Origin of the sequence: Paenibacillus glycinis, assembly GCF_009909185.1 — a bacterium.
Lineage (GTDB): Bacteria > Bacillota > Bacilli > Paenibacillales > Paenibacillaceae > Paenibacillus_Z > Paenibacillus_Z glycinis.
Genome location: NZ_JAAAMV010000025.1, coordinates 171439 through 221154, shown reverse-complemented (window position 1 = coordinate 221154; position 49716 = coordinate 171439). Strand labels below are relative to the sequence as shown.

Annotated in this window: 48 protein-coding genes, 2 tRNA genes and 1 rRNA gene (1 of these 51 only partly in view); 39 read left to right on the top strand and 12 right to left on the bottom strand. The window is 55.9% G+C overall.

Going from position 1 to position 49716, the window contains the following annotated elements; all coding sequences use genetic code 11:
- The first annotated feature begins 189 nt into the window (after positions 1-189).
- From rrf to GT019_RS25400, 12 genes are all read left to right on the top strand, one after another.
- A 5S ribosomal RNA gene (gene rrf, locus GT019_RS25450) occupies positions 190-306 on the top strand.
- A 400-nt stretch (positions 307-706) separates the two neighbouring features.
- Positions 707-1744, top strand: coding sequence for a putative glycoside hydrolase (locus tag GT019_RS25445; RefSeq protein WP_407945104.1), 1038 nt, complete (start codon positions 707-709; stop codon positions 1742-1744).
- A 135-nt stretch (positions 1745-1879) separates the two neighbouring features.
- A complete protein-coding gene (guaB, locus tag GT019_RS25440; protein WP_161746241.1) occupies positions 1880-3337 on the top strand; it encodes an IMP dehydrogenase in 1458 nt (485 codons plus the stop codon).
- A gap of 182 nt (positions 3338-3519) precedes the next feature.
- Positions 3520-4809 carry a D-alanyl-D-alanine carboxypeptidase family protein gene (locus GT019_RS25435; RefSeq protein ID WP_235949267.1) on the top strand — a complete coding sequence of 430 codons (1290 nt, stop codon included), beginning with the start codon at positions 3520-3522 and terminating at the stop codon, positions 4807-4809.
- 269 nt (positions 4810-5078) lie between these two features.
- The gene (pdxS, locus tag GT019_RS25430) at positions 5079-5960 is read left to right on the top strand and encodes a pyridoxal 5'-phosphate synthase lyase subunit PdxS (RefSeq protein WP_161701373.1); all 882 of its coding nucleotides are present in this window, start codon (positions 5079-5081) and stop codon (positions 5958-5960) included.
- Positions 5961-5984: 24 nt separating this feature from the next.
- Positions 5985-6563, top strand: coding sequence for a pyridoxal 5'-phosphate synthase glutaminase subunit PdxT (gene pdxT / locus GT019_RS25425; protein ID WP_161746240.1), 579 nt, complete (start codon positions 5985-5987; stop codon positions 6561-6563).
- Positions 6564-6710: 147 nt separating this feature from the next.
- Entirely contained in the window at positions 6711-7991 is a 1281-nt protein-coding gene (gene serS / locus GT019_RS25420; RefSeq protein WP_161746239.1) for a serine--tRNA ligase, read from the top strand.
- A 107-nt stretch (positions 7992-8098) separates the two neighbouring features.
- Positions 8099-8187: transfer RNA gene (locus tag GT019_RS25415), tRNA-Ser, on the top strand.
- A 130-nt stretch (positions 8188-8317) separates the two neighbouring features.
- Positions 8318-8665: a hypothetical protein gene (locus GT019_RS25410; RefSeq protein ID WP_161746238.1), complete on the top strand. Its 348-nt coding sequence runs from the start codon at positions 8318-8320 to the stop codon at positions 8663-8665.
- Positions 8666-8711: 46 nt separating this feature from the next.
- The gene (locus tag GT019_RS31645; protein WP_201755585.1) at positions 8712-8888 is read left to right on the top strand and encodes a hypothetical protein; all 177 of its coding nucleotides are present in this window, start codon (positions 8712-8714) and stop codon (positions 8886-8888) included.
- A gap of 27 nt (positions 8889-8915) precedes the next feature.
- Positions 8916-9071 (top strand): small acid-soluble spore protein P, encoded by a 156-nt coding sequence (locus GT019_RS25405; RefSeq protein ID WP_161746237.1) that lies wholly within the window; start codon positions 8916-8918, stop codon positions 9069-9071.
- A 140-nt stretch (positions 9072-9211) separates the two neighbouring features.
- On the top strand, positions 9212-10246 hold the full coding sequence (locus tag GT019_RS25400) for a hypothetical protein (RefSeq protein ID WP_161746236.1): 1035 nt from the start codon (positions 9212-9214) through the stop codon (positions 10244-10246).
- Positions 10247-10474: 228 nt separating this feature from the next.
- On the opposite strand, the gene GT019_RS25395 is transcribed toward GT019_RS25400, so the two are convergent.
- Positions 10475-11122, bottom strand: coding sequence for an FMN-dependent NADH-azoreductase (locus GT019_RS25395; RefSeq protein WP_161746235.1), 648 nt, complete (start codon positions 11120-11122; stop codon positions 10475-10477).
- A 400-nt stretch (positions 11123-11522) separates the two neighbouring features.
- Between GT019_RS25395 and GT019_RS31640 the strand changes: the two genes are divergently transcribed.
- Positions 11523-11954, top strand: a complete 432-nt coding sequence (locus GT019_RS31640; RefSeq protein ID WP_268896088.1) for an aldo/keto reductase — start codon at positions 11523-11525, stop codon at positions 11952-11954.
- A 67-nt stretch (positions 11955-12021) separates the two neighbouring features.
- Here the strand turns inward: GT019_RS31640 and GT019_RS25385 are convergent, their stop codons facing one another.
- Both GT019_RS25385 and GT019_RS25380 read right to left on the bottom strand, forming a co-directional pair.
- Positions 12022-12396: a hypothetical protein gene (locus GT019_RS25385; protein WP_161746234.1), complete on the bottom strand. Its 375-nt coding sequence runs from the start codon at positions 12394-12396 to the stop codon at positions 12022-12024.
- Between the two features lie 666 nt (positions 12397-13062).
- Positions 13063-13139, bottom strand: a tRNA-Arg gene (locus GT019_RS25380).
- Positions 13140-13449: 310 nt separating this feature from the next.
- On the opposite strand from GT019_RS25380, the gene GT019_RS25375 reads away from it, so the two are divergent.
- A complete protein-coding gene (locus GT019_RS25375) occupies positions 13450-13665 on the top strand; it encodes an aspartyl-phosphate phosphatase Spo0E family protein (RefSeq protein WP_161746233.1) in 216 nt (71 codons plus the stop codon).
- On the opposite strand, the gene tadA is transcribed toward GT019_RS25375, so the two are convergent.
- Positions 13628-14128 carry a tRNA adenosine(34) deaminase TadA gene (tadA, locus tag GT019_RS25370; protein ID WP_161746232.1) on the bottom strand — a complete coding sequence of 167 codons (501 nt, stop codon included), beginning with the start codon at positions 14126-14128 and terminating at the stop codon, positions 13628-13630. The genes GT019_RS25375 and tadA overlap by 38 nt on opposite strands.
- A gap of 348 nt (positions 14129-14476) precedes the next feature.
- Here tadA and GT019_RS25365 point away from each other — a divergent pair, with 348 nt between their 5' ends.
- From GT019_RS25365 to cuyB, 5 genes are all read left to right on the top strand, one after another.
- A complete protein-coding gene (locus GT019_RS25365) occupies positions 14477-16729 on the top strand; it encodes a sensor histidine kinase (protein ID WP_235949264.1) in 2253 nt (750 codons plus the stop codon).
- 288 nt (positions 16730-17017) lie between these two features.
- Positions 17018-17713: a 23S rRNA pseudouridine(2604) synthase RluF gene (rluF, locus tag GT019_RS25360; protein WP_161746231.1), complete on the top strand. Its 696-nt coding sequence runs from the start codon at positions 17018-17020 to the stop codon at positions 17711-17713.
- A 248-nt stretch (positions 17714-17961) separates the two neighbouring features.
- Positions 17962-19146 (top strand): carboxylate--amine ligase, encoded by a 1185-nt coding sequence (locus GT019_RS25355; RefSeq protein ID WP_161746230.1) that lies wholly within the window; start codon positions 17962-17964, stop codon positions 19144-19146.
- 60 nt (positions 19147-19206) lie between these two features.
- On the top strand, positions 19207-20706 hold the full coding sequence (locus GT019_RS25350) for a Mur ligase family protein (RefSeq protein ID WP_161746229.1): 1500 nt from the start codon (positions 19207-19209) through the stop codon (positions 20704-20706).
- A gap of 71 nt (positions 20707-20777) precedes the next feature.
- Complete coding sequence (cuyB, locus tag GT019_RS25345; RefSeq protein ID WP_161746228.1) at positions 20778-21479, top strand: cysteate racemase; 702 nt, start codon at positions 20778-20780, stop codon at positions 21477-21479.
- A 100-nt stretch (positions 21480-21579) separates the two neighbouring features.
- Here cuyB and motB read toward each other — a convergent pair whose 3' ends face one another.
- Positions 21580-22461 (bottom strand): flagellar motor protein MotB, encoded by an 882-nt coding sequence (motB, locus tag GT019_RS25340; protein ID WP_161746227.1) that lies wholly within the window; start codon positions 22459-22461, stop codon positions 21580-21582.
- Positions 22445-23245, bottom strand: coding sequence for a flagellar motor stator protein MotA (motA, locus tag GT019_RS25335; protein ID WP_161746226.1), 801 nt, complete (start codon positions 23243-23245; stop codon positions 22445-22447). Before motA ends, motB begins: the two co-directional genes overlap by 17 nt.
- Before the next feature lie 315 nt (positions 23246-23560).
- Between motA and GT019_RS25330 the strand changes: the two genes are divergently transcribed.
- From GT019_RS25330 to GT019_RS25320, 3 genes are all read left to right on the top strand, one after another.
- Positions 23561-23854 (top strand): hypothetical protein, encoded by a 294-nt coding sequence (locus tag GT019_RS25330; protein ID WP_161746225.1) that lies wholly within the window; start codon positions 23561-23563, stop codon positions 23852-23854.
- A 21-nt stretch (positions 23855-23875) separates the two neighbouring features.
- The gene (locus tag GT019_RS25325; protein ID WP_161746224.1) at positions 23876-24190 is read left to right on the top strand and encodes a 4a-hydroxytetrahydrobiopterin dehydratase; all 315 of its coding nucleotides are present in this window, start codon (positions 23876-23878) and stop codon (positions 24188-24190) included.
- 127 nt (positions 24191-24317) lie between these two features.
- Positions 24318-25541, top strand: a complete 1224-nt coding sequence (locus tag GT019_RS25320) for an EAL domain-containing protein (RefSeq protein WP_161746223.1) — start codon at positions 24318-24320, stop codon at positions 25539-25541.
- Positions 25542-25641: 100 nt separating this feature from the next.
- On the opposite strand, the gene GT019_RS25315 is transcribed toward GT019_RS25320, so the two are convergent.
- From GT019_RS25315 to GT019_RS25305, 3 genes are all read right to left on the bottom strand, one after another.
- Complete coding sequence (locus GT019_RS25315; RefSeq protein ID WP_161746222.1) at positions 25642-25845, bottom strand: DUF378 domain-containing protein; 204 nt, start codon at positions 25843-25845, stop codon at positions 25642-25644.
- A 116-nt stretch (positions 25846-25961) separates the two neighbouring features.
- Complete coding sequence (locus GT019_RS25310; protein ID WP_161746221.1) at positions 25962-26468, bottom strand: GNAT family N-acetyltransferase; 507 nt, start codon at positions 26466-26468, stop codon at positions 25962-25964.
- Positions 26469-26645: 177 nt separating this feature from the next.
- On the bottom strand, positions 26646-27509 hold the full coding sequence (locus tag GT019_RS25305; protein ID WP_161746220.1) for a hypothetical protein: 864 nt from the start codon (positions 27507-27509) through the stop codon (positions 26646-26648).
- A 311-nt stretch (positions 27510-27820) separates the two neighbouring features.
- Between GT019_RS25305 and GT019_RS25300 the strand changes: the two genes are divergently transcribed.
- Both GT019_RS25300 and GT019_RS25295 read left to right on the top strand, forming a co-directional pair.
- Positions 27821-28210, top strand: a complete 390-nt coding sequence (locus GT019_RS25300; RefSeq protein ID WP_161746219.1) for a hypothetical protein — start codon at positions 27821-27823, stop codon at positions 28208-28210.
- Between the two features lie 143 nt (positions 28211-28353).
- Positions 28354-29193, top strand: coding sequence for a sulfurtransferase (locus GT019_RS25295; protein WP_161746218.1), 840 nt, complete (start codon positions 28354-28356; stop codon positions 29191-29193).
- A 499-nt stretch (positions 29194-29692) separates the two neighbouring features.
- On the opposite strand, the gene GT019_RS25290 is transcribed toward GT019_RS25295, so the two are convergent.
- Positions 29693-30400 (bottom strand): ATP-grasp domain-containing protein, encoded by a 708-nt coding sequence (locus GT019_RS25290; protein ID WP_161746217.1) that lies wholly within the window; start codon positions 30398-30400, stop codon positions 29693-29695.
- A gap of 741 nt (positions 30401-31141) precedes the next feature.
- On the opposite strand from GT019_RS25290, the gene GT019_RS25285 reads away from it, so the two are divergent.
- The 8 genes from GT019_RS25285 to GT019_RS25250 all read left to right on the top strand — a co-directional run bounded on the left by GT019_RS25285 (position 31142) and on the right by GT019_RS25250 (position 38499).
- Positions 31142-32179, top strand: a complete 1038-nt coding sequence (locus GT019_RS25285; RefSeq protein WP_161746216.1) for an alpha/beta hydrolase — start codon at positions 31142-31144, stop codon at positions 32177-32179.
- 96 nt (positions 32180-32275) lie between these two features.
- The gene (gene tpx, locus GT019_RS25280; protein WP_161746215.1) at positions 32276-32794 is read left to right on the top strand and encodes a thiol peroxidase; all 519 of its coding nucleotides are present in this window, start codon (positions 32276-32278) and stop codon (positions 32792-32794) included.
- Positions 32795-33046: 252 nt separating this feature from the next.
- Positions 33047-33742 carry a response regulator transcription factor gene (locus GT019_RS25275; RefSeq protein ID WP_161746214.1) on the top strand — a complete coding sequence of 232 codons (696 nt, stop codon included), beginning with the start codon at positions 33047-33049 and terminating at the stop codon, positions 33740-33742.
- Positions 33732-35189 (top strand): sensor histidine kinase, encoded by a 1458-nt coding sequence (locus GT019_RS25270; RefSeq protein ID WP_161746213.1) that lies wholly within the window; start codon positions 33732-33734, stop codon positions 35187-35189. The genes GT019_RS25275 and GT019_RS25270 overlap by 11 nt, the downstream gene beginning before the upstream one ends.
- A gap of 80 nt (positions 35190-35269) precedes the next feature.
- Positions 35270-36391: a TolB family protein gene (locus GT019_RS25265; protein WP_161746212.1), complete on the top strand. Its 1122-nt coding sequence runs from the start codon at positions 35270-35272 to the stop codon at positions 36389-36391.
- A gap of 219 nt (positions 36392-36610) precedes the next feature.
- Complete coding sequence (locus tag GT019_RS25260; RefSeq protein WP_161746211.1) at positions 36611-37369, top strand: YdcF family protein; 759 nt, start codon at positions 36611-36613, stop codon at positions 37367-37369.
- Positions 37370-37452: 83 nt separating this feature from the next.
- Entirely contained in the window at positions 37453-37740 is a 288-nt protein-coding gene (locus tag GT019_RS25255; protein ID WP_161746210.1) for a hypothetical protein, read from the top strand.
- A 411-nt stretch (positions 37741-38151) separates the two neighbouring features.
- A complete protein-coding gene (locus GT019_RS25250; protein ID WP_161746209.1) occupies positions 38152-38499 on the top strand; it encodes a YciI family protein in 348 nt (115 codons plus the stop codon).
- A 161-nt stretch (positions 38500-38660) separates the two neighbouring features.
- Here GT019_RS25250 and GT019_RS25245 read toward each other — a convergent pair whose 3' ends face one another.
- Both GT019_RS25245 and GT019_RS25240 read right to left on the bottom strand, forming a co-directional pair.
- On the bottom strand, positions 38661-39866 hold the full coding sequence (locus GT019_RS25245) for an alpha/beta fold hydrolase (protein WP_161746208.1): 1206 nt from the start codon (positions 39864-39866) through the stop codon (positions 38661-38663).
- Between the two features lie 218 nt (positions 39867-40084).
- Positions 40085-40741 (bottom strand): hypothetical protein, encoded by a 657-nt coding sequence (locus GT019_RS25240; RefSeq protein WP_161746207.1) that lies wholly within the window; start codon positions 40739-40741, stop codon positions 40085-40087.
- A 239-nt stretch (positions 40742-40980) separates the two neighbouring features.
- Here GT019_RS25240 and GT019_RS25235 point away from each other — a divergent pair, with 239 nt between their 5' ends.
- The 7 genes from GT019_RS25235 to GT019_RS25205 form a co-directional block, all read left to right on the top strand.
- On the top strand, positions 40981-41775 hold the full coding sequence (locus GT019_RS25235; protein WP_235949300.1) for a TIM barrel protein: 795 nt from the start codon (positions 40981-40983) through the stop codon (positions 41773-41775).
- 273 nt (positions 41776-42048) lie between these two features.
- Positions 42049-42633 (top strand): Hcp family type VI secretion system effector, encoded by a 585-nt coding sequence (locus GT019_RS25230; protein ID WP_161746205.1) that lies wholly within the window; start codon positions 42049-42051, stop codon positions 42631-42633.
- A 206-nt stretch (positions 42634-42839) separates the two neighbouring features.
- Entirely contained in the window at positions 42840-44405 is a 1566-nt protein-coding gene (locus GT019_RS25225; protein ID WP_161746204.1) for an ABC-F family ATP-binding cassette domain-containing protein, read from the top strand.
- Between the two features lie 261 nt (positions 44406-44666).
- The gene (locus GT019_RS25220) at positions 44667-45590 is read left to right on the top strand and encodes a DMT family transporter (protein ID WP_161746203.1); all 924 of its coding nucleotides are present in this window, start codon (positions 44667-44669) and stop codon (positions 45588-45590) included.
- 261 nt (positions 45591-45851) lie between these two features.
- Positions 45852-47639, top strand: coding sequence for a S9 family peptidase (locus GT019_RS25215; protein ID WP_161746202.1), 1788 nt, complete (start codon positions 45852-45854; stop codon positions 47637-47639).
- Positions 47640-47850: 211 nt separating this feature from the next.
- Positions 47851-48489, top strand: a complete 639-nt coding sequence (locus tag GT019_RS25210; protein ID WP_161746201.1) for a 2OG-Fe(II) oxygenase — start codon at positions 47851-47853, stop codon at positions 48487-48489.
- Between the two features lie 279 nt (positions 48490-48768).
- On the top strand, positions 48769-49716 hold the 5' portion of the coding sequence (locus GT019_RS25205; RefSeq protein WP_235949297.1) for a stalk domain-containing protein. 360 nt of this gene lie beyond the right edge of the window; 948 of the gene's 1308 nt are visible here — the first part of the coding sequence; its start codon is at positions 48769-48771; the stop codon falls past the right edge of the window.

Sequence of the window (49716 nt, the reverse complement as noted above, 5' to 3'; positions counted from 1 at the left end):
CAGGTTGATAGGTTCGAGGTGGAAGCGCGGCAACGTGTGGAGCTGACGAATACTAATCGGTCGAGGGCTTATCCAAAAACATTCGCTACTACAGCTAAGCAAGACACCTTTCGCAAAGGTTCGTATCCAGTTTTCAGGGTGGAAGCTCTGAGAAGCAAGGCCCGCGCATTCCGACGAGGAAGACGCCCGTTTGGTGGCGATGGCGGAGGGGAACCACGCGTACCCATCCCGAACACGACCGTTAAGCCCTCCAGCGCCGATGGTACTTGGACCGCAGGGTCCTGGGAGAGTAGGACGTTGCCAAGCACGATGAACCGACTGCAGAACTGCAGTCGGTTTTTTGTTCTTTCTTTTTGTTGTTTCTTTTTGTTACAGGATTGCTGTCTAATTCATCCATTGTTGGGGAGAACTCCTTCACAACTCTAACCAATCGAGAGAACATACTACAGGTAATGTTTATTGATGGGAGTTGAGCGTTGAGATGATGAAATATGCTCGGGTCATGTTGCTGTGCATGGCCATAACCTTAGGAATTGCAGGCTGCGGTGGGCAAGAGCATATGAAGGAAATCAGTTTGCCTCCTTTGCCATCGGAGTCGGCCAAAACATCGTCCCCGCTAAAGATACACGCTCCTCGTATGAATCATCGTCCATCAACCGTTACGAAATTCCGCCTAACCCACGAACCAAGCGAATCAACCAGCACAGTGGGGACAAGCCAGCAGCGGGTTCAAGCCACAGCCGTGTCGGGGCATCTGCCAGTTCGGGGCATCTATGTATCCGGTTGGGTGGCTGGGAGCAAGCACCGGCTCGATCGCTTGATTCAACTAGTTGATAAAACCGATCTGAATGCCATGGTCATTGACGTCAAGAACGATTATGGGCAGCTTACCTATCATTCTTCGTTGCCGGTCGTGAAGGCTATCGGCGCCGACCGCCATGTGGCCATTTCGGATATTAAGGGTCTGCTTCATAAATTGAAGGCGAAGAACATCTATGTGATCGGCCGAATCGTGACGTTCAAGGACCCGCTCTACGCGAAAAAGCATCCGGCTATGGCGCTTCAGAAGCGCGGCGGCGGGGTTTGGCGAGACGCGCAAGGCAAAGCGTGGCTGGATCCGTTTCAACAACAGGTTCGGACGTATAATACGGCGATAGCCGAGGAGGCGGCCGCTATCGGATTCGATGAGGTGCAGTTCGACTACGTGCGGTTTCCCGACAATGGGAGCAAGGTGGATCGGGAGGTCAGCTACCATAACACGCAGGGAAGATCCAAGCCGCAGATTATCTCGTCTTTCTTGCGGGAAGCCCGGGGACCTATTCATGCAAAGGGAGCGCGGGTATCCGCGGATGTGTTCGGACTCGTGACTTCATCCACGAACGACATGGGCATAGGACAGTCGTGGAGAGGGGTTTCGGGCGCGGTCGACGTCATATCGCCGATGACGTATCCGTCTCATTATTCGACGGGCATGTACGGCGTGAAACAGCCAGATCTGAGTCCGTATGCCATTATTCGCCATGCGCTGACGGATGCTCAGCACCGGAACGCGGTGATGCGCAGCGGGAACGCCTCGACGGCCGCGATCCGGCCATGGCTGCAAAGTTTTACCGCAAGATGGGTGCATCCTCATCAAACTTACGGAGCGGAGCAGGTGAACAAGCAAGTGCAAGCCGCGCGGGATTTGGGCATTCGCGAATTTCTGCTGTGGAGCTCGAACTGCAAGTACGATTATCATTCGTAAGCAGGACAACGGAGCAGATCGCCAGCAATCTTGACAGCCTAAAACCCCTCTGCTACTATTTCAATAATATGCGCGAACCCGTTCATAACATTTAGCTCGAACAAGGCACGCAAACGTTTGAGGAGGAACATTTCAGTGTGGGAAACTAAATTCGCCAAAGAGGGCCTTACCTTCGATGACGTACTGCTCGTCCCGAGAAAATCGGACATTTTGCCAAGGGAAGTCGATGTATCCGTCTCGCTCAGCCCTACCGTGAAACTGAACATCCCGCTAATCAGCGCCGGTATGGACACCGTTACTGAAGCGAAGTTGGCGATCGCCATGGCACGCGAGGGCGGAATCGGCATTATTCATAAAAATATGTCTATCGCGCAGCAAGCGGAAGAAGTGGACCGCGTGAAGCGTTCGGAAAGCGGCGTAATCACGAATCCTTTCTCGCTGACGGCCGATCACCATGTATACGATGCGGAAGAGCTCATGGGGAAATACCGGATTTCCGGCGTTCCCGTCGTGGACGACAATCAGAAGCTCGTCGGCATTATCACGAACCGCGATCTGCGCTTCATCCATGATTACTCCATGAAAATCAGCGAAGTCATGACGAAGGACAATCTTGTTACGGCGCCCGTAGGAACGACGCTTCAAGAAGCGGAAGGCGTGCTGCAAAAGCATAAAATCGAGAAGCTGCCGCTTGTCGACGACTCCAATACGCTTAAAGGCCTCATTACGATCAAAGATATCGAGAAAGCGATCCAATTCCCGAATGCGGCGAAGGACCCGCAGGGACGGCTGCTTTGCGGCGCGGCGGTCGGCATCGCCAAGGATACGCCAGAACGCGCGGAGGCGCTCGTGCAAGCAGGCGTAGACCTTCTCGTCATCGATACGGCGCACGGCCATCAGAAGAACGTCATCGAGATGGTGCGGCTGCTTCGCGATAAATATCCGCATCTGACGCTCGTGGCAGGCAACGTCGCGACCGCGGAAGGCACGAAGGAACTGATCGAAGCCGGCGCGTCCGTCATCAAGGTGGGCATGGGGCCGGGCTCTATCTGCACGACTCGCATCATCGCGGGTATCGGCGTTCCTCAAATCACGGCGATCTACGATTGCGCTTCGGTGGCGCGGGCGTACAATATCCCGATTATCGCGGACGGCGGCATCAAGTACTCCGGCGACGTGACCAAAGCGATTGCTGCAGGCGCGAGCGCCATCATGATCGGCAGCTTGTTTGCCGGCACGGAAGAGAGCCCCGGCGAATCGGAGATCTACCAAGGCCGCCGCTTCAAGGTATACCGCGGCATGGGTTCGCTCGGCGCCATGAAGGAAGGCAGCAAGGACCGTTACTTCCAAGAGAACGAGAACAAGCTCGTTCCGGAAGGCATCGAAGGCCGGGTCGCGTACAAAGGCCCGCTTGCGGATACGGTTCATCAATTGATCGGCGGATTGCGTTCCGGGATGGGCTACTGCGGCGCGCAGGACATCGATGCCTTGAAGAACGACACGCAGTTCGTTCGCATCACGAACGCCGGGTTGCGCGAAAGCCACCCGCATGACGTGCAAATCACGAAGGAAGCGCCGAATTATTCGCTGTAATCGACGGTTTTGGACCAGCAGCGGCGGCAGCAGTAACTTTTGCCCGTCCGCATTCGTTTATAAGGAAGGAAGCGACAGGAAGATGGCGAGCTTCGCCGTTTTCCTGTCTTTCTTTTATCTATACGGCCTGCTTTGTGTTACAATACTAGAGTGAATTTAATGATAGATGAGGAGAGAAGACGTTGAAACGGAAGAAGGGACGGGTACGTTTTGTACCGACCATTTGCGCGACTGTCATTGCCGTGATGCTTACGACTAACCTCGGCTCCCATGCCGCCCACGCCGACACGTACGTAGTAACGCCGAACCCGCTTGGACTAGAGGTCCGCTCGGCGATTCTCATAGATGCCGATACGGGGCAGGTGCTTTATTCCGTCGACGCCGACACGCCGCACCCACCGGCAAGCATGACCAAACTGATGACGGAATACATCGTGCTGGAGGAAATTTCCGCCGGGCGCTTGAAAATGACGGACATGGTAACGGCAACGAAAGAAGCGGCTTCGATTCCGCCGGACGGTTCCCAAATCTACTTGGCCGAAGGCGACCAGCATTCGGTGAAGGATTTATATATGGCCATGGCCGTGCAATCGGCCAACGATGCCACCATCGCGCTTGCCGACCGCATCGGCGGCACGGAGCAAGGGTTCGTTCAAAAGATGAATGAAACGGCGAAGGCGCTGGGGCTGAAATCGGCCCATTTTACCGGCGCGACGGGACTTGCGGACACCACGGTCATCTCCGCGAGCGACTTGGCCAAATTCGCAAGCATCCTGATCAAGAAGCATCCGGAATTTTTGGATTTCTCCAAAACGCCAAGCTATAAGTTCCGGGAGCGCGACAAGACGCCGATGGTGAATCTGAACTGGATGCTGGAAACGAACAAAAGCATTCCGAGCTTCAAACAATACGCGTATCCCGGCGTGGACGGCATGAAAACCGGCTACATCGGCTCTGCGGGCTATTGCTTCACGGGAACGGCCAAGCGAGGCGACCTGCGGTTGATCTCGGTCGTCATGGATGCGAATTCAAAGTCCGCGCGGTTCGTTCAAACCGCGAAGCTCTTCGACTACGGTTTCGATAATTTTGAGAAAAAGACGGTCGTTGCGCCGAAATCGGTTGTAGAAACCAATAAGACGGTCAAAATAAAGAAGGGCGTGTCGAAAGAAGTGCCGATCGTGACGGCATCCGACATCTCGTTCTTGGTCAAGAAGAATGCCACGCCTAACGTTACGCTGAGCAGCGTGAAACTGAAATCCGACGCAGAGCTGGTAGCGCCCATCGCGAGCGGGACGGTCGTCGGAACGGCAACCTATGCGTACAAGGATCCCGATACGGGCAAATCGATCGATAAAACCGTGAATCTGGTCACGTCCGAAGACGTCAAGAAGGCGAGCTGGTGGCGTCTGATGTTCCGCGGACTGGGCGGCTTTATTTCCGGATTGTTCAAAGGCATCATGGATTTGTTCTAAAAAAGGATGTCGGGGAGGCACCTTCGGTCACATGAATTGATGGTTGTCGATTATCCTCGCATGCTGTAAAATTAATGGTTAGAGCTAGTCCGGATAACGGGAAGTATATAGTAACTAAGCTTGCGCTTCCGGGGCGGGTGTTTGCTCGCAAGAGGCTTCTCCAGGAAGCAACGCAAAAACTTAGCCGATGCTTTCGAAGCGAGTTTTCTGCCACGCAGAAGCTCCTTCACAAGAAGACAGGCAGAAAACTTTTAGGAGGATTCACGAACATGGAAACAGGAACTTCGCGCGTAAAACGCGGTATGGCTGAAATGCAAAAAGGCGGCGTCATCATGGACGTCATGAATGCCGAGCAAGCAAAGATCGCCGAAGCGGCAGGCGCAACGGCCGTCATGGCTCTCGAGCGCGTACCTTCCGATATTCGCGCTGCCGGGGGCGTAGCCCGCATGGCTGACCCGACGATTCTCGAAGAAGTCATGAAAGTCGTCTCGATCCCGGTAATGGCGAAAGCGCGTATCGGCCATTACGTGGAAGCCCGCGTGCTAGAAGCGCTCGGCGCGGACTACATCGACGAAAGCGAAGTGCTGACGCCGGCCGACGAAGTATTCCATATCTCCAAGCGCGATTTCACGGTTCCGTTCGTGTGCGGCGCGAAAGACCTTGGCGAAGCGCTCCGTCGCATTCAAGAAGGCGCGGCAATGCTCCGTACCAAAGGCGAGCCGGGAACAGGCAACATCGTTGAGGCCGTTCGCCATATGCGTCTGATTACGGGCCAAATCCGTAAAGTGCAAAACCTCTCCAAAGACGAGTTGTACCATGAGGCGAAAAACCTCGGCGTACCTTACGATCTCCTCCTGGACGTACACGAAACGGGCAAGCTGCCTGTCGTTAACTTTGCAGCCGGCGGCGTAGCGACGCCATCCGATGCGGCGTTGATGATGCATCTGGGCGCTGACGGCGTATTCGTCGGATCCGGTATTTTCAAATCCGAATATCCGGAGCGTTTCGCGCGCGCCATCGTGGAAGCGACGACGCATTACACGGATTACAAGCTGATCGCGGAAGTATCCAAAAACCTGGGTACGCCGATGAAAGGCATCGAGATTTCGAAGCTGGCGCCTTCCGAGCGCATGCAAGACCGCGGCTTCTAAGAACGGAAAGAAGGCGGTAAAGCGATGAAGATTGGCGTATTGGCGCTGCAAGGCGCCGTTGCGGAACATATAAGAAGCATCGAAGCGGCGGGCGGAGAAGGCGTAGCCGTGAAGCGCATCGAAGAGCTTCAGGAATTGGATGGCCTCATCATCCCTGGCGGCGAGAGCACGACGATCGGCAAGTTGATGCGCAAATATGGCTTTATTGACGCGATTCGCGAATTCTCGGGGCAAGGCAAGCCGATATTCGGCACCTGCGCCGGCTTGATCGTATTGGCGAATCGTATCGAAGGGCAGGAAGAAGCGCATCTGCAGCTGATGGACATGACCGTGGCCCGGAATGCCTTCGGCCGCCAGCGCGAGAGCTTCGAGACGGATCTGGACATCAAGGGCATCGACGAGCCGGTACGCGCGGTCTTCATTCGCGCACCGCTCATCAAAGAAGTCGCTCCGACCGTCGAAGTGCTCTCGGAGTACAAGGGCGAGATCGTAACGGCACGGCAAGGTCATCTACTGGCTTCGTCGTATCATCCGGAGCTGACGGACGATTATCGTCTGCATGCGTATTTCCTGGCCATGGCCAAGGAAGCGGCACAAGAATAAGGGCTGGAGACTGCGGAAGCGCAGTCTTTTTGCCGTAATGGCGGTCCTACCCGTCCGCGGCAATCGGAGGGCAAGCGGTTTGGAGTATATGCCGTTTTGGAAACACTGATAAGTAGATCATTAGATGCTGAGAGGGGATCACCACACGTGCTCGACGTAAAACTGCTACGGAATGATTTTGCCAAAGTGGAGCAAGCGCTCGCGAATCGCGGAAAATCGCTTGATCTGATCGCGAGTTTCCCGGCGCTGGACGGTAAATGGCGCGACATGCTGCAGGAGACGGAGCAGTTGAAGAACCGCCGCAATACCGTTTCCCAAGAAGTGGCGAAGCTGAAGAAGAGCGGCGGCGACGCGGAAGCCTTGATCGTGGAAATGCGCGAGGTCGGCGACCGGATTAAAGCCTTGGACGAAGAGATTCGTTCGGCCGAAGCGGAGATCGCCGAATTAATGCTCGCGATTCCGAACGTCCCGAACGAAAGCGTGCCCGTCGGCGCTTCGGAGGAGGACAACGTGGAAATTCGCCGTCATGGCGAAGTGCCGACGTTCGCGTTCGAGCCGAAGGCGCATTTCGAGCTGGCTCAAGAGCTGAACATTCTGGACTTCGAACGCGCAGCTAAGGTCACGGGTTCGCGCTTCGTGTTCTACCGCGGTCTAGGCGCCCGCCTGGAGCGTGCGCTCATCAACTTCATGATGGACTTACATAGCGACCAGCACGGCTACGAGGAGATTCTCCCTCCTTATATCGTGAATCGCGACAGCCTGATCGGAACCGGCCAGCTGCCGAAGTTCGAAGAGGACCTGTTCAAAGTGGCGGATACGGAATATTACCTGATTCCGACGGCAGAGGTGCCGGTCACGAACGTGCACCGGGAGGAAATTCTGTCCGCGGAAGAGCTGCCGAAGAACTTCGTCGCCTACAGCGCCTGCTTCCGCTCCGAGGCGGGTTCCGCCGGACGCGATACGCGCGGCTTGATCCGCCAGCATCAGTTCAACAAGATCGAGCTGGTGAAGCTGGTAAAGCCGGAGGACTCCTACGCGGAGCTGGAGAAGCTGACCGCGAATGCCGAGAAAGTGCTTCAGCTCCTTGGGCTGCCTTACCGCGTGCTGACGCTCTGCACGGGCGATATGGGCTTCACGTCGGCGAAAACGTACGACCTGGAGGTCTGGATCCCAAGCGGAGGCTCGTACCGCGAGATCTCCTCCTGCTCGAATTTCGAAGATTTCCAAGCACGCCGCGCGAATATCCGTTACCGTCCGGAACCAAAGAGCAAGCCGGAGTTCGTGCATACGCTGAACGGCTCGGGTCTGGCCGTCGGCCGTACCGTGGCGGCGATTCTGGAAAACTTCCAGCAAGCGGACGGCAGCGTGATCGTGCCTGAAGTGCTGCGTCCTTACATGGGCGGTCTCGAGGTCATCGGCCATCGTTAATCGCGGCAGGACGCCGGCCGCAGGCTGAGATTGCAGTTGCGAATGTAATTTGGCCTGTGGTACAATACGTCAGTGACCTTTTTGGAAAACGAGGTTCATGCTTGGATGGAGAGATACCGAAGCGGTCATAACGGGGCGGTCTTGAAAACCGTTAGGGTGCAAGCCCACGTGGGTTCGAATCCCACTCTCTCCGCCACCTATAACCAACGAACGGCGCTCAGGGCGATGTAATTGCCCGGGCGCTTTTTTGCATTCTTTGCTGCCTGCGCAGTCGCATAAAATCGGCGCCGGAGCCGCATATTATCCGCATGGAGGTGGTGAGTCAAATGAGCAAACGCGATGAATTGTCCATCGATCAGCAAGAACTGACCGCAGCGTGGCAGCGCACTTTGCCCGACGCCATTCAAGAGGCGGATCGCGCCGAAGTGCAGGCCGACGAAGCCGATCCCAAGGCGCTGCGGATCACGATCCATACGGCCGGCCATCAGATGTACAGCCTTGATTTCAAGGTGACGTACGTGGACAGCCGCGAGATCCGGACGACGCTGATCGACGTGGAGAAGGACGGCCGCTCGATCGATGAACGTACCGATATGATCCAGCAGCTGGTGGAAGACTATACGCGCCATATTCATGAATGCGCCCAAGCGCTTCATGAGCTGACGCATGCGTAAACCGCGCTAACGCCAACGCCAAGCATAGACAGGAGCGTGCGAATGCATGACGAAGGTCAAGGGCAAAGCCGATAAAAATTTAAGCAACGTGGTCGAGGATCTCGACCGAAATCCGGTCAACAGCCATCAAGCGCAGCAGCTTCAGCAGGATACGAACGACCGCCGCCACCAGGATCAGCTCAATCATGACGAACCGACCGATCTGTTCCATTCCCGCAGCTAACCTAGGCTTAAAAGGAGATGCATGCAAATGGGCAAGCCGAAGAGCGTTCCCGTTCAAAACCCGTACGAGGGCGACGGACAGCCGTCCAGATCCCGCAAAGCTTCGCAGCCGCAGGAGCCGTTGTCCGGCTCCAAGAAGACGAAGCAGGCGAACCACGTGAGCCATCATAATCCGGAAGGCTAACCGCACTTCATCCGCATCCCCAGCCCGCTGCTGCCGAATGAATCGGCTCGGCGGGCTCTTTGCCGCGTTTTTTGACGCTATTCAGACCCTTTTCCGATGGGGTAAAATGGGAGTGGGCAAGAAGAGAGGGGAAATGCCGGATGAAAGCATGGAAACGCGGCACGCTTGTGCTGTTCATGGCAGGAATCACGATGGCCGCGGGCTGCAGCTCGTCCGATTCGCCCAAGGAAGTCCTGCTGGACGCGATGGCGAAGACGAATGCCGCGAAGACGTTCACATACAAAGGCACCTTCACGATCAACGACGTTCGGCTGCCCCAAATGCCGGGCAGCGCGACGAACAAGGATGCCATGCTGATGGCGGCGCTGCCTGCGCTGCTGAAGGGAGCCGTCATTCAGGTGCATGGCGTTGTCCAACAGGACCCGCAGCATGCCGAGCTGACGCTCGACGCGACGCTCGGCACGGGCGATGTGAAGATTACGCTGTCGATTCCGATCATCGTGGCGGCGGACAAGATTTATGTTAAGGTACCTGAGTTTCCGGGACTGGGGATATCGGAGGGGGTTGCTGGCCGATTCGCGGTCATCGATGCCAAGAAGCTGGCAGAGGAACAGGGCGGTTCAAGCGTGCCGGGAGACGGGGAAACGCTGAAGCTGGGCCAGGACGCCGCTAGGGCGTTGTTCGACAGCTTGGATGAGCGGACGTATCTCAGCGAACCGAAGGCAGCGGACGTCAAGGGCGTGCCGGACGATCATAAGGCTGACCGGTACATACGGATGAATATTGATTCGCGGCAAGCGGACGAGGCATTGACGGCCATCGCGGGCAAGGCGATCCCCCAAGTGATCGAGCTGCTGCTGAAGAACGAGGCATATCGGAAGACGCTGCAGCTGTCCGAGGAGCAATTGGATGCGGCCAAAGACGCGCTGACGGCCGAGAAGCTGAAGGAGACGGTCACGCTCAGGACTTTCGATATCACCGGCGGCATTACGGACGATTATTTGACGTACGAATCCGGCACGATTCAGGCGGAATCGACGGATGCGGCGAAAGGCATGAAGCTCGACGTTCATTTCGACCTCTTCCAGAGCGATATCAATAAAAAGGTCAAATTCGAGTACGAGCTGCCGAAGGATGCCGTTCCTGTGGATCGATTGGGGCAGCTTGTGCCGTAGCAGCGTTCATATGCATGACATATGCAGGGACTAGGAGCTGCATCACGATTGACGATGATCATGAGCGAATCGATGCCCGGGATTGGAATAGAAACCAAAGAAGCGTTCACCTTAGCTGGTGGACGCTTCTTGGATTTCTTATAGCCCGCGCACGCCTACTGGGCGGCTGCTGGAGAAGGCCGTTCATCGCCCCGCCTAGGGCATAGCGTTCCCGGCGCGCGAAGCTTCTTACGCTTGAACCGCGCTCGCCAAACGTTCCGCGGCCTCTTCGGCTTCTCGGTTGGCTTTCGCAAGGACCTCTTCTTTCGCCAGCCGCCCCGTGCCTTGAGCGCGGATGATCTGGTAATCCTCGATTCCGAGGAAATTGAACATCGATTTCAGGTAATGGTGAGAAAATTCGTTCTGCGTGTACCAATCATCATTGGTGTAGATGCCGGAGCTTGCTTGGATCACGAGCAGGCTGCGGCCATCATGAAGCAAGCCGACCGATCCGTTCGACGTATATTTGAACGTCTCCTTCGCAATGAGGATATTGTCCATATAGTCCTTGAGCTTGGAGGGAATATTGAAATTGTGCAGCGGCATGACGATGACGTATTTCTTGGCGCCCTTGAATTGCTGCAGGATGTCCCCCATGCGGGCGGTTACGCGCTGTTCTTCGCCCGTGAGCGCTTCGCCGCGCTCGAATTTCCCCCAGGCGCTGAGCACGATCGCATCAACTGGCGGGATTTCCTCGCCGTATAGATTGATTTCTTCAATCGTTTCGTCGGGATTCAGCTTCCGGTAAGCAGCGAGAAAATGGTCCCGGACTTGCAGGCTATACGACGAAGCGGATTCTACGAGCGGATGGGCGTTGATGACGAGCATTTTTTCCATATGAAGTTCAGCTCCTGATTGGTTATTGGCGACAATGTTAATCGACGATACTTACAGACTATAATATAATCCTCCTGCGCATGTTTGTCAAAAGGGATTTCTGGCAATCGCCCACCCTGACGACTGCCATTGCTTCGGGAATAACGGGTTTATGGTGCCCTGTTTCACCGATTGGAAACGAGGGAATCGCCATGAATCAAGTGCTCCGCGTGTCAGATAAGACGGAATCGCAATCGCCGCGTGAGCCCGTCAAGCATGAACGGACAACAAAAAACCCCTGCAGAATCTCCAAGGGGGTAGTGCCGTGCCTATGGCGTAAGTTGTTTATAAATAGGACGGGAAGGGATCTCGAGCGCGAGGTCATCCCGCTGGCCAAGAGCGAAGGCTTGGGGCTTATGGTCTGGAGCCCGCTGGCGGGGGATTCTTGAGCGGCAAATATAGCCGAGAGCAGCCGAGCGTTGATGGCAGCCGCCGTACGGACTTGGACTTCCCGCCCGTGAATAAGGAACGGGCGTATGATATTATCGCTGTTTTGAAGGAAATGGCGGAGCAAAAACAAGCGACGGTCGCGCAAGTGGCCTTGTCCTGGCTCTTGCACCAATCCGCCGTTACAAGCGTCATTATCGGCACCAAACGAATCGAGCAGCTTGACGAAAATATCGGAGCTACGACGATTCGCCTGACTGAAGCGGAGCTGCAGACTTTGAATGAAGCGAGCAAGCTTCCTGCCGAGTATCCCAGTTATGTTGGAGACATGGAGTTCGTCGAGAACGCAACAGCTGGAGGCATCGCGGATCCAATAAGTAGACCTGTCTCGATTTCCGCCCGTTGATGTCGAAGCATTCCTCTTATAGCATAGAAAAAGACTGCCGGGAGGAACGGCAGTCTTTCGTGTTTCATTACAGCATTATTGCAGGAATGCTTGTTAATGCTTCCGGCGCAAAGCCTTGACTAACTACAAGGTTGCCGAATTCATCCAGACCATAAACGGACACTAGAGCAGCTGGGCCCAGGCTTGACGCATCGGTCGAGACTTGCACTTCATAAGCAACATTTCCGGCAATCATGAAAGTTACGACCTCATAGCCGCCTATAGGCACGACAAAGCCGTTAACATAGGCGGTATAAAAGGTATCGGAGTCGACCGAAGCAATGATTTTGACTGTCACGGTTGTATCCGCAACATCAATATTGCTCACATTCAAAACAATGGTTGACGCGGCTGTTCCGAAATCTCTGGTGTTGGTTACGACACCGGTCGAATATGCAGGCATACGATTCATCTCCTTGTTGTCCGACATATCTTATTCTATGAAAAGTCGATTGATCTGGACTGGACAAGTTACTATTTGCGGGAATATGTTTTTGCAGCGGAGCCTGACGGAGGGGAAAGGGATTCATAGCCCCCACGCACGGCAAACGGTTTTCCCTAGGGGCAACAGTTAGTTGGGACCCGCCTTGATGGTACTTACTGTACTATCAAGTAAAGAAGCAGTGAAAATATATAATGATAAACCGAATCGGCGATTTCAACGTAATCACCTCTGGCGATAGTATTTGTCACTTTAAAAGGTTGTTCCTTCTTCCACAATCATTAAATAATCGTATCTCTTTATCGCCTTTATTAATGAAGGGAAAAAATTAAAATGTGTTGACCCTCATGATCAGATGAGGTCTCAATCGCAGTAAATCAGGCATGGACATCTGTTTTTCCATCTGCTATGCCATTCGCCATTGAATAACCAAGCTTTATCAAAATTTGCTTTATTGACAATCTACACCAATTCGCCGTTATATGTTAAACTGTAAAAAGCTTAGGTATTTGGGCTTACGTCCCCAATCCGTTCCCATTCCGCCCCAGTGGCAGTAAAAGGCAGTGTAGTCTGTTGAGAGACAAAATAAAAAAACCCTTGATTAGCAAGGGTTTTGCAAGTTAAGTATGGCGCGCCCGATACGATTCGAACGTACGACCTGCAGTTTAGGAAACTGTCGCTCTATCCTGCTGAGCTACGGGCGCGCGGCAAGGATAATAATAGCATGAAGGGCGAGGACGACGCAACTTGCCGGATAAGAGATTTTGGATTGGCCGGGGCTTCTTCGGACGCGGCTCCAAATTCGATTTCTCGAACGGTTTTTATTTTAGATCCAAAGTCGGAAGGAACTAGTCTTAATTGCATGGTTTGTGTTGAATGATGTCGATATATTAACCGGATTGCGACGTTGTTTGTCGACAAGATTTTACAAAAATAACAACGATCTGCGTATATAATATAAATGTTACTATCTGTAACCGAAGACGATGCGATAGGAGCGGTCCCGAGGGCGTCATGAACGACAAAATAACTTTACTCCATGAATTGCAGGTGCTTCGCACGAAGTTGTTTGAAATGGCCGAAGCACGCGGAAGTTTAACTGACCCTGAGGTACTTGCCATCAGCGAGGAAGCCGATCAATTGATCGTGATGCTGCAGCAAATGCAGCGAGAAGAACTTCTTCGATCCTCCGCTAAACACGCCCTCGCAAACGACGGAAGAATTGGGTAAGCATATCCGAGCACTCTTGCTGCAGCAGTCCGCCCACGAGCTCGGTCTCGTGATTGAAGCGAGGCTCCTGGAGCAGGTTCATTAATGTACCGGCACAACCGGCCTTGGGGTCCGTTGTGCCGTACACCACTTTTCGGATCCGGCTCTGGACAAGCGCGCCCGCGCACATCGGACAGGGCTCGAGCGTGACGTACAAGGTGCAATCCAGCAGGCGCCACGCCTCCAAATGCCGGCTTGCCTCCCGAATCGCGATCATTTCCGCATGCGCGGTCGGATCCAGATTCGTTTCTCTCAAGTTATACCCTCTTCCGATAATCTCTCCGTTCTTGACGATAACCGCGCCGATCGGCACCTCGCCGATGGCCTCCGCACGCTTGGCTTCGCCGATGGCGGCTTGCATCCACCGAATATCCTCTTCCCGAAAGTAATCTGTTTCGTTCACGCGAAATCCCCTCTCTTCCATCCCAATGTACCGCCGATGGTCTATTCGACCTGTCTCGACTGTCGATAAAACGCGAATTGTGCCACGAACAAATATTCGTTGTTAACAGCGTGTGGACAGAAATGTGGATAACATAGGATTACTCACAGATTTGCTCACAAATTATCCAATATGCCTGTTAATATCGACAAAACCTGTGGATAACATATTGAACGCCACTCTAATCCGCAAACGGTCCACATCCATATTCACGGAAATCGCACCCGTCCGTGAGCATGAAAACCGCGCAGGGAGTAGCTTTCATTTTTTTACAATTATGTTATGATCCAAATAGGATGTCCACAAGCATGAAAAAGGGTGTGTCGCATATTGTCGGTCAAGATTAAGCTGTCACTTATGATATCGCTGATCGTATTCGTCCTGCTCTTGCTCAATGTCATTTTGAACGAATATTCGACGAGGGTCAATCTGAGATCGGATGTCGAGATGAGCATGACGTCGATCACGAGGCAGATTGCGGCGGACGTGCTGCAGAACACGGGCGAGAACGAGTTCGTACAGTCCGTGCTGATCGACAAGCTGAAGATGGCTTCCTATTCCGCGTCGGATCAACTGCCCCGCAACGTCGCCGAGATCACGAGCGAGCAGCTTGAACAGGTCGCCGACCATATCGGCGTCTCCCGATTGTCCGTGATGAAGAAGATCGGCACCAACTACTCCATCGTGCTGTCCACGGAACCCAAGGAAGTCGGCATGGTGAGCACGACCTGGACCAAACGCCAACTGATCGTGCGGGACGAAGAGGACAAGAATTATCAGTTCTGGGTCGGGCCGGACGCGCGCTCGAACAACGGAAACGCCGTATTGCTCGGCCAGGAAACGTTCTACACGGACAGCGATCACGACTATATTATCCGCTGTTACCTGGAAAGCGACCGGCTGAGCGATTATCAGAAGATGGCGCACTCGACCGCTTTTCTCGACGACATGAAGGCCGGCAATCCGACCATTCTTGAAATTACCGGCTTCAACCCGAACGTATTCAACGCCGATTCCGCGATTCGCATCCCGTCCATCATCAGCAGCAAAGAGCTCGCGGAGCTTCCGATTCCGTTCGGCACGTACGAGTACCGCAGCACCGCCGCGGACGTAAACGACGTTCATACGGCGCTGAAGGGCAAGCAGGTGTTTCGCTATACGACCATACATAATCGCGATGTCATCAAAAGCTTCATCCTCATCCAGCAGCCGAAGCCGTACGTGATCGGACTCGTGCTGGACAAGAAACCGCTTATGCGGCTGATGGACGAGCAGCGGACCAATCAGCTATACATATCGGCGGTGCTGCTGTGCATCGTCATTATCTGCAGCTACTGGCTCTCCAAAATATTGCTGCGCCCCGTTCGCGCGATTCTATGGAAAGTCAACGAGGTATCGGTCGGACGCTTCGACAGCTCGATCGAAGTGAAGCGCAAGGACGAGCTCGGGCAGCTGGCGCAGCGCGTGAACGCGATGTCCAAAAATCTGGGCATCTACATGGCGAAGCTGAAGACGGCGTTCGAAGAGAACCGCACGATGAAGGAGTATTTGGAATCCTTCATTAATCAGACGACCGACGCCATACACGTCGTCGATCTGGATGGCCGCATCACGCAGGTGAACCGGGCGTTCGAGCAATTGTTCGGGTATTCGACGGAGGAGTCGATCGGCCGGTTGCTCTCGCTCGTGCCGGATCATCTGCGGGACGAGGAGCGACAGACCCTCGACCTGCTGAAGTCCGGCAAGCCGCTGACCGCCCGGGAGACGACCCGCATCACGAAGAGCGGCGAGTGGATCTCCGTCAGCGTCACGACGTCGCCGATCCGCGACAGGCACGGCAACATCCACGCCATCGCCAGCATCACGCGGGACATGACGAGCCGCAACAAGATGGAGGAGCTGCTGCGCCGTTCCGAGAAGCTGACGACCGTCGGGCAGCTGGCAGCCGGCGTCGCGCACGAGATTCGCAACCCGCTTACCACGCTGCGCGGGTTCCTGCAGCTCCAGCTGGAGACGGCGAAGCTGAACACGCGGCACGTGGACATCATGCTGTCGGAGCTTGACCGCATCAATCTGATCGTCGGCGAGTTCTTGATCTTGGCCAAGCCGCAGGCCACCCGGTTCGAGGTGAAGGACATTCGCTTTACGCTCGGCGACGTCATCTCGCTGCTCGACAGTCAGGCGCATCTGTGCAACGTCATGTTCGTGACCGACTTCGGCTACGAGGAATGCCGGATCTCCTGCGAGGAGAACCAGCTGAAGCAAGTGTTCATCAACGTGCTGAAGAACGCGATGGAAGCCATGCCGCAGGGCGGGGAGATCACGATCGCGATCCGCCATCACGAGCGGCAGCTATGCGTCTCCATCGCGGATCAGGGCATCGGCATTCCGGAGGAGAAGATCGCGAAGCTCGGCGATCCGTTCTATACGGACAAGGATGCCGGCACCGGCCTTGGCATCATGGTCAGCCAGCGCATCATTCAGAGCCATCAGGGCACCTTTGAAATCAAGAGCAAGGTCGGCGTCGGCACGACCGTGATGATTACGCTGCCGCTGTACAGGGACGACAATTCGGCGGCCTAGCAAGCAGGGATTCGCGGTTTCATGTACAATAACATACAGGAGTGGCAGAGGACATGCCGCGTCGCAGGCCGAGCGCTCCGAAGAGGGCTCCCGGCGGCTGGACATGACCGGCTTGCTGCAGCAGTAGGATCGAGGGATGGAACGAACAACAAGGCGCCGTCGGCACGCATGCGGCGGACGCTTCGGAATATCGCCATACGCCGATCGTCAAAATTTTACGGGAACGCTGCAATGACGGTGAACAGCCGATATTCGTTCAGGGGATCACGTGCGGGGTGAATAAGTCAGTTGAGGATCAACAAGTTTATTAGCGAGACCGGCTTCTGCTCGAGACGGGAGGCCGACAAGCTCGTCGAGCTGGGCAAGGTCACGATTAACGGGATCGTGGCGGAGCTAGGCAGCCAGGCGGAGCTTGGCGACGACGTACGCGTCGAAGGGCAGCCGATCGGCGAACAAAGGCACCACGTCTACATTGCGCTGAACAAGCCGGTCGGCATCACGAGCACCACGGAGGAACAGGTCGCGGGCAATATCGTCGATTTCATCGGCCACGAGGAGCGCATCTTCCCGATCGGCCGGCTCGACAAGGATTCGGAAGGGCTGATCCTGCTGACGAACGACGGCGACATCGTCAACCGGATTTTGCGCGCGGAAGGCAAGCACGAGAAGGAATACATCGTCACGGTCGATCGTCCCGTCACGCCGCGGTTCCTGAAGGCGATGAGCGAAGGCGTCCGCATACTCGGCTCGATGACCTTGCCCTGCAAGGTGGAGAAGGAGTCGGACCGCGTCTTCCGGATCACGCTGACCGAAGGGAAGAACCGCCAGATCCGCCGCATGTGCCAGACGTTCGGTTACAACGTCCGCAAGCTGCGCCGGGTGCGGATCATGAACATTCACCTGGGCCAGCTGGCGAACGGCAAATGGCGGGATCTGACGAAGGGCGAGCTGAGCGAGCTGTTCGAGCTGCTGGATTACCGCTGAGCGCTCGCGGCGCTTTCCCGGGAAATAACGACAAAACCAACATCGGTTCGACGCGAACGTCGGGCGGTGTTGGTTTTTTTGCCGTAAGCGAAATCTATGAAAGCGCGCAGCCGTGCGGCAGAGGAGCGGCGGCGACGGCCGTTTCATCTTGCCATCCTATAAAACATGAAGTAAAATTATAAAGGATTGTCCCAACTTTGCATAGAGGTTTTACAAAAAATATTGTCCAGCGGGATGTGCGATCGTTCATGAGCAGCAAGGCCGTCATATTAGGTTGCAATTATTATATCGGATTGAGCACGATTCGTTGTCTGGGCATCCACGGCATACATACGGTTGCGGTCGATTATACGGACAAGAACACGTACGCCGTGAAGTCGAAATACTGCTCCGAGCGGCTCGTTTCCCCGCATTATAAGGAAGATCCGCGCGGATTTATCGCGTTTCTCAAAGACTACGCGGCGAAGCAGAGCGAGAAGCCGGTTCTGATTCCCTGCCATGATAACTATGTCGAGATCGTAGACGAATATTTGGACGAGCTGCGGGAGAGCTTCCTGATTCCGCAAACGGAGCAGGGACTCTACACGAAGCTGATGAACAAGGAAACGCTGCAGCGCATCGCGCTGGAGCTCGGCGTGGCCGTACCGGAGACGGTCCGCGTCGGGGAAGACGATTTCTACGCCAAGATCGATGCCGTGATCAAATATCCGTGCATCATCAAGCCATCGGATTCGCCGGCGTTCGTCGCGAAATTCCGCAAAAAGCTGTTCAAGGCGAACAACCGCCAGGAACTGGACGAGGCCATCGCCAAGTCGCACGAAGAGGGTCTCGAGGTCATCGTGCAGCGGATCATCCCGGGCTTCGACGACCACATGTACACGTTCGACGCCTACATGAACCAGGAGAGCAAGGTGACCCATTGGGTGACCTGCCAGAAATTCCGCCAGTATCCGATCAACTTCGGCGCTTCCGTCTATACTGGCCAGCGTTACGTGCCGGAGCTGTATGAGCTGGGCGCGAAATTCTTCGAGGCGGTCGGGTACAAGGGCTTCGCCGAGATCGAATTCAAGAAGGACGCCGAGACCGGCCAATACTACTTGATCGAGATCAACGTGCGCATTACGAACCTGAACAACCTGCTCTACAAGACGGGCATCAACATTCCGTACATCACCTACATGGAGCTGACGGGCACGCCGATGCCGCCGCACGCGGTCACGCGGAACACGGGCCTCGTATTCTGGTATGCGTACGAGGATCTGATGGCGGTTCGGAACTATATCCGCACCGGGCAGTTGACGGTGGGGCAAGTCGTCCGATCCTACTTCAAGCCGAAGGCCCCGGCGATCTGGAGCTGGAGCGATCCGAAGCCGGCCTTCGCCTTCTTCGGCATGATCGCGGGCAAAGCGATGGGCAGATTCACGAGAAGATAGGAAGCGGGCGCGGCACGAGCGTGCCAGAGAGGCCGCGCTTTCGAAGAAAGGATCTGTGCTATGACGAAATTGCAGGATTTGCTGAAAGAAACGACCGTAACCGAAACCTTTCATGCCGGGGATATCGAGATAACCGGCATTTCCTATCATTCGCAGAAGACGGCGCCGGGCGAGCTGTTCGTCTGCATCACGGGCTACAGCACCGACGGGCACAAGTACCTGGGCGACGCCGTGAAGCGCGGCGCGGTTGCGGCGATCGTCGAACGCATCCAGCCCGACATTGCCGTGCCGCAGTACGTCGTGCCGAACAGCCGGATCGCGATGGCGGAGCTGGCGAGCGGCTTCTACGGCCATCCGGCGGACCGGATGACGATGATCGGCATTACCGCCACGAACGGCAAGACGAGCACCACGTACATGACGAACGCGATTCTCGAGCAGCACGGCTTCAAGACCGGCATGATGGGGACGGTCGTGGTCAAAATCGACGACGAACGCATTCCGTCCGAGCTGACGACGCCGGAATCGCTCGATCTGCAATCGTATCTGAAGCAAATGGCCGACCGCGGCGTCACCCACGTCAGCATGGAGGTGTCCTCGGCGGCGCAGGAATCGCACCGCGTCGAGACCGTGGACTACGACATCGTCTGCTTCAACAACCTCAGCCGCGAGCATATCGATTCGCACGGCACGTTCGAGAACTATTTCGCGGCCAAATCGCAGCTGATCCGGCGGGCCGGCGAGGATGCTTTTGCCGTCCTCAACCTGGACGACGAGCATGCGGCATCCCTGGCGACGCAGACGCGCGCGACGGTCGTGACGTTCGGCATGAAGAGCCGCGAAGGCACGCTGCATTGCAAGGACCTCGACCTGTCCACCGGACGGGCGAAATTCACGGTAGAGATCATGAAGCCGTTTCAAGCCGGCGGCATCCAGCATGAACCGGGGGAGTTCCGCGTCGAGCTGCGCATCCCGGGCCTGCATTCCGTCTATAATTCCATGGCGGCCATCGCCATCGGTCTGCTGTGCGGCGTGTCCGTCGCGACGATCCAAGAGACGCTGCGCACGTTCGGCGGCGTGGAGCGCCGGTTCGAATTCATCCACGAGGATGCGTTCACGATCATCGACGATCACTTTGCCAATCCCGGCAACATCGACGTGACGCTGGAGACGCTGCGGTACATGGACTACGAGAACTTCCATCTGGTCTACGCGATCCGCGGCGCCCGCGGGCCGATCATCAACCGCGAGAATGCGGAGTCGATCGTGAAATGGATGAATCTGCTCGAGAAACGCGAGCTGATCGCCACGCGCAGCCGGTCGCATGTGAACCGGCATAATGTCGTGTCCGACGAGGAAGTCGACGTATTCCTGGAGGTCATGAACGCTGCCGGCATCGAAGTGAAATTATACGCGGAGCTGCCCGAAGCCATCGGCGCGTCGCTGGCGCAGGCGAAGCGCGGCGATCTCATCCTGCTCGCCGGCTGCCAAGGGATGGATCCCGGCGCGGCCATCGCCTTGGCGCTGCTGGAGCAGCAGGGCTCGAACGCAGGCGAATAAAGCAGGGTTGGCCGCAGGCGCGCATAGGACGACAAACGAACGATTACTTCACATATAAAGTAGGTTGAGTCATGGAACGTAAACGGTTAGGTGTTCTGGGCGGAATGGGACCGAAAGCAACATCCGTATTCATCGATCAAATTATCGAAAGCACGGTGGCCGACAGGGATCAAGACCATATCGATATGGTGGTTCTGAACCATGCCTCCTTGCCGGATCGGACCCATGTCATATTGGAAAATACCGGCGAGCTGTTCCTGCGGGAGATTGAGAAGGATATCCGCCTGTTGGAATACGCGGAGGTGGCAAACATCGCCATGCCGTGCAACACGGCGCATTACTATATCCAAGAGATGCAGGCGATGACGACGATCCCGATCATCGACATGGTCGAAGAGACGATGCGCGAGATTCGCGATACGTTCGGAAGCGGCGGCAAGGTGGGGATTCTGGCGACGAACGGGACGCTTCGGAGCGGGATCTACAGCGAGTCCGCGCGCAGGTACGGCATGATCCCGCACGAGCCCGTGGCGGACGTGCAGCAGCAGGTCATGAACATTATCTACCGCGATATCAAACGCGGCATAACAAGCGATCCTGCCGAGCTGGAGGGCTTGATCCGCGATATGGTGACGAAGGACGGCTGCAGCTGCGTCATCATCGCCTGCACGGAGCTGTCGATCGTCAAGCTCGGCGACGAGACGAAGAAGGTCAGCATCGACGCGATGGACGTGCTCGTCCGGCGGTCGATCGAGCTGTCGCTGCCGAAGTGAGGCGGGTACATGATCTCCGCGATTCACGGTGCGGAAGCGAATAGAACGACAAACCGCCGGGAGCTGCGCTTCCGGCGGTTTTGTTGTTAGGCGATGCCTTCTATTTCGTGGCCGCATTGGCCGTCGTGCCGGATTTGGTCGCGGCGCCTGCGGCCGGCGTTTTGGCATCTGCCGTCGAAGCGGTCGAGACGCTGACGGATTTCGCGGCGTCCGCGTATTTCCGGATGATGGACACTTCGACGCGGCGGTTCTTGGAGCGCCCGTCCGCCGTGTCGTTGCTTGCGATCGGGCGGTATTCCCCGTATCCGATGTTGCTGAAGTTGCGCGGATTCAGCTGCTTGTTCTCGAGCACGATGTTCATGAAGCGGATGGCCCGCATGGAGCTGAGCTCCCAGTTGGACTCGAACTCGTCGTTGTTGATCGGGACGTTATCGGTATGGCCGGAGACGACGACCTCGTAGTCCGAATACTTGGTCAGCATGTTGGAGATCTCGATGGCCAGCTTGCGCGATTCGGGCTTGACCTTGGCGCTGCCCGGCGCGAATAGCGAGCTGTCGCTGATCGTGATCGTCAGCTGCGATTGGTTGAGCTTCGTATCCAACTGCGTGGTCAGGCCGTTCGATTGGATATATTTGTCGACCTGCTGCTTCAGCTTCTCGAGGTCCTGCTGCTCCTTCTGCTGCAGCGCCTGGCGTTCTTCCTCCGACATGTCCTTGGTGTCTTCATGGCGCTTCGGATCCTGGGTCGACTCGAATTGGTTGGCCTGGGAGATGACCGAGGATTGCTCGAGCACGCCGATGCCGCTGCTGAAGGCGATATTGAAGGCTTTGCTCATGTCTTGGAACTTCTTCGAATCGGTGGAGCTCATGGCATAGAGCACGATGAACAGAGCGAGCAGCAGCGTCAGCAAGTCGGCATACGGGATCAGCCAGGTTTCGTCGGCATGCTCCTCGTGATGCTCTTTTTTATGCTTTTTGCTCAATCGCTTCCGCTCCCTTCTGATTCATCTTGAAGCGCTCGGTCGGCGTCAGGAAGACGGACAGCTTCTGATTGATCGCGATCGTGGACACGCCGGATTGGATGGACAGCAGGCCTTCCACCATCATGAGGCGGAGCTCGACTTCATTCTTGGAGAGGCGCTTCAGCTTATTGGCGATCGGGTGCCACAATACATAGCCGGTGAATATACCTAGAAGAGTAGCGACGAACGCGGCCGCGATCGCGTGGGCCAGCTTGCCCATGTCGCTCATATCGGCGAGCGCGGCGATCAGGCCGATAACGGCCCCGAGCACCCCGAGCGTCGGCGCGTACATGCCGGCTTGCGAGAAGATCAGCGCGCCCGCGCGATGGCGTTCTTCCGTCGCCGCGATGTCCTCGAGGAGAACGTCGCGGACGAGGTCCTGGTCATTGCCGTCTATGATCATCCGCATGCCGTTGCGGAGGAACAAGTCTTCGATCTCGTCGACTTTCGATTCCAGTGCGAGCAAACCTTCGCGGCGCGTGATCGTTGCCCATTCCATGAAGAGGGAGATGACCTCTTCGCGCGGGAGCAGCTTTTGCTCGACGAAGATCATTTTCATGAGCTTCGGAAATTTTTTCAGCTCTTTCAGCGGGAAACCAATGAATAACGAGGCCGCCGTTCCGACGATAATGATGGTAAAAGCTGCCGGGTTAAGCAGGTTTTCGATGGGCGCACCCTTGAGCGTCATCCCGAGCAGAACGGCGATAAGTCCGAGTACGATACCGATAATTGTAGATTTTTCCATGACACACCTCGTCTAAGTTTAAGAGTAGAGACTATGATGAACCGGCAATCGCCGCTCAAGTCTGGGGGCATGATGCTTGTAGGGACGCTGAATGCCGCACGTTCTAACGAACGCGCAAACCAATCAGCTTTTAGCTGAATGCTGCATGTCCAACCTCACGGTTGTACGCGCAAACCATTCATCTTTCTCTACTTTATATCGTCAGATTCAATCTTTAGATTAGAGCAAAATGGATGTTTTAGGAGTTTTCGTCCCAATTCGTGTAGAATAGGGAGTAAGCGGCTGGAAATACAAGCGGAAAGGCAGGCAGCGATAATGGGCGTAAAGCATGCGAGAGAGTATGAGGATATATTGGTGGAATTGAAGGATGCCATGCATTCGATCGGGGACGGATACACGTTCTTCGAGATGGAGACGACGGAGTGGGAAGAGCTGGGCGAGACGGAGCGGCTGGAGCTGATGGAGGCGCTGGCGGACGACGTGTTCTATGCCCTCGGGGAAGATCCGGTCATCCATGTCGGCCAAGGCGTGGTCACTTACCGGCCCAAGCATCATATCATCGAAGTGTCCGTGGATGAGAAGGAAAGCCGGATCATCCGCTTAATCTGAGGCAAGGGAAGGGGATCCGGAATGGCGAAGCTGGAGAAGCTGACGGCCGAAGCCGCGGATGCCGCCGTCGCCGCGCTGGAAGGCTGGACGCGTCAGGACGAGAAATGGATCTCCGGCAGCTATCGATTTGGCAGCTTTCCAGCCGCCATCGCCTTCGTCGGGCAGATTGCCGAGATCGCGGAGGAGCTGGATCATCATCCGTTCATCGGCATCGATTACAAGAAAGTGACGCTGCGGCTCACGACTTGGCATGCCGGCGGGTTGACGGCGCTGGATATGGCGTCTGCGCAGCGCTATAACGAAGCTTACAAGGCGTCGATTGCCGGGCAGCGGTGATCGGCGTTTTTTTGCGTGCGAAGTAGGCGGGAGATCGGACTTTACAAGGCTTCGCGGCTATTTTACAATAGGGGAAATCAATCAATGTGAGAAAATATGACATAAATCGAGTCGAGGAGCCACGGCGATGAGGAATGCAGACGACATGCGGCAGGATATGGCGAAAGGGCTCGTGCCGTATTACCAGCCGATTCTGGCGCTCGACACGAGACGCATCATGGGGTACGAGGCGCTGGGACGCGTCCGTACCGAGGCCGGCGTGCGCAGCATCGGGCCGTTCTTCGCCGACAAGTCGGTGCCGATGGCGGAGCAGATCCAGGTGGACCGGCAGCTTCGGGAGATGGCCTTTGCCAAATTCGCCGCAGCCGGACCGGACGAGGGCAGGCTGTTCATCAATTTGAAGCCTTCGTGGATCTACCAGACCTTCGCGATGACCGGCGAGCTGCCGACGCTTCGTCTCCTCGACAAATACGATATCGATCCGCGGCGGGTCGTGATCGAGGTCACGGAGGAGTCGTTCCTTGATCCCATGGAGCAGCTGCGCTCCGTGATCGACCTGTACCGCAACCAAGGCTGCCTGATCGCGATCGACGACGTGGGGAGCGGGTTCAGCAACATGGACCGGATCGCGCAGATCCAGCCGCATATCCTCAAGATCGATATCCACATGCTGAAGCGAAGCGAGAGCCATAGCGGATATTACGGCGTGCTGCGTTCCTTCTCGATGCTGGCGGACCAGATCGGGGCTTCGCTGCTCGTGGAAGGCGTCGAGACGGAACAAGACATGCAGCGGGCGATCGAGATCGGCGCGCGGTATCTGCAGGGGTATCTGTTCGCGCCGGCCGAAGCTGAGTTTCGGGCATCCGGGAGCTTCGCGCCCCTCATCGAGGAGGGGTTGGACCGGCGGCGGACGCGGATGCGGCAGGCGGAGCGCTATTGGAGCAGCGAGGCGGCCAAGCTGCGGCTTGCCGTGGATGCGGCGTGGGAAGCGATGCAGGGGGAGCGGGGGAGCGATACGTTCATCGAACGGCTGCTGCCGGGTCTGACGGATACGTCCTGCATCCGAATCTATATGTGCAGCTACGACGGCATTCAGATCAGCTCGAATTACCAGCGCGCGAGCGGGGAAGGAGATGCGTGGCTGCGGCAGCCGGCGTTCAAGGGGCTGAACTGGAGCTGGCGGCCGTACTTTATCCCGATCTCCGTCGAGCTGGTAGGGCGCCCGCGCGCCATGGTCTCGCAGGCGTATACGGACTTGGATTCATTCGACCGGATTCGCACGATCTCGGTGCCGGTAGGCGGGAGCTACATCTTGTTTCTCGATGCCGCCGACATGGACGGCGAACGGTAGGGGCGAGGAGGAACGACAAAAGCCCGCGCGTCGCGCACGGATGCGCAAAGCGGCGGGCTCGGCTTAGGAATGCCGTGTGCATGACAGCGACGTGCGGCTTCTACTCGTCCGCGGCAACCTTCGAGAAGAACGACAGGCTGTAGAGCGCTGCCAACCCGACAATGATATACACGATCTTGGCTCCGACGGAATCCGACCCATCAAAAATCTCCGAAACGACATCATACTCAAAAAGCCCCACAATAAGCCAGTTCAACCCGCCGAGAATGAGAATGATCAAGCTGATGATGTTCAAAACTTTCATTGGACCGCCTCCTTGTTGTCGTAACGCGTGACACTATTACGGATATGCGGCGGCATCGGAAATTAGCACGTTTTGAATTTGTAAATGAAAGCGTTTACCTAAGCGGCGATTGGCCGTTATTGCGCCTCGCCCGGCAAATAGCACATGCAATAAACGTCGACCAGCCCCGTATGGGTCTGCTTCGCGTAGGTATCGGTGATGACAAAACCCGCCCGCTGGTAAGTGCGGATCGCGCGGACGTTCCAGGTATGCACCTCGAGATCGATCTCGTCTCCCGGCGCCCTACGGAGCGCCTCCGCCACGATCGCCAGCACGAAAGGGACGCCTAGCCCCAGATTGCACAGATCGGGCCGCAGGCCCAGTCCGATTCGCGTCAGTCCGAGCAGCGGAAAGAACTGCGCGAACCCGATGAAGTCGCCGTCCGCGTCCGTCACGGCGGCATACTGCCGATTGCGGATGTCGGGGTCGCCGAACTCGATGCCCAGCTCCAGCATGACCTGCCAGGTGGTCCAGTTGTAGAAATCGAAAGGCGGTTCGTACCGCCAGGAGGAGAGCTGCTCGGCAAGCTGCTCGGACAGCGGGACGACATTGAAGCGCGGCGGAAACGGGTGCGGATTGGACATGGCTGTGGACTCCTCGGTGGAAGATGGGTCGTCATGATGCACGATCGCATGCGATCTGGTACTTTCATACTAACAAATCCGGAGGAGCGGGAAAAGCGGGGGAGTGGCGCGAGCGCATAAAAAAGATGCCCGCCGGAAGCGGGCACCTGGGAACTGCGGATCGGACGCGGGATTCGACTAGTAACGGTCCATGATCAGCTGCGTCTTCAGCGAATCCTGCGCAAGGAACCAGCCTTTGCTTTGCAGAAAGGTGATCAGCTGGTCATGCTTGGTGGATGCGGTCGTCGCGCTGTCGGTCTTGAACGAAGCCTCGACGACATAATCCGTGCCGCTGCCCGAAGCTTTCTTGATCGGCCATACTTCGATGTACAGCTCCATGCCGCTCCACGTGCCGATGGAACGTTTGGCCAGGATCGGGCCGTAATAACGGGAGTCGTCGAGCTTGTCCGTGCCCCAGTCGTCGTTCAGCCAGTCGTTGAATTTATCCGGCGCGTCGTTGATCATCAGGCTGCGGGCGTCGCCGATCGACGGGAGTTCCATGCCGTCGTAGCCCTTCTTGCTGCCGCTCTTCTCGCGGGTGATACTGAGCGTCTTGTTCTGGTAGCCCCATTCCACTTGCGCCTCGTAGCCGTCGTCGCCGGAGTCGAACCCGTCGTTGTTGGCTTGCGTCAGCGCGGCGTTGATGTCGTTGTTCGTGATCGCGTAGCGTTTCTTGTAGTCCAGTTCAAAATCGTCTTCGCCCTCCATCTTGCGGATGCGCGGGCTCCAGCCGTTGCTGTAGATATCCTCGTCGTCCGTGTCGAGGAAAGCGACGTTCATCTTGGTGACCGTGGTCGGCATCGAGAACGCGTTCAGGACGGCGCTGGTCAGCTTGAAATCCGAGCCGAGCACGACGCTGGGGTTCATGAGCAGCTTGACCTCGTAGTCGGGAACCATGTTGCCTGCCGCATGTGCCGGGGCCGGCGCGACGCCGGCTTCCGTGACGAGCGTAGCGCCCAGGGCGATCATGACGGCGGTCGTGCCTAACAAACGTTTGAACATAAATTCATCTCCTTCGATCGAATGGCGGACGTGCTAGGTCCGATTAGATCGTAGGGCAGTTTTGTTAACGGATCATCTATGGAATATTCAGGAATTGTAAACGCTGTAGCGGCGCGGGCTCGCGGTCCTCGGAATGAGGTGATGTGCGGGTTTGAAGGCGAGATCGATCGGCAGCGCGGGGATTGGCGGCGTACCGCGGGAGGACGGTAATGAGTAAAGTGGAACGGACATCGAACATTTCGCGCGGTGCCGTTATACTGGTAGGGGAAGTCGGAAGTCATTGAAGCAGAGGAGCCAAGGAGGGAATTAGGATGAGGGCATCCACGGACTTGAGCTTTGCGGGACATCGCGGCGTGACCTACACGATTACGACGCAAGGGGCAACGTATGCGAACGAGGCCATCGAAGCGTCGCTGATTCGCGAGCTGATTGGAGGCTTCGAGCTCGATCCGAATGATTTTATCGTCATCGATCCGAGCGTTCTGATCGAGGGGAGCAGCTATATGCAGGCCGTCCCTTCGGGGGACGCGGAGAATGGCATCGCCGTCGAGCTGCGGCTGGATCACCCTGACGGATCGTTCAAGCATTACAGCTATTCGACAGGGGATGTGGAAGAGGTCATGACCATGTTCCTGGCGTACTGGGGCTTGCAGAAGCTGCCCGACTGGACAGGCTGGCGGGATATTACGGATCAATTCTGACGGGATGACGGATAGGCCGATGGCAATCGGATGAAGAAGTTTAAGCCGGGCGTAAGGGCGTTAGGCGCTCCCGATTTCTCCGGCTGGGCATTTTCCGTTATAATAGAACGCATGAAATGAAGAATGGAAGGCGGAATCAACAAATGAACAATATCGTATCACTCAAATGGCTGCTCGCCCGCATGTATGAATCGGACATCGTCATCGTCGACTGCCGGTTCCAGCTCGGCAAGCCGGTATCCGGCCGCGAGGCGTACGAGGCTTCGCATATCCCCGGAGCCGTGTATCTGGATCTGGAAAAGGACCTGTCCGCGCCGATCGAGGAGCATGGCGGACGCCACCCGCTGCCGGACATCGCGCAGCTGACGGGCACGTTCAGCCGCGTCGGCATCGGCAACGAGACGCGCGTCGTCGCGTACGACGACCAGGGCGGCGCGATGGCTTCGCGCCTGTGGTGGCTGCTGAAGTACCTCGGCCACGAAGCGGTCTATGTGCTGGACGAGGGGTACACGGCCTGGGTCAATGCCGGGTTCCCGGTGAACGCGGATCAGCGGGTGCTCATCCCGGCGCCGTTCTTCGCGACGGTGCAGCACAACCTGCTCGTGGAGATGGACGAAGTGAGAGAGAAGCTGGGCCGCGACGACGTGACCTTGATCGACTCGCGCGAAGCGCCGCGCTATCGCGGCGAGGTCGAGCCGCTCGACCGCGTGGCCGGGCATATCCCGGGGGCGCTGAACCGCTTCTGGGCCGAGGGCCGCGGCGCGGACGGCAAGTGGAAGAGCGCGGACGAGCAGGCGGCGCGGTTCGACGGGCTGGACAAGGAACGCGAGACGATCGTGTATTGCGGGTCGGGCGTGACGGCTTGCCCGAACGTGCTGGCATTGCGGGAAGCGGGATTTGATAATGTGCGGTTGTATGCGGGGAGTTGGAGTGACTGGATAAGTTATGGGGAGAATGTGGTGGCTGTGGGGGAAGAAGAATAACGGAAGACGGATAGCAGTAATTAAACAATAAATACATCGCCACGTGGCTCATAACACGCTGGCGGTGTTTTTTTATCTCCAAAGCCAACATGGAGTCCACAATCAGTCTCTAAAAATACTTACAGAGGGGGGGAGGACCGAATGTTCGCTTGTATGACTACAATGAAGTTAGTTCTGCAATTGGAGTGATTGGATTTCGTATGAGGAGAATCCGATTGCTACGGGCGACGAAAATAAGGCATAGCAGTATAAAGATCGTGAATACATCGCCATGTGGCTTACACGCCCAGGCGATGTATTTTTCTTTGCTCGGAGTCAACAAGGAATCAACAAGCGGTTCCTGAAAGTAATTACAGAACGTCTTGAACCGAACGCACGATCGTATCCATCGGAATGAATGCTCTATACAGATAAATAAAGGGCTGGGTCCGGCTTTTATCGAAACCTTTCTCAATTGCGCTTTGTCCGTGATCGTTAATGATGGCTTAATATCAATTAACTAACGAGACAATAAGAAGTTATTTATTTCTTTTATAATTTTATCAATATTATGGTTATAAAAACCAGTTCCATTAAAGCAATTGCATTCAATAATTTTATATTCATCATTTACTAATGCAATATCCATTACAAAAATATCATGTGGGGTATATTCTTCAAATCTTTCTTCAATGAATGAAATCAAATCATGAGGAATATCAGTTTCATCAACAGATAATTCTCCGTTCATGACATAACGTGATGCGGATACAACCTTTTCTTTTTGCAAATCATTTTTAAACTCCTTGATATTCATTACGCCACCAGTAAACAATTTCGTATCTTCATTCGGGTGAATAAAGTAATTTCCATCGTCATACTTTGTTGTTTCCATCAGTTCATCTGGTGACAAGATTGCACTATCAAAATTGAGCATGTGCTCTTTCCAATATTGATTATAATTATCCATTTGAAAAGATGATGGATTAAAGAACAATCCCCTTCTCAATTTTTCATTCTTATAGGCATTTAATAGAAGTGTGGTAGAACCATATAAAACAATAATATCCTCATCTTGAATATCTCCTGCAAAAGACATTTCATCAGAAAAAGGAATGATTCTAATTTCTTCTACAATCCCATCATTACTCAATATCGATTCTGTTAATTGCTTTAAAAGATCTTCATTAATCAGATTGTGTTGCAAAATCCATTTAACTTTTTTCATGTTCATCCTCGCTTTAAATATTGGGTTGATAAAACAATCGGAGAGTTTATCAATACCGTAAATGCAATGCTCCACACTTTGCTAAAGTCAACACTACATAAGTGCACAAGAAACGATTCAACAAGAAGCCCACACTCGGCTGCGACGGTTTTTCGCAAAGAGACACCCGAAGGATGACAACATTGTACCTTTACTATTAAGATTTTTTCAGTTACAGACAATACAGAGAACCGTAACATAAGCGAATTCCGCAGCTGGAGTGATTGGATTACGTATGAGGGAAATCCAGTTGCCATGGGAGACGATGAGAAGGCATAAACGTCAATATAGTATTGGATTTGGAGTACATCGCTTTTTGGCGATGTACTTCTTTGTTTTATACCCAGGGCGTCGAAGACAACACGGAGTCAACATGCAGCCCCTGAAACTAATTTCATAAAGCTCCAGAGCACGAGACGTGGAATTCGGATTAAGCATCGCGGACATGCCGAATGGCTTGAGCGAACTCCGAATCAACGTGATGGACGACAACTTATTATTATTTTAATCGAGGTGTGACAAAGTCACGGTTACGCGAATTTCAGTTTGTTATTATTCTACTCAGGAGCTCAAATAAAAAGTAAGGAGAAGGATGAAGGCGAAAGGTGTTGCCGAAACGGAGCGAGATGGACACGGAAATGCACGATTAATCAAATGCTTGGACGCAATACAAAAAATCAAACTAATCAGGAGGTTTTACTCATGAACTTGAAATCCACGATCGTCGCTGCATCCTTGGTTGCCTCGTTTGCGTTACTTAGCTTGAATCTTAGCAGTCCGGTTAACGCCGCCGCTCAAAACGTGGAAAAAGGTACTTCGCTCGTATCGGTACGCGATACCCTCGTCAATCAGTATCACATTGATGCCAGCCGCATTGCATTCAACAAAGGTAACGGTTATGTACAAGTAGACGGTTTCGATATTTTCAAGCCGAAGTCAATCATTAATGGCGCGACCTACGACACCGCGGACACGCTGAAAGCAGTTGGACAAAAAGAATCCATCCAGCATCCGCTGACCTTCGTACTCGTTCACGGCGCTTGGGCCGATAGCAGCTACTTTAACGGAGTGGCCGCGGAACTCCACAAAATGGGGTACACGGTCTATACGCCGGAATATGCAGGGCATGGCGCAAATGCCAGCAAAAACGTGACGCACGAACAAATTACAACCTCCGTCGTTGATTATATCAAGAAGAAAAACCTGCATGACATTGTCCTGCTCGGACATAGCTTCGGCGGCACTGTCGTCGAGAAGGTCGCGGAACAAATTCCCGATCGCATCAAACGCTTGGTATTCTTCGATGCTTTCGTCCCGCAAGACGGCGAAAGCATGGTGGATCAGTTCCCTGCGCCCATTCAAGATCTGTTCAATCAGCTGAGAAGCGCGTCAACGGACGATACGATTGCTCTTCCATTTACGATCTTTCGGGACACGTTAGCCAACACGGCTTCGCTTGACGTAGCCAAAGCTATCTATAGTCAAGCATCGCCTGAGCCGGCAGGTCCGTTATTCGAGAAATTGGATCTTAAAAAGTTCTACAGTCTCGATATTCCTAAAAGCTTCCTTTACCTCGATGAAGATACGGCTCTGCCTCAAGGTCCGCTAGGCTGGCATCCAACGCAATCAAGCCGTCTGGGAGTCTATCGTTTCATCGAAGGCACGGGAGATCACATCAGCACAGCAATTACGCAGCCGGGAATGATTGCCGAGAAAATTGTTGAAGCCGGCAGAGATTAATCCGAATGAAAAACAGTCTTATCCCATCCGCTTAGGCCATTATCAAGACTCTATTCTAAAATACTATTCTATCTATAATCCAAGGAGGAATTTACAATGACTCAAGAACGCGCAGGAGTTGCAACAGCGAAAGGTTACCCCGTTACTCTGGTAGGTCCGGAACTGAAAATCGGAGATCAAGCGCCGGATTTCAAGATTAATCAAGATTTACTCAAGGAAGCCAGCCTATCCGACTATGCAGGTAAGATCAAATTGATTTCGGTTGTGCCTTCCCTGGATACCCCCGTATGCGATTCGCAAACGCGACGTTTCAATGTAGAGGCAGCGAAACTTGGCGATGAGGCGATCTTTATCACCATCTCGGTCGATCTTCCTTTTGCCCAAAGCAGATTTTGTTCCACGGCCGGCATCGATCGCATGATTACGCTCACCGACTACAAACACCGCACATTCGGCGAAGCGTATGGCGTACTCATCAAAGAATTGCAATTGGACATGAGGGCAATCTTCATTCTAGACGCCAACAACACTGTTCAGTATGTGGAATATCTCAAGGAAATGACGGATCATCCGGATTATGAGGCCGCTCTGAACGCGCTTCGCGAATTAATCTGATTCGTTTCCCAGGTGGATTAGCTGCGCGGGGAATCCAATTGTGACCGGAGACCGAGCTTAGGTGTATGTATATTATGATGAACGGAGTACATCGCCCATGTGGCCGATGTACTTCTTTGCGTTGTACTCCGGGCATCGAAATCAACATAGACCTAACAAGCAACGATGCTCGGCAAGCCGGCATTTTGGTTCCACTCCAAAATACCCTTATAATAAAAGCACCAATAACGACATGGGGCAGGGGTGAATGCCATGCAGGCAAAGATCATGGTCATCGAAGACGAGAAAGCGATCGCGGACGCGATCGCCTATGCCCTGAAGCGCGAAGGCTACGCGGTGGAGGTCATCGATCGCGGAGACCTCGCCGCGCAGCGTCTTGGCGAGACGCGTCCGGACGCCATCATTCTCGACGTGATGCTGCCCGGCATGGACGGCTACGACGTGCTGAAGAAGCTGCAGGACAAAGGCAGCATGGGCGTCATCATGCTGACGGCCAAGGAAGACATCGTGAATAAGGTGCTCGGGCTGGAGCTCGGGGCCGACGACTATATAACGAAGCCCTTCGACATGCGGGAGTTGCTCGCGCGGCTCAAGTCCTTGCTTCGACGGATACAGACTGCCGGCGAGAAGAAGGAGCCGAAGGAGCTTCAGCTCGGCGGCGTGAAGGTGCATGTCGCGCGCAGGACGGTGATGGCGGGCGAACGCAAGCTGGAGCTGACGCCCAAGGAATTCGATCTGCTCGCGCTGCTGGCAGCCAATCCGGACCGGGTGTACGAGCGGGAGCAATTGCTGGACCTGGTGTGGGGGATGGATTATTTCGGCGGGACGCGCACGGTAGACATTCATGTGCAGCGGCTGCGCAAGAAGCTGGGACCCGACTACGGCGACATGATCCAAACCGTCCACGGCATCGGCTACAGGGCGTCCGGAGGACACGGTGAGAGTTAGCATCAAGCTGAAGTTCAGCTTGTTCCTCGTCTTGCTTCTGCTGCTCACGGTATTCGTGCTGAGCCTGCTGGTCCTGCAGGGCATCGAGCGGAATCAGCGGGCGCAGGCGGAGCGGCTCCTCGCCCAGCAAGCCGACACGGCGAACGTTTATCTCAGACAATCCATCCTGGAGCAGTCCAATAAAGTGCCCCAGAACTTCCTGGAAACCGAAGGCGCGGCGTTCGCCAAGCAACTGGAGCAGATCAGCGGCCAGCCCGTCGTCCTGTACGATGGGAGCGGCGCCGCTATCGGGAAGAGGAACGCGGCTCCTCCATCCGCCGGCATCAAGCAGACGCTGGCGTATGCGCTGGACAACAAGACCGCCTATCTGGTAGAAGGGGCGTCCATGTATTATTTAACCCCGCTGCGCATCGAGGGCAAGCAGGTCGGCGTCGTCCAGTTCGATTATTCGCTCCAAGATCATCAGGCATTCTACGACGAGATCAAGCGATTGTTCATCTATATCGGAGCGGGCGTGTTCGTGCTCAGCTTTCTGTTGGGGTATTGGTTCTTCAACTCCTTCGCCCGCAGCATCATTAAGCTGAACGTTACGGTCGGCCGTATCCGGGAGGGACAGTTTGCGGTGCCTCACATGAAGCGGAGGGACGAGATCGGGGAGCTCGGCGCGGGCATTGCCGCCATGAGCGAACGCCTCATGGCCACGATGCGCGACAAGGACGAGGAGCGGGAGAAGCTGGCGCTGGCGGTGCGCAAGCTATCGGAGCTGGACCGGCAGCAGAAGGAATTCATCGGCAATGTCACGCATGAGTTCAAGACGCCGCTCACGTCGGTTAAAGCCTATCTCGATCTGCTCGACATGTATCCGGATGACGAGGAGCTGCTGGCCACGGCCAAGACCCATATCGCCGGAGAGACGCAGCGCCTCTACGAGATGGTGGAGAAGGTGCTGCAGTTGTCCGCGATGGAGAAGTACGATTTCGAGTATAACAAGGAACGGCTCGAGGTACGGGCGACGATCGAGGCGGCGCTGGACTGCCTGAAGGGGAAAGCGGAGAAGTTCGGCCTCGCGCTGGAAACGGATTTGCACGAAGCCTATATCGAAGCCGACAAGGATTACATGAATATCGTGCTTGCGAACCTGCTGGACAACGCCATCAAATACAACAAGGCGGACGGCCGCATCCGCGTCAGCAACTTCGTCCGCGGCAACGAGGTCGTCATCGACATAGCCGACACGGGGATCGGCATTCCGGGAGAGGTCGCGGATCAAATATTCGACGCGTTCTACACGGTGGATAAGAACAGATCCAGGGCGTACGGCGGCGCCGGACTGGGGCTGTCGTTGGCAAAGCGGTACACCGAGACGCAGGGAGGCAGCATCTCCCTCGTGAAATCGGACGGCAGCGGCACGACGTTCCGACTCGCGTTCCCTTGTCAATCTCGATAAGATTGTTTACAACTTGGAAACAATCCTTCGTTCATTCGAAATATGCAATCGGTATTGTAAGCATCAAGGAGGCGATCGCATTGAACAAAACAAAATTAGCCATCATGGCATGCGTACCCGCATTGCTGCTTGCCCTCACCGCTTGCAGCGAAAATAACGGAGGGAACCGCCAGGTCATTCACGAGCCGGGGAAAACCATCACGGTGATCGATAACGAAGGCAAGACGCCGACGGCCGGTCCGGCCATCACGGTTGGCGGCATCAAGACGTACGAGAAGATGGAGATCTTCGACTGGCTGGACGAGGATACGGCCATTGTGTCCAAGGAGAACGATTCCTTGGCGAAGATGAAGCTGGAGGAGCTGTCGGATTCCTATCCGCGCAGCCTGTACCGATTCAATCTGAAGACGGGGGAGCTCGTGCCGTTGAAGGAACAGGAGAACGTGTTCTTGGGGGGCGCCAGCTTGTCGCCGGACAAAAAGTCTCTGCTCTACCAGGCGTATGCGCTCGGCGATCCCGCATATTATGTGTTGAATCTGGAAACGCTGAAGTCGTTCGGCCTGGCGGGCGATCCCATCGGAGGAGCCATGAGCGCAGCATGGGCGGATGACGGCACCATCGTCGGGGCTTCGTATGCCGGCGGTGCTTACACGGCAACCGCGACAGGCGATATCGCCGCGCTGGAGGAATTGAACGAAGGCGCGCTGATTATCGTAGCCAAGCTCGGCAGCAGCATCTACTACAACTCCAATGCGGATGAAACGCTGAAGGTGCTCGACCTGAATACCAAGAAAACCAAGGATATGGGGCTTGGTTCGGTGGGCAGCGTTATTCCTTCGCCTGACGGCAAGCAGCTGCTGGTGAAGCAATACGACGGCTCCAAAGCGAAGCTCGTGCTGTGCGATCTGGACGGCGGGAACGCGAAGACGATCGCGGAAGGCGCGGAGCTTGGCGGCATCTCTTGGTCGGCGGATCAGCGGCTGATCGCGTACAGCATGCAAGCGGAAGTAAACGGCGCGGCGGTCAAAGGCATGTACGTCTATGATCTGTTGTCCGGCGAAGCGACCCGTATCGCAGCCGACGTCGAGAATGCCGCGCACTCCTCGTGGAGCGCTTCGGGCGACAAGCTGTCCTACTCGGTATGGAACGGCAGCGGCTACGACAGCACCGTCGTCGAGATTCAGACTTCGTTGCAGCCCTAAACTAATAACGGCATTAAGCATATCTGCATCGTCAGGGCTTCTAATCCGAGCCCGGCGATGTTTTTTTATGCGCGGCCAGATGCTGCTGATATATGATATAAGGGATAGTAGGAAGAAATAGACGTCCGGCCTGCGGAGGCCTATGCTCGGCGGGGTTGTTTACTATATTAAATGCGTTCGTAGCAGGTTAAGGCCAGCGGACAAAGGGAAGTGATCCTCTTGATTTACGTGATTAAATTTCTATACAGCTTCGTGCTGCCTCCGGGCTTATTCATCGTCTTGTTGGCGGCGGCCGGCGTATGGCTGTGGATCAAGCGCAACAAAGCGCCGGCGATCGGGGCGTTTGCGTTCGCCTTGGTCCTCTATTTGTGCAGCATCAGCGCGATCAGCGACGGTCTCATGCGCAGCCTCGAGAACAGCTATGCGCCGCCGAGCAAGGCGGACGGCGACGTCATCGTCGTGCTGGGCGGCGGGGCGACCGTCGATACGCCGGATATCGACGGCGTCGGCAACCTCTACGGAATGGCCGGGAACCGGCTGTTGACCGCCGCGAGGCTGTACCAGCAGACGGGACTGCCTATCCTGTTCTCGGGAGGCAAAGTGTTTGCCGATAGCGGCAACGAAGCGGAGATTGCCAAGCGGCAGCTGATCGGCCTGAAGGTGCCGGCGGATCGGATCCTGGTCGAAAACCGTTCCCTGAATACCGCGCAGAACGCCGCGTTCACGGGGGAGCTGCTGGCGCGCCGGCATTTGACGAGACCGATTCTCGTGACGTCCGCTTTTCATATGAAGCGGTCGGTGATGGACTTTCGGGAAGCGGGGATCGCCGTCGTTCCTTATCCGGACGACTATAGGGTAAGCCGGCGCGCGAGCTACGCGTTGAACAAATGGAGCCCCTCCTCTGCCGCGATGGATAGCCTCAGCGCGTGCTTGAGAGAATACTTGGGGATCGCGGCGTCCGCATTGTTTCATAGGTAAAGGTATATTTCGGCATTCGCGTCATACAATGGGGATGGAAACATAAGCTTTCATCCTGAGGAAACCGACTGGAGGTGATACGCATGCCGAAAGTGGTGGATATTAACTTGGATGCCGCGGAAATGGTGCTGACGCTGGAGAAGGAAAAGGCGCCAAGGAGAATCGAGTACAGCAGGCTGGACCGTTTGAAGAAGGAAGAATCCTCCGTCAGGAAGCTGTTATGGACCGTCAACGTGAAGAGCATCGAGCTGCACATCAGAGGGATCGACGACCCGGTCGTCATCGCAAGCAACAACGTCGGAGACTACGAGAACGTCGAGAGTCATTTGCTGAAGGTCGCGGAGAAGTACGGCGTATCGGTTGAGGACTAGCGGTCGTTCGTTCGTGAGGGTCGTCGGAATGGCCGGATTCGTAATGCGGGGAATAGATTGCGGCAGCGGACGGGAACGAACCGGGAGCCTTCCGGCACCAAGGGAAATGTCCAATACGAGCACAGCGCGGCAATCGCTGTGTTCTTTTTTATGGCCGCAAATCGGTATGGCGTCGCCGGCTTGAAATAAAGGAGGCATCTAGGCGCTGATCGAATGTATGAGTACGAGCTTAGCGTACAAGGGGAGGGCCGTATCATCGTTGAATCGGAAACGCAAACCTTCTAAGAAGGCGATGTGCTCCTAGTTATGCGATACAAAAAAAATTTGACCGCCATGTAGAAATCCGCCTTCCGAAATCGACATACGTATGTACGTCCAATAAACGCGCAATCGACGAGAGGAGCTTGAAGCATGCAGTACACGCTGATGTTATTCGAAAGCACGGAGGATTTCGCCGCTCGCAAGGACCCGGACAAACAGCAGGACTATATGGCAGCTTGGTCGCATTATGTGCATGCCTTGCGCGAATCCGGGGTGGTGGTCGGCGGGTTCGGCCTGCATGCGCCGGAGACGGCCGCGACCGTGAAGCGAAGCGAAGGAACGATGCTTGTGCAGGATGGGCCCGTTAGCGAGACGAAGGAGCAGCTTGGTGGGTTCTTCGTCATCGACGTACCGGATCTGGATGCCGCGCTGGCGTGGGCGGCCCGGGCTCCCGTGAACGCAGTTGAAGTGAGACAGAATCTCCCGGCCATGAAGTAGTCCTGGGATGAATACGGATCCTGTCGGCGGGTAACGTTGGTCACTCTGCTGGCCGGATCAGCTCGCAATCGCGTAAGCTGGATAGCAGTGCTGAACGTAGAAATACATCGCCGGCGAATTTGCCTAGGCGGTGTATTTTTGCTTTCGTTTAAGGGGGGTTGTTATTTTCGGGATCGGTTCATCTTCGCTGCGCCCGGCGGCGGATCGCCAAGCCAGCGCATGAATGCGGCGACATGCCGCGACCACAGCTCCGGCTGCGCCATCGTCAAGTGCCCCCGCGATATCGGAGATCCGGGCTGCACGAAGAACCGGCCGTTCTTGACCTTGGGGACAAGGCGTTCGAGGACGCGGAGCTCTTCGGGATTGAACGCGTCGTCCGAGAAATTGAGCGCGAACAGCTTCGTTTTGATGGACGAGAGGCCAGGTTCGGGATTGTAGTCGGCAGACGATTTCAACGAATACAGCATATCGTTGGCATCGATCAGGGCTGCTTGCTTGCGGGTCTCCGCGAGAAATTCGTCCGCCGCGGCGCCGTCCGGCAAGGTCTCTTGCAGATGGGCGACGCCGTCGATCATCATCCGCAGCACCGCATAGCTCTGCAGCCAGCCGCGCGGCGGCTTCGTATAGTTTCCGCCCATCCATTCCGGGTCGGAACGGATCGCGTCGGTCACGATATGCCGCCATAAGAGATTGCGGCCCGATACTTGGATCGGGAACGACACGACCGGCATGACCCCGTCCATGGCGTCGGGATAAGCTTCGGCCCACTGCCAAGCGTTCATGCCGCCCATCGACATGCCGAGGATGGCATGGAGCCGCTTGATGCCTAAGGTTTCAGTGACGAGCTTATGCTGCAGGTCGACCAGGTCGCCGTAGCCGTAGTTGGGAAAGCCGGCTCTGAGGCCATCGCTCGGCTTGCTCGATTGTCCGTGTCCGACGTTGTCGACGAAGATCAGATAGTAACGCCGGGCATCGAGCGGTTTTCCGGGATCATACAGCGCCTTCCGGAAGTTCGGAGCGAGCAGAGCCCTGCTGTCGGCGCCGGTCCAGTGCAGAACGAGCACGGCATTATCGATGTCGCCATGGGCGTTGCGGTGCGGCGTTCCCATAGTTGCGTAATGGATGCGCAGGCGTTCGAGCGTCTCGCCGCTGCGGAACGTGTAATTGTCAAACCAAGCATCCCCTTGCACGGCGTCGACGGCGGCTTGTCCATGCCGAGACGTTGTCGATCCAATGAATGCAAGCGTGGGATTTAATCGTGCAGGTTGCGGGACTGGATGAGCGGAAGCTTGTCCGGGGAGCGCGGCTGCGAGCAGCAGCGTGCCGCAAAGCACGCCGTATAGGATCGCCGAGCGTCGAATGGCCATGATGATAACCTCCAAGTTGCCGAATGAGTTCGCGCGGCGCGCAGCTTAACCCGAGGCGGCCATCGCTTCAGCTATATTGCCCAGTAGAGGAAGTTATAACCGTGGCGTCAAGACAAGCGGACCCAGCGGGCGAATACGGAGCAGGGCGGAGAACCGCCGCTGCTCCGTATTTGATTATGCCGTCGCATCCGCCTAGGCGCTTGGAATGGTTAGCGCTATTAAAAGCCGCACTGTATGATGCAGACCGTCTGCGCGGTGAGACAGATCGGCGCGCATAAGGCGGCGAAGATGCCGCAAGCGGCGCGGCAAGCGTTGCCGATCCGAACGCAATTATCTCTGCAACCGGGATCGGGCGCCGCGGCTCTGCGTCTGCTCTTCGGAATCAGCTTCTTGATCTCGCGCGCGAGCTTCGCGAACAGCCGCTTAAGGGCAAGCTCGAGCGAACGGTCGATGCTGACCTTCAAGGTCGAGCCGTCTTTGAAGCGGACTTTGGTCGAATCCGAGCACGAGCCGCCATTCTTGCAGCCGCAGCCGCAGCCGAATTTGATAGGCACGATCGCTTTCTTGTTAATGAATCCCCTGGCGGAGAGCTTGCCGTTCTTGTCGCGGAGCAGGATGTTGGCGCTGGAGGCGCCCTTCACTTGTTTGCCGAAGGATGCGGTAAGTCTGCTGCTGGTGCGCGTCAGCGATACGATCTTGATCGTGGCGAGGTTGCACGCGTTTTGCGTGATGTTCAAGATGAAGTCGGAGACGCCGCGGCTGGGGTTCGCGACCAACTCGACGTTCGCGCTCAAGATGCCTTCTTGCTTGGATCGTATGCTCGCGGTCGCGAAAAGGGCGGTCGTTCCGTTGACTGTGCGTAACAGGCCGGGCACGGCTATCACTCCCTATATTGGAATAGTGTGTGAGCTTCCACAAGATATTCGCAACCGATAGGCTTGGCGTGGGTGAGTAACTAGATGGAAGCGGTATATTTGACCGCATTCAGGCCACCCGTGAAGCCCGCGGCAAGTCATCCCCGTTCGCGAAAAGAAAACAGGAGCCGCGGCGGACGATAATCTTCTATTTACATGGCTGCGGTAACATGGGAAACGGAGGTGGCCAAGTGAACTATATGCGTTTAAAGGGAAATTTGGAGCAGAAGAACGTGGACAACCGGCTGTCGTACGACCCGGATATCATGGAATTCTATTTGAGCGAGCAAGACCTTGAGTCCCCCGATCTCATTCGGGACCGCATCCGTCAGCTTCATCGGCGCGGCGTCAAACCGTATTTGCATCATCCGCCGCGGTACCGGGGCGAGTATTTGGACATCTTGAGCGGCAACCCGGATGTGCGTCGCTATTACCATGAATCCTCCGAGCTGCTTGCGCGCATCTGCAGAGAAGAACGCGCCGCGTGCGTCATACATGCCCACTACGCCCGGACGGACAGCTGCACGGATATTACACGGGAACGCACCATTCTGCTGCGCGAAGAAATTCGTGCCGTCGCGGCTTACGCGCGGGAGGTCTTCGTATGGGAGGATTCGACCGAAGGGCTGTTCTCTTACGGCAATCCTTACCTCATCGAGGAATTGATCGTGCCGCTCGAGCTTCCGCTCAACGTCGACGTGAGTCACGCGTTTATCGCGTGCGGCGGGGATAACGGTCGGCTTCGGGACGTGCTCGAACGTACGCAAGCTTACGCCCGTTATTATCATCTGGTCGACAGCATGGGGATCGAACACGACTCGCTGCCGCTCGGCCAGGGGAGAATCGACTGGCGCATGGTGAAGCCGCTCGTGCAAGGCAAGGATTTCATCTTCGAGATCGCGCTGGCCGGGGACCATTCCGACTGCACGCCGATGGTGGACAGCGCGCATTATTTTGCCCAAGTGGAAGCGGAGGATCGGATCGCAGCGAAGTAGGCGGAGAATCGCCAGCGGGTTATGCATTCGGACATGGCAAGCACCCCCTTTGAGCTCCGTCGAGCTTCCGAAGGGGGTTTTTGCCGTTGGCGGGACCGAACGACGGTCGTGCCGCCTCGCGGAGTTCGAACCGGTGCAAGCGCGGCAGAACTTCATTTACAGCAGGCGCTGCTTTCCGATATAATACGTTCTGTATCGAGATCGAAAATGTTTGCATCGAATTGTATCGCGAAACGGTTAGTTACATCCGAACGTAAACGTGGGGGGATTATGATGATTCATTCGTTCGCACGCAAGTTCAAGAAAGTCGCCGCGCTCCTGATCGTCTGCGCGATCGCGCTGGCAGCCGGGTTAACGGGAGGCTCGGAGGCGACGGCAGAGCCGCAATTCTCGGCGCAAACCGTGTATCTGCAGCTGGACGGCATCTCCGGAGAGTCCATAACCAGAGGCTACGAGAAGTGGATTTCGGTGGAAGACGTGGCATTCAATATCGTTTCCGTGGGGACGGCATCCTCATCCGCCGCTTCGCCGTCCGGGAAGACGATGTTCGAAGATATCAAATTCGCGAAGAGAACGGACGCTGCTTCGCTCGGCATGATGTCCGCGGCCATCACCGGCAAGCATCTCAAGACGGCGAAGTTCGCGTTCACGAACGAGGCGACCAAGGGAGCGCCATTGACGATCGAGCTGACCGACGTCACGGTGAAATCCTATTCCTTCGCGGACGGCGTCGAATCGTATTCCCTCGGGTACGGCACCATTCTGTACAGCTACAGCCAGACGAGCAAGGACGGCACGCTGCTCCCTCCGCTCCAATTCGGATGGGATCTCCGAAAAGGAACGAAAATCGCCGGTTAGGCCGACCGGCAGCATGTGCAGTTCCGTACGGAGCACGGAGCATGGCGAGCTTATCGCCATGCTCCGTTTTTGCATCCGCGCCGGGAAAAGCCTCCAGGCACATCGCCAGTCTCAATCCGCGCTTTTTATGATACAATGAAACGGGCAAATCCCGCGGTTGGCGGGACTTCACTACGGTACATTCATGAATGGAGATAAAGAAACCAATGAGCTTGCTGACGGTTGAGCAGTTATCGCATACGTTTGGCGATCGGGTGTTGTTTCGCAATGTGTCCTTCCGCTTGCTGGACGGCGAGCATGTCGGGCTGGTCGGCGCGAACGGTACGGGCAAATCCACGCTGATGAACATTTTGACGGGGAAGCTGTTGAAGGACGAAGGCAAGGTGGAGTGGACGCCCCGCGTTCGTTACGGCTATCTGGACCAGCACACGAAGCTGGAAGCGGGCAAAACCATCCGCGACGTCCTGAAGGACGCGTTCTTGCCGCTGCTCGTCCTTGAAGAAGAGCTCAACGAGATCGCGGCGCAAATGGGCGATGCCGATCCGGATGCGCTGGAGCAGCTGTTGGTGCGCATGGGCGAGATCCAAGAGGAACTGGAGATCGGCGATTTCTATCTCATCGACGTGAAGGTCGACGAGATGGCCAACGGGCTCGGCCTCAATGCGATCGGCCTTGACCGCGACGTCACGGCGCTGAGCGGCGGACAGCGGACGAAGGTGCTGCTCGCCAAGCTGCTGCTCGAGAAGCCGGGCGTCTTGCTGCTGGATGAGCCGACCAACTATTTGGACGAAGACCATATTAACTGGCTGACGAATTATTTGAAGAATTATCCGTACGCCTTCGTGCTGATCTCGCATGAAACGGGCTTCATGAACCAGGTCGTCAACGTGATCTACCATCTGGAGTTCACGAAGCTGACGCGGTACTCGGCCAATTACGAGAAGTTTCTGGAGATGTCCGAGCTGAACAAGGCGCAGCACATCGACGCCTACGAGAAGCAAAAGGAGTATATCAAGAAGCAGGAAGAGTTCATTCAGAAGAACAAGGCGCGCGCGTCCACCTCCGGACGCGCGAAGAGCCGCGAGAAGCAGCTCGACCGCATCGACCGCATCGACAAGCCGGAGGAAGCGGCCAAGCCGACCTTTAACTTCAAAGAGTCCAGGTCGAGCGGCAAGACCGTATTCGAAACGGAGGGCATGGTCATCGGCTACACGAGGCCGCTGCTGCCCAAGATGAACATGATTATCGAGCGCGGCGACAAAATTGCCATCGTGGGCTGCAACGGCGTCGGCAAATCCACGCTCCTGAAGACGATTCTCGGCGTGATTCCTCCGCTCGAGGGCCAGACGTACCTCGGCGACTATTTATCGCCCGCGTACTTCGAGCAGGAAGCCAAGGCGCCGACGATGACGCCGCTGGAGGACGTATGGGATGCGTTCTCCTCGATGAACCAGCACGAGGTACGGGCGGCGCTTGCCCGCTGCGGGCTGAAGAACGAGCATATCACGCGTCCGCTCAACCAGCTCAGCGGCGGCGAGCAGGCGAAGGTTCGGCTGTGCAAGCTGATGATGCAGGAAAGCAACTGGATTCTGTTCGATGAGCCGACGAACCATCTGGATATCGTCGCCAAGGCCGAATTGAAGCGCGCGCTCCAGGCTTACAAGGGCACCGTCGTGCTCGTCTCGCACGAGCCGGAGTTCTACGAGGATTGGGTCACCAAGACGTGGGACGTCGAAGCGTGGTCCATGAAAGCGGAACAGAGCCAGCGGTAATCGTACCGAATGCGGATCAATGGATAACAAGGGCCGGGAGCCTCCTCGAAGGAGATGCCCGGCCTTTGCCCGTTACTCGACGAACAAATTCAGCCAACGCTTGCGGGCGCAAGAGATTCCGCGCGAATCGACCGGTCCGCGAATGCCGCCCAGATGCGGCCGGCCGGCCAACTGGCTGAAAATCCCTTGTATCAAGGTGCAGGCTTTTTTGTTAAGGTTAGGGGGTATTTCGATCAGAACGACCGGGAGAGACGACGTCATATGCATAGACACCAACAATTGAAATCCAACATGTTCCTGCTCATTACCGCATGCATCTGGGGGTTCGCGTTCGTCGCGCAGCGGCAGGGGATGGCGCACACCGGCCCCTTTACCTTCAACGCGGTGCGATTCGCGCTCGGCGCGTTATCCTTGATTCCGCTCATTCTCTGGCTGGACAAGCGATCCGGACAATCGCGGGCGGCAATCCGGGCGTCCGTCAAAGGCTCGGCCGTTGCAGGGTTCCTGGCAGGGCTGATCCTGTTCTGCGGGTCGTCCCTGCAGCAGATCGGACTGATCTACACGACGGCCGGGAAGGCCGCGTTCGTCACGGGGCTGTACATCGTCATCGTGCCGTTCCTGGGCTTGTTCCTGAAGCATCGCCTTCATCTGAACGGCGCCGCAGGCGCGGTCGTGGCGGTGGTCGGGCTGTATCTGCTGTGCGTGAAAAGCGATCTGACGCTGGGCAAGGGCGACGTGTTCGAGCTTGTCGGGGCGTTCTTCTGGTCGGCGCATATCCTGATCATCGACAAATTCTCCCGTACGGCGGACGTGATCAAGCTGTCGTTTTTTCAGGTCGTCACGTGTTCGGCGCTCAGCTTCATCGTGGCGGCGGCAACGGAGAAGATCGACGTGACCGGCTTGTCGCAGGCGGCGATTCCGATTCTGTACGGCGGGCTGTGCTCGGTCGGGATCGCCTACACGCTGCAGGTCATCGGCCAGAAGCATGCGCATCCGACGCAGGCGGCGATCATCATGAGCATGGAGACGGTATTCGCGGTGATCGGCGGATATTGGATCCTGCACGAAGTGCTGGGCGCGCGGGGCGTCATCGGCTGCCTGTTCATGCTTGCGGGCATGATCGTGCCGCAGCTCCCGCAGATCGGAATCCGGCGGAGTGCCGCCAAGCAGGACGGAAGCCTGTAACATCGTTTTGTCATCTGTCCGGCATGGGCGACGCGCGGCGTCAATAATTTTGAAAAAGTTACCCCTTTGGACGTGCGACGAGGCTCCGGAGGGGTATCTTGCTATTCGCGGACCGGCGGACAACCGTTGTTCTCTTTCAAACGGGGCCAAGTCCCGAGCCATGCAGGTTCCTTTCGACTTTCCAAGCCGGATCACTTATCATAGTAGGCAAGAGAAGTTCTGTCGAGAGAGAACAACATTCATGTATGGGAGGCGGCAGGAATGATTCAATTTCCGAAACCGGATGTGGAGCAGTTTTTCCAAACGTACGTCATTCGCGATTTTACGGTATCTAAGGATGAGAAAAGGCTGATCTTCAGCAGTAATTTGAACGGTCAGCCGAATCTATGGGCGATGAATCTGCCGGATACGTATCCCTATCCGCTGACGTACAACAACCAGAATGCGAACGCGATCGAGGTCGATCCGCAAGGACGCTTCATTCTCGCCGGCTTCGACCGGGACGGGGACGAGAACTATCATATCTATGCCCTGCCGGCGGAAGGCGGGCATCCGCTTCCGTTGATCGAAGGAACGCCGCAGGAGAAATTTTACGCGATTCATTTGACGCCAGACGGAGAGCGCCTGTATTACGTGACTTCGCGGGAGAATCCGAGCTTTCTGAACGCGCGCGTGTTCGATTTGTCGACCGGCGCGGACAAGCTGCTGCGCGAAGGCAGCGAACAGCCGACGTTTCTGGAGGCGGTCAGCCCGGAGGAAAACCGGTTCGTCGTGCTGAAGACGTTCGCCAATACGCATCAGCTGGCCGTCGTCATGGCGGAGGGGGAAGAGTCGGTCGTATCCCCGAACCCGGAGGCGGTGCAGGTCAGCCACAATTTTATTTTCACGGACAACGACACGCTGGTGTACGTCACCGACGTGGACAGCGAATTCGCCTACGTGATGCAATACAGTCTTGCGAGCCGCGCGTATTCGGTGGTGTGCCAATTCGGCGACGAGGCGGTCTCCGCGATCAAATGGCATAAGGCTTCCGGCCAGCTGTACATCTGGACGGAACGGGGCACGGAGCATCGGATGTACGCGAAGCCGCTTGCGGGCGGGGAAGCCGTTCCGGTTACGCTGCCGGTAGACGTCGTGGAGAAGGCGGTCGTCGCCGAATCCGGTACGGTATACGTGCTGGGACGCGGCGCCGTGCAGCCGTTTAACATCTACAGCTATGCGGGCGGGGAATGGAAGCGGCTGACGCAGAATCGGGTAATCGGCCTGTCCGAAGAGGATCTGGTCGATCCGGACGTGATCCGGTATTCGTCCTTTGACGGTTTGGAGATCGAAGCGCTGCTCTTCCGGGCGAAAGCCGAGACGGCGAACGGGTATACGATCTTCTGGCCGCACGGCGGACCGCAGGCGGCGGAGGGGAAGTTCTTCCGGGCGATGTTCCAGTTCATGCTCGCCTACGGGTACAACATCTTCGCGCCGAATTTCCGGGGCAGCACCGGCTACGGCTCCGAATTCGTCAAGATGGTCGAAGGCGACTGGGGCGAAGGGCCGCGGCTCGACTGCCTGGCGGGCATGGATTGGTTGTTCGATCAGGGTATCTCGAGCCGCGACAAGCTGTTCGTCGTCGGCGGCAGCTACGGCGGCTACATGACGCTGCTTCTGGCCGGCCGGCATCCCGATTACTTCCGGGCGGCGGTCGATATCTTCGGGCCGAGCAATTTATTTACGTTCATCGACTCCGTGCCGGAAGACTGGAAGCCGCTCATGGAGCGCTGGCTTGGCCATCCGGAGCGGGACAAGGAGCGCCTGACGAAGGATTCGCCGATTACGTATTTGAAGCAGATGGTCAAGCCGATGCTGGTGATCCAGGGCGCCAACGACCCGCGGGTCGTGAAGGCCGAATCGGACCAAATCGTAGCCGCGCTGCAGGCGCAGGGGACGGACGTCGAGTATTTGGTGCTGGAGGACGAAGGACACGGCTTCTCCAAACGAAGCAATGAAATCGCCGTGTACCGGCGAATGCTGGAATTTTTGAACAAACATCGGGCTTAGGGCGAGTCGGATGGCAATGAACCTGCAGCGCGTCGGAGGTTTGACCTTCGCGCGCTGTTTTTTGTTGCGCGGCTGCGACTGCGGCGAGGGATAGAAGGGCTCGTATTCTTAGGAAATGGAAGGAATTTCTGTTTCCTTGAAGAATTAGTAAAACGACTGACCTAATGTTGATTCGCTTCTTCCTCAACATTCCGGAACGGAGGATGTTACGATGAGCATTAAAGAGCAGGCGATTTTACGGGCGGGCGGAAACCGAATCCGCACGGCGGACCGCGAGATATCGATCATCGGCCGAATCGAGGAACCGCTTATTCTAATCCTGGCCAACGTCTTAAGCGGTACGGAGTGCGAGGCGCTGATCGACTTCGCGCAGGACAGGATGCAGCGGGCGAAGATCGGCAATTCCCACGTCGTCAGCGACATTCGGACAAGCAGCGGCATGTTCGTCGAGGAAAGCGAGAACGCGCTGATCCAAACCGTCGAAGCCCGCGTCTCCGAGCTGATGCATATCCCGGTCTCCCATGCCGAACCGCTGCAAATCCTGCATTATCAAGCCGGTGAGCAGTATCGGCCGCATGTGGACTATTTCTCGTCGGAGAACGTCGTCAACAATCGCATCAGCACGCTGGTGATGTATTTGAACGACGTGGAGGAAGGCGGCGAAACGTATTTTCCCTCGCTTCAGTTCACGGTCATGCCGAGAAAAGGCAGCGCCGTTTATTTCGAGTATTTCTATAACGATCCCCGGTTCAACGAGCTTACGCTGCATGCGGGAAACCCCGTCGCCGCCGGGGAGAAATGGGTCGCGACCCAGTGGATGCGCAGGCAGCGCTATCGCGATGACCGCTAGAAGGCTGGAATGCTTCGTATTCCCATCATGAAGCAATCGAACCCTCAGCACTGGAGATACACATGAAAACAAGGGCCGGGGCAACACCGATTACACGGTGGCTGCCCCGGCCCTTGGCTCGTCAATGAAGCATGTTGGTTTCGATCATTACTGAGTTTGTATGGCGATTTATGTCAATTTTTGTTCGGAATTGTATGTTATAGTAGTGGAGTCGATAGATTCAGAGTTGGCTATCCAACTACAAATGCCTACAAAGTGAGGGAAAGCAACGTGTTGAAAATGAAAAGACGGCAATTATCCATCGCGGTTGTGCTTGGAATGACCTTGTTAGCGGTTCCTGTCGCGCAAGCGGCTCCGGTCGCCCAGACGTCGGAAATCTCAATTATCGTAAATGGATATGTGGTCCCGAATGATGTCGAACCTGTTATCATCAATGGAACCACGCTTGTGCCTATGAAGGTCGTCGAGGACGCGCTTGGCGTGTCTCTCAACTGGAACAGTTCTACACAAACGTTGACTGTGGTTAATGGAGAAACTTCGGGGACGCTGAGTATCGGTAACACAACTGCCAGTATTACAATTGGCGGGGTTGAAAAGAAGGTCACGCTCGATCAACCTGCCACGATTATACAGAACCGGGTTATGGCGCCGGTACGTTTTTTCGCCGACTTATTTAATGCCAAAGTGATTTGGAATTCCGCCAAGAAAACGATCTCCATTGATACCCAGACATCCGTTCTGCAGGGTGCAAAAGGTGAAAAAGGCGACAAGGGTGACAAGGGGGATAAAGGCGACAAGGGCGATACGGGAGCGACCGGGGCGACGGGAATGCAAGGTCCGGCGGGATCGTCAGGTTCAGGTTCGACAGGACCGAAGGGCGACAAAGGCGATAAGGGCGATCCGGGAGTACAAGGTACCGCAGGAGAAAAAGGAGAAAAGGGCGGTACGGGGGAGCGAGGTCCAGAGGGATCACAAGGCAATGTAGGGCCGAAAGGCGACAAAGGCGATCCGGGTGTTGCGGGGGCACCAGGCACTGTGGGGCCAAAAGGTGACAAAGGCGACAAAGGCGACAAAGGCGATCCAGGAGTGCAAGGCGATCCGGGTGCTACGGGAGTAACAGGTGCTACAGGCCCGCAAGGCCCTACAGGCCCACAAGGGAACCCAGGCCCTGCGGGTGAGATAGCTGAATATGCTTATATCTATAACCTTTCTGCTGAAGTCGTTCCG

Coding starts and splice junctions, on each gene's coding strand:
- GT019_RS25275 (WP_161746214.1), top strand. CDS start 33,047: ATGCAGGCAAAGATCATGGTCATCGAAGACGAGAAAGCGATCGCGGAC.
- GT019_RS25315 (WP_161746222.1), bottom strand. CDS start 25,845: ATGAAAGTTTTGAACATCATCAGCTTGATCATTCTCATTCTCGGCGGG.
- GT019_RS25410 (WP_161746238.1), top strand. CDS start 8,318: ATGAGCAAACGCGATGAATTGTCCATCGATCAGCAAGAACTGACCGCA.
- GT019_RS25395 (WP_161746235.1), bottom strand. CDS start 11,122: ATGGAAAAAATGCTCGTCATCAACGCCCATCCGCTCGTAGAATCCGCT.
- GT019_RS25405 (WP_161746237.1), top strand. CDS start 8,916: ATGGGCAAGCCGAAGAGCGTTCCCGTTCAAAACCCGTACGAGGGCGAC.
- GT019_RS25355 (WP_161746230.1), top strand. CDS start 17,962: ATGAGCAGCAAGGCCGTCATATTAGGTTGCAATTATTATATCGGATTG.
- GT019_RS25385 (WP_161746234.1), bottom strand. CDS start 12,396: ATGCCTGCATATTCGACCGGTGTCGTAACCAACACCAGAGATTTCGGA.
- cuyB (WP_161746228.1), top strand. CDS start 20,778: ATGGAACGTAAACGGTTAGGTGTTCTGGGCGGAATGGGACCGAAAGCA.
- GT019_RS25230 (WP_161746205.1), top strand. CDS start 42,049: ATGATTCATTCGTTCGCACGCAAGTTCAAGAAAGTCGCCGCGCTCCTG.
- GT019_RS25285 (WP_161746216.1), top strand. CDS start 31,142: ATGAACTTGAAATCCACGATCGTCGCTGCATCCTTGGTTGCCTCGTTT.
- pdxT (WP_161746240.1), top strand. CDS start 5,985: ATGAAGATTGGCGTATTGGCGCTGCAAGGCGCCGTTGCGGAACATATA.
- GT019_RS25225 (WP_161746204.1), top strand. CDS start 42,840: ATGAGCTTGCTGACGGTTGAGCAGTTATCGCATACGTTTGGCGATCGG.
- GT019_RS25350 (WP_161746229.1), top strand. CDS start 19,207: ATGACGAAATTGCAGGATTTGCTGAAAGAAACGACCGTAACCGAAACC.
- GT019_RS25330 (WP_161746225.1), top strand. CDS start 23,561: ATGGGCGTAAAGCATGCGAGAGAGTATGAGGATATATTGGTGGAATTG.
- GT019_RS25320 (WP_161746223.1), top strand. CDS start 24,318: ATGAGGAATGCAGACGACATGCGGCAGGATATGGCGAAAGGGCTCGTG.
- GT019_RS25375 (WP_161746233.1), top strand. CDS start 13,450: ATGAACGACAAAATAACTTTACTCCATGAATTGCAGGTGCTTCGCACG.
- GT019_RS25215 (WP_161746202.1), top strand. CDS start 45,852: ATGATTCAATTTCCGAAACCGGATGTGGAGCAGTTTTTCCAAACGTAC.
- GT019_RS25310 (WP_161746221.1), bottom strand. CDS start 26,468: ATGTCCAATCCGCACCCGTTTCCGCCGCGCTTCAATGTCGTCCCGCTG.
- GT019_RS25220 (WP_161746203.1), top strand. CDS start 44,667: ATGCATAGACACCAACAATTGAAATCCAACATGTTCCTGCTCATTACC.
- GT019_RS25210 (WP_161746201.1), top strand. CDS start 47,851: ATGAGCATTAAAGAGCAGGCGATTTTACGGGCGGGCGGAAACCGAATC.
- GT019_RS25245 (WP_161746208.1), bottom strand. CDS start 39,866: ATGGCCATTCGACGCTCGGCGATCCTATACGGCGTGCTTTGCGGCACG.
- GT019_RS25300 (WP_161746219.1), top strand. CDS start 27,821: ATGAGGGCATCCACGGACTTGAGCTTTGCGGGACATCGCGGCGTGACC.
- GT019_RS25295 (WP_161746218.1), top strand. CDS start 28,354: ATGAACAATATCGTATCACTCAAATGGCTGCTCGCCCGCATGTATGAA.
- GT019_RS25325 (WP_161746224.1), top strand. CDS start 23,876: ATGGCGAAGCTGGAGAAGCTGACGGCCGAAGCCGCGGATGCCGCCGTC.
- pdxS (WP_161701373.1), top strand. CDS start 5,079: ATGGAAACAGGAACTTCGCGCGTAAAACGCGGTATGGCTGAAATGCAA.
- GT019_RS25235 (WP_235949300.1), top strand. CDS start 40,981: ATGCGTTTAAAGGGAAATTTGGAGCAGAAGAACGTGGACAACCGGCTG.
- tadA (WP_161746232.1), bottom strand. CDS start 14,128: ATGGAAGAGAGGGGATTTCGCGTGAACGAAACAGATTACTTTCGGGAA.
- GT019_RS25305 (WP_161746220.1), bottom strand. CDS start 27,509: ATGTTCAAACGTTTGTTAGGCACGACCGCCGTCATGATCGCCCTGGGC.
- GT019_RS25290 (WP_161746217.1), bottom strand. CDS start 30,400: ATGAAAAAAGTTAAATGGATTTTGCAACACAATCTGATTAATGAAGAT.
- tpx (WP_161746215.1), top strand. CDS start 32,276: ATGACTCAAGAACGCGCAGGAGTTGCAACAGCGAAAGGTTACCCCGTT.
- motA (WP_161746226.1), bottom strand. CDS start 23,245: ATGGAAAAATCTACAATTATCGGTATCGTACTCGGACTTATCGCCGTT.
- GT019_RS25255 (WP_161746210.1), top strand. CDS start 37,453: ATGCCGAAAGTGGTGGATATTAACTTGGATGCCGCGGAAATGGTGCTG.
- GT019_RS25250 (WP_161746209.1), top strand. CDS start 38,152: ATGCAGTACACGCTGATGTTATTCGAAAGCACGGAGGATTTCGCCGCT.
- GT019_RS25400 (WP_161746236.1), top strand. CDS start 9,212: ATGAAAGCATGGAAACGCGGCACGCTTGTGCTGTTCATGGCAGGAATC.
- GT019_RS31645 (WP_201755585.1), top strand. CDS start 8,712: ATGACGAAGGTCAAGGGCAAAGCCGATAAAAATTTAAGCAACGTGGTC.